Annotated in this window: 41 protein-coding genes, 1 tRNA gene and 2 pseudogenes (2 of these 44 only partly in view); 23 read left to right on the top strand and 21 right to left on the bottom strand. The window is 71.5% G+C overall.

The window, feature by feature from the left end; translation table 11 throughout:
• From ACYVKZ_RS17120 to ACYVKZ_RS17070, 11 genes and pseudogenes are all read left to right on the top strand, one after another.
• Positions 1-580, top strand: the 3' portion of a protein-coding gene (locus ACYVKZ_RS17120; protein ID WP_460993454.1) for an NAD-dependent epimerase/dehydratase family protein. 416 nt of this gene lie to the left of the window's left edge; only the last 580 of its 996 coding nucleotides appear in the window; the start codon falls outside the window, past its left edge; its stop codon occupies positions 578-580.
• Positions 577-1,725 (top strand): DegT/DnrJ/EryC1/StrS family aminotransferase, encoded by a 1,149-nt coding sequence (locus ACYVKZ_RS17115; RefSeq protein ID WP_460993453.1) that lies wholly within the window; start codon positions 577-579, stop codon positions 1,723-1,725. The genes ACYVKZ_RS17120 and ACYVKZ_RS17115 overlap by 4 nt, the downstream gene beginning before the upstream one ends.
• Positions 1,722-2,414, top strand: a complete 693-nt coding sequence (locus ACYVKZ_RS17110) for an acetyltransferase (protein ID WP_460993452.1) — start codon at positions 1,722-1,724, stop codon at positions 2,412-2,414. Before ACYVKZ_RS17115 ends, ACYVKZ_RS17110 begins: the two co-directional genes overlap by 4 nt.
• Entirely contained in the window at positions 2,411-3,550 is a 1,140-nt protein-coding gene (locus ACYVKZ_RS17105) for a DegT/DnrJ/EryC1/StrS family aminotransferase (RefSeq protein WP_460993451.1), read from the top strand. The genes ACYVKZ_RS17110 and ACYVKZ_RS17105 overlap by 4 nt, the downstream gene beginning before the upstream one ends.
• 5 nt (positions 3,551-3,555) lie before the next feature.
• Complete coding sequence (locus ACYVKZ_RS17100) at positions 3,556-4,614, top strand: glycosyltransferase (RefSeq protein ID WP_460993450.1); 1,059 nt, start codon at positions 3,556-3,558, stop codon at positions 4,612-4,614.
• Positions 4,611-6,095 (top strand): oligosaccharide flippase family protein, encoded by a 1,485-nt coding sequence (locus ACYVKZ_RS17095; protein WP_460993449.1) that lies wholly within the window; start codon positions 4,611-4,613, stop codon positions 6,093-6,095. The genes ACYVKZ_RS17100 and ACYVKZ_RS17095 overlap by 4 nt, the downstream gene beginning before the upstream one ends.
• Positions 6,092-6,685, top strand: a pseudogene (locus ACYVKZ_RS17090) (glycosyltransferase family 1 protein); the annotation flags it as partial. The gene ACYVKZ_RS17095 and the pseudogene ACYVKZ_RS17090, both read left to right, overlap by 4 nt.
• Before the next feature lie 21 nt (positions 6,686-6,706).
• Complete coding sequence (locus tag ACYVKZ_RS17085) at positions 6,707-7,297, top strand: glycosyltransferase family protein (RefSeq protein WP_460993541.1); 591 nt, start codon at positions 6,707-6,709, stop codon at positions 7,295-7,297.
• A 230-nt stretch (positions 7,298-7,527) separates the two neighbouring features.
• Complete coding sequence (locus ACYVKZ_RS17080) at positions 7,528-8,679, top strand: O-antigen ligase family protein (RefSeq protein ID WP_460993448.1); 1,152 nt, start codon at positions 7,528-7,530, stop codon at positions 8,677-8,679.
• On the top strand, positions 8,667-9,458 hold the full coding sequence (locus ACYVKZ_RS17075) for a YveK family protein (protein ID WP_460993447.1): 792 nt from the start codon (positions 8,667-8,669) through the stop codon (positions 9,456-9,458). The genes ACYVKZ_RS17080 and ACYVKZ_RS17075 overlap by 13 nt, the downstream gene beginning before the upstream one ends.
• A 214-nt stretch (positions 9,459-9,672) precedes the next feature.
• Positions 9,673-10,788 carry a hypothetical protein gene (locus ACYVKZ_RS17070; protein WP_460993446.1) on the top strand — a complete coding sequence of 372 codons (1,116 nt, stop codon included), beginning with the start codon at positions 9,673-9,675 and terminating at the stop codon, positions 10,786-10,788.
• A 67-nt stretch (positions 10,789-10,855) separates the two neighbouring features.
• Here the strand turns inward: ACYVKZ_RS17070 and ACYVKZ_RS17065 are convergent.
• From ACYVKZ_RS17065 to ACYVKZ_RS17025, 9 genes and pseudogenes are all read right to left on the bottom strand, one after another.
• Positions 10,856-11,873: pseudogene (locus ACYVKZ_RS17065) on the bottom strand (IS481 family transposase).
• 432 nt (positions 11,874-12,305) lie between these two features.
• Positions 12,306-16,859, bottom strand: a complete 4,554-nt coding sequence (locus tag ACYVKZ_RS17060) for a DUF4082 domain-containing protein (RefSeq protein ID WP_460993445.1) — start codon at positions 16,857-16,859, stop codon at positions 12,306-12,308.
• Positions 16,860-17,063: 204 nt separating this feature from the next.
• Positions 17,064-17,417, bottom strand: coding sequence for a VanZ family protein (locus ACYVKZ_RS17055; RefSeq protein ID WP_460993444.1), 354 nt, complete (start codon positions 17,415-17,417; stop codon positions 17,064-17,066).
• 68 nt (positions 17,418-17,485) lie between these two features.
• On the bottom strand, positions 17,486-20,146 hold the full coding sequence (locus ACYVKZ_RS17050; protein WP_460993443.1) for a WecB/TagA/CpsF family glycosyltransferase: 2,661 nt from the start codon (positions 20,144-20,146) through the stop codon (positions 17,486-17,488).
• Positions 20,143-20,745: an acyltransferase gene (locus ACYVKZ_RS17045; protein WP_460993442.1), complete on the bottom strand. Its 603-nt coding sequence runs from the start codon at positions 20,743-20,745 to the stop codon at positions 20,143-20,145. The genes ACYVKZ_RS17050 and ACYVKZ_RS17045 overlap by 4 nt, the downstream gene beginning before the upstream one ends.
• 220 nt (positions 20,746-20,965) lie before the next feature.
• The gene (gene nhaA / locus ACYVKZ_RS17040) at positions 20,966-22,291 is read right to left on the bottom strand and encodes a Na+/H+ antiporter NhaA (protein ID WP_460993441.1); all 1,326 of its coding nucleotides are present in this window, start codon (positions 22,289-22,291) and stop codon (positions 20,966-20,968) included.
• 215 nt (positions 22,292-22,506) lie between these two features.
• Complete coding sequence (locus ACYVKZ_RS17035) at positions 22,507-22,728, bottom strand: SCO4848 family membrane protein (RefSeq protein WP_307006117.1); 222 nt, start codon at positions 22,726-22,728, stop codon at positions 22,507-22,509.
• A complete protein-coding gene (locus ACYVKZ_RS17030; RefSeq protein ID WP_460993440.1) occupies positions 22,728-23,231 on the bottom strand; it encodes a DUF2505 domain-containing protein in 504 nt (167 codons plus the stop codon). The genes ACYVKZ_RS17035 and ACYVKZ_RS17030 overlap by 1 nt, the downstream gene beginning before the upstream one ends.
• 85 nt (positions 23,232-23,316) lie before the next feature.
• Positions 23,317-23,802, bottom strand: a complete 486-nt coding sequence (locus ACYVKZ_RS17025; protein WP_460993439.1) for a VanZ family protein — start codon at positions 23,800-23,802, stop codon at positions 23,317-23,319.
• A 145-nt stretch (positions 23,803-23,947) separates the two neighbouring features.
• Between ACYVKZ_RS17025 and mfd the strand changes: the two genes are divergently transcribed.
• The gene (mfd, locus tag ACYVKZ_RS17020) at positions 23,948-27,658 is read left to right on the top strand and encodes a transcription-repair coupling factor (RefSeq protein WP_460993438.1); all 3,711 of its coding nucleotides are present in this window, start codon (positions 23,948-23,950) and stop codon (positions 27,656-27,658) included.
• A gap of 147 nt (positions 27,659-27,805) precedes the next feature.
• Here mfd and ACYVKZ_RS17015 read toward each other — a convergent pair whose 3' ends face one another.
• The 6 genes from ACYVKZ_RS17015 to nirB form a co-directional block, all read right to left on the bottom strand.
• Positions 27,806-28,747, bottom strand: coding sequence for an endonuclease domain-containing protein (locus ACYVKZ_RS17015; protein ID WP_460993437.1), 942 nt, complete (start codon positions 28,745-28,747; stop codon positions 27,806-27,808).
• A gap of 210 nt (positions 28,748-28,957) precedes the next feature.
• Positions 28,958-29,191, bottom strand: a complete 234-nt coding sequence (locus tag ACYVKZ_RS17010; RefSeq protein WP_307006110.1) for a hypothetical protein — start codon at positions 29,189-29,191, stop codon at positions 28,958-28,960.
• 20 nt (positions 29,192-29,211) lie between these two features.
• Entirely contained in the window at positions 29,212-29,910 is a 699-nt protein-coding gene (gene deoC, locus ACYVKZ_RS17005; protein ID WP_373457981.1) for a deoxyribose-phosphate aldolase, read from the bottom strand.
• A 73-nt stretch (positions 29,911-29,983) separates the two neighbouring features.
• Entirely contained in the window at positions 29,984-31,153 is a 1,170-nt protein-coding gene (locus ACYVKZ_RS17000; protein WP_460993436.1) for a uroporphyrinogen-III synthase, read from the bottom strand.
• Entirely contained in the window at positions 31,150-32,238 is a 1,089-nt protein-coding gene (gene cobA / locus ACYVKZ_RS16995) for a uroporphyrinogen-III C-methyltransferase (RefSeq protein WP_460993435.1), read from the bottom strand. The genes ACYVKZ_RS17000 and cobA overlap by 4 nt, the downstream gene beginning before the upstream one ends.
• Position 32,239: 1 nt before the next feature.
• Positions 32,240-34,834 carry a nitrite reductase large subunit NirB gene (gene nirB / locus ACYVKZ_RS16990; protein ID WP_460993532.1) on the bottom strand — a complete coding sequence of 865 codons (2,595 nt, stop codon included), beginning with the start codon at positions 34,832-34,834 and terminating at the stop codon, positions 32,240-32,242.
• Between the two features lie 304 nt (positions 34,835-35,138).
• Between nirB and nirD the strand changes: the two genes are divergently transcribed.
• Positions 35,139-35,528: a nitrite reductase small subunit NirD gene (gene nirD, locus ACYVKZ_RS16985; RefSeq protein WP_460993434.1), complete on the top strand. Its 390-nt coding sequence runs from the start codon at positions 35,139-35,141 to the stop codon at positions 35,526-35,528.
• Positions 35,529-35,577: 49 nt separating this feature from the next.
• Here the strand turns inward: nirD and ACYVKZ_RS16980 are convergent, their stop codons facing one another.
• A complete protein-coding gene (locus ACYVKZ_RS16980) occupies positions 35,578-37,437 on the bottom strand; it encodes a phospho-sugar mutase (protein ID WP_460993433.1) in 1,860 nt (619 codons plus the stop codon).
• Positions 37,438-37,448: 11 nt separating this feature from the next.
• Complete coding sequence (locus tag ACYVKZ_RS16975; RefSeq protein WP_307006093.1) at positions 37,449-38,264, bottom strand: purine-nucleoside phosphorylase; 816 nt, start codon at positions 38,262-38,264, stop codon at positions 37,449-37,451.
• An 88-nt stretch (positions 38,265-38,352) separates the two neighbouring features.
• Here ACYVKZ_RS16975 and ACYVKZ_RS16970 point away from each other — a divergent pair, with 88 nt between their 5' ends.
• The 4 genes from ACYVKZ_RS16970 to nrfD all read left to right on the top strand — a co-directional run bounded on the left by ACYVKZ_RS16970 (position 38,353) and on the right by nrfD (position 45,276).
• Complete coding sequence (locus ACYVKZ_RS16970; RefSeq protein ID WP_460993432.1) at positions 38,353-39,777, top strand: NAD(P)H-quinone dehydrogenase; 1,425 nt, start codon at positions 38,353-38,355, stop codon at positions 39,775-39,777.
• A gap of 94 nt (positions 39,778-39,871) precedes the next feature.
• Entirely contained in the window at positions 39,872-43,180 is a 3,309-nt protein-coding gene (fdh, locus tag ACYVKZ_RS16965) for a formate dehydrogenase (RefSeq protein ID WP_460993431.1), read from the top strand.
• Entirely contained in the window at positions 43,181-44,191 is a 1,011-nt protein-coding gene (locus ACYVKZ_RS16960; protein ID WP_460993430.1) for a 4Fe-4S dicluster domain-containing protein, read from the top strand.
• Positions 44,188-45,276: an NrfD/PsrC family molybdoenzyme membrane anchor subunit gene (gene nrfD / locus ACYVKZ_RS16955; protein ID WP_460993429.1), complete on the top strand. Its 1,089-nt coding sequence runs from the start codon at positions 44,188-44,190 to the stop codon at positions 45,274-45,276. Before ACYVKZ_RS16960 ends, nrfD begins: the two co-directional genes overlap by 4 nt.
• A gap of 14 nt (positions 45,277-45,290) precedes the next feature.
• Here nrfD and selD read toward each other — a convergent pair whose 3' ends face one another.
• Positions 45,291-46,295, bottom strand: a complete 1,005-nt coding sequence (selD, locus tag ACYVKZ_RS16950) for a selenide, water dikinase SelD (RefSeq protein WP_460993531.1) — start codon at positions 46,293-46,295, stop codon at positions 45,291-45,293.
• Between the two features lie 61 nt (positions 46,296-46,356).
• Between selD and ACYVKZ_RS16945 the strand changes: the two genes are divergently transcribed.
• The 5 genes from ACYVKZ_RS16945 (at position 46,357) to ACYVKZ_RS16925 (ending at position 51,670) form a co-directional block, all read left to right on the top strand.
• Positions 46,357-46,451: transfer RNA gene (locus ACYVKZ_RS16945), tRNA-Sec, on the top strand.
• Positions 46,452-46,505: 54 nt separating this feature from the next.
• Positions 46,506-47,837 carry an L-seryl-tRNA(Sec) selenium transferase gene (gene selA, locus ACYVKZ_RS16940; protein WP_460993428.1) on the top strand — a complete coding sequence of 444 codons (1,332 nt, stop codon included), beginning with the start codon at positions 46,506-46,508 and terminating at the stop codon, positions 47,835-47,837.
• A 3-nt stretch (positions 47,838-47,840) separates the two neighbouring features.
• Positions 47,841-49,637 (top strand): selenocysteine-specific translation elongation factor, encoded by a 1,797-nt coding sequence (gene selB / locus ACYVKZ_RS16935; RefSeq protein WP_460993427.1) that lies wholly within the window; start codon positions 47,841-47,843, stop codon positions 49,635-49,637.
• Between the two features lie 95 nt (positions 49,638-49,732).
• On the top strand, positions 49,733-50,227 hold the full coding sequence (locus ACYVKZ_RS16930; RefSeq protein WP_460993426.1) for a hemerythrin domain-containing protein: 495 nt from the start codon (positions 49,733-49,735) through the stop codon (positions 50,225-50,227).
• A 165-nt stretch (positions 50,228-50,392) separates the two neighbouring features.
• On the top strand, positions 50,393-51,670 hold the full coding sequence (locus ACYVKZ_RS16925) for a benzoate/H(+) symporter BenE family transporter (RefSeq protein ID WP_460993425.1): 1,278 nt from the start codon (positions 50,393-50,395) through the stop codon (positions 51,668-51,670).
• On the opposite strand, the gene ACYVKZ_RS16920 is transcribed toward ACYVKZ_RS16925, so the two are convergent.
• The 3 genes from ACYVKZ_RS16920 to ACYVKZ_RS16910 are packed head-to-tail and all read right to left on the bottom strand — an operon-like array spanning position 51,636 to position 56,976.
• Positions 51,636-53,204 carry an FAD-dependent oxidoreductase gene (locus ACYVKZ_RS16920; RefSeq protein ID WP_460993424.1) on the bottom strand — a complete coding sequence of 523 codons (1,569 nt, stop codon included), beginning with the start codon at positions 53,202-53,204 and terminating at the stop codon, positions 51,636-51,638. The genes ACYVKZ_RS16925 and ACYVKZ_RS16920 overlap by 35 nt on opposite strands.
• The gene (locus ACYVKZ_RS16915) at positions 53,201-55,513 is read right to left on the bottom strand and encodes a molybdopterin oxidoreductase family protein (RefSeq protein ID WP_460993423.1); all 2,313 of its coding nucleotides are present in this window, start codon (positions 55,511-55,513) and stop codon (positions 53,201-53,203) included. Before ACYVKZ_RS16915 ends, ACYVKZ_RS16920 begins: the two co-directional genes overlap by 4 nt.
• Positions 55,510-56,976, bottom strand: a complete 1,467-nt coding sequence (locus ACYVKZ_RS16910) for an MFS transporter (RefSeq protein WP_460993422.1) — start codon at positions 56,974-56,976, stop codon at positions 55,510-55,512. Before ACYVKZ_RS16910 ends, ACYVKZ_RS16915 begins: the two co-directional genes overlap by 4 nt.
• A gap of 290 nt (positions 56,977-57,266) precedes the next feature.
• Between ACYVKZ_RS16910 and ACYVKZ_RS16905 the strand changes: the two genes are divergently transcribed.
• Positions 57,267-57,671, top strand: partial view of an MFS transporter gene (locus ACYVKZ_RS16905; RefSeq protein ID WP_460993421.1) — the beginning only. 1,002 nt of this gene lie beyond the right edge of the window; only the first 405 of its 1,407 coding nucleotides appear in the window; it begins with the start codon at positions 57,267-57,269; its stop codon lies beyond the right edge, outside the window.

Genomic DNA, 57,671 nt, shown 5'->3' with positions numbered 1-57,671 from the left:
CGAGCGCCACCACCACCACAACAACGACACGTTCTACGGCGCGGCCAAGAGCTTCAACGAGGGCATGGCCAGGAGCTTCCGGGCCATGTACGGCCTCGACTACGTGGCCCTGCGCTACTTCAACGTGTACGGCCCGCGGATGGACGTCCACGGGCTCTACACCGAGGTGCTCGTGCGGTGGATGGAACGGATCGCCGACGGCAGGCCGCCGCTCGTGTTCGGCAACGGACAGCAGACCATGGACTTCGTCTACACGGAGGACGTCGCGAGGGCCAACATCAGCGCCGCCGAGTCCTCGGTCTGCCAGGGCGTGTACAACGTGGCCAGCGGCACCGAGACAAGCCTGCTCGCCCTCGCGGTCGCATTGCTCGCCGCCATGGACTCGGACCTGGCGGTCGAGTTCGGGCCCGCCCGCAGGGTCAACGGCGTCGCCCGCCGCCTCGCCGACGTGGCCGCGGCCGAGCGGGACCTCGGGTTCCGCGCGCAGATGCCGCTCGAGGAGGGCCTGCGCCGGCTCGTCGCCTGGTGGCGCCCCCTGCGCGAGGAGATCGCCGCCGCCCGAGTCCTGGCGGCGTCATGAGCGGGCGCATCAACGTCATGCAGCCGTGGGTGGGGCCCGAGGAGGCCGCGGCGGTCGCCGAGGTGATCGCCTCCGGGTGGCTCGCCCAGGGTCCCCGGGTGGCCGAGTTCGAGGCCGCGTTCGCCGCCGCGCAGGGGGCCGCGCACGGCGTCGCCACCTCGAGCTGCACAACGGCGCTGCACCTCGCCCTCGTCGTCGCGGGCCTAGGGCCCGGGGACGAGGTGGTCGTGCCGTCGTTCTCCTTCATCGCCACCGCCAACGCCGCCCGGTACGTGGGCGCCGAGCCGGTGTTCGCCGACGTCGACCCCGTGACCGGGAACGTGACCGCCCAGACCGTCGAGGCGGTGCTGGGCCCCCGGACGGCCGCCGTCGTCGTGGTCGACCAGGGCGGGATGCCCGCCCACGTCGCCCCCATCGCGCGGCTGTGCGCGGCCCGCGGCCTCACGCTCATCGAGGATGCCGCGTGCGCCGCCGGCTCCCTCTACCGCGGCCTGCCGGTGGGAGTGTTCGCCGACGCCGCCGCCTGGTCCTTCCACCCTCGCAAGCTGCTCACCACCGGTGAGGGCGGCATGCTCACCACCGGCCGGGCGGAGTGGGCCGAGCGCGCGCGGCACCTGCGCCAGCACGCCGCGAGCCTGTCCGCGGCGGACCGGCACGGCTCCGTCCGGGCGCCCTCCGAGTCCTACACCGAGGTGGGCTACAACTTCCGGATGACCGACCTGCAGGCTGCGGTGGGGCTCGTCCAGCTGGGCAGGCTCGGCGCCATGGTGGCCCGGCGCCGCGAGCTCGCGGCACTGTACCGCGCGGCGCTCGCCGACGTCCCGGGGCTGCGGCTCGTCGCTGACCCCGAGGACGGGGAGTCGAACTTCCAGTCGCTGTGGGCCGAGGTCGGCGAGGAGTTCCCGCTCACGCGGGACGAGCTCCTGGACGCCCTCGCCGAGCAGGGGATCTCCGCCCGGCCGGGGATCATGGCCGCGCACCTCGAGCCGGCCTACGCCGGGGCACCCCTGCGCGCCCCGCTGCCCGCGACCGAGCGACTCACTGCGCGCACCCTGATCCTGCCGCTCTACCACGAGCTCGGCGCCGAGGGCGTCGAGCGGGTGGCCGACGCCGTGCGGGCGGCCGCGGCGGTGGCGCGGACATGACGGAGCTCCTCCTCGCAGCAGCCGGCGGGCTCGCCCGCGAGGTCATGGCGGCCGTCCGCGACGGCAGCACCTACGACATCCTCGGGCTCGTCGACGACGACCCGGCCCGCACCGGCACCGTGCTGGACGGAGCGCACATCCTGGGCCGCCTCGAGGACGTGCGGGACTACCCCTCGGTGCGGCTCGTGGTCTGCGCCGGCAAAGGGTCCGTGCGCGCCGACATCGTGCGGCGGCTCGGCGGCCTCGGCGTGTCCCAGAACCGCTACGCGACGATCATCCATCCGAGCGTGACCGTGCCGGAGGGGTGCTCCGTGGGGGAGGGGAGCATCCTGCTCGCGAATGTGGTGATGACGACCGCCGTGCAGATCGGCAGCCACGTGGTGGCCATGCCGCAGGTGACCTTCACCCACGACGACGTCGTCGAGGACTTCGCGACCTTCGCCGCGGGCGCGACCCTCGGCGGATCCGTGAAGGTCGGGCGCGCCGCCTACGTGGGCATGAACTGCAGCATCCGGCAGGACGTCCGGATCGGGGCGCACGCCGTCGTCGGGATGGGCGCGGCCGTCGTGGCCGATGTCCCGGACGGGCAGACCTGGGTGGGGGTGCCCGCGCGGCAGATCCCGCCCCCGCCGCGCCAGGGTCCGGCGTCGGACGAGACCGCCGCTCAGGCGGGGGAGGGGGAGCGATGACAGCCGAAGCGAGGGCGGGCGCGCCCGCTGTGCCCTTCGTGGACCTCGCCGCGCAGCAGCAGGAGATCGCGGCCGACGTGGTGCCCGACGTGCTCGAGGTCCTCGCGACGGGCTCCTTCATCGGCGGCCCCCAGGTGGCGGCGTTCGAGGAGGAGTACGCGCGGTTTGCCGGGACCAGGGCGTGCGTGGGCGTCGCGAATGGCACGGACGCTCTCGAGCTCGCCCTGCGCGCCGTCGGCGTAGGCCCCGGCGGGGAAGTGATCCTGCCGGCGAACACGTTCGTGGCCACAGCCGAGGCCGTGGTGCGGGCGGGCGCACGGCCGGTGCTGGTCGACGTCGATCCGGAGAGCCTCCTGATCGACGCAGATTCGGTGGACCGGGCGGTGGGTCCTAGAACGCAGGCCATCGTCCCGGTCCACCTGTTCGGACAGGTCGCGCCCGTGGAGGAGCTGCTCCCGATCGCGGTGGCGTGCGGCGCCGCCGTGGTCGAGGACGCGGCGCAGTCCCAGGGCGCGCGACGCTTCGGGCGCCGCGCCGGGTCCCTCGGCGACATCGCCGCCACGAGCTTCTACCCGGGCAAGAACCTCGGCGCCGCCGGGGACGCCGGCGCCGTGACGACCCATGACGGCCTCCTCGCGGACCGTGTCCGACTCCTCGCGGGGCACGGGAGCCGGGTGAAGTACGTGCACGAGGCGGTGGGCTGCAACTCGCGGCTCGACGCCGTCCAGGCCGTGGTACTGCGGGCGAAGCTGCGCCGCCTCGATGGCTGGAACGCACGACGCCGGGCGGCGGCACTGCGGTACTCCTCGCTCCTCGAGGGGGTCCCCGGGGTGCGGGCGCCGCGGAGCCTGCCCGGCAACGAGGATGTGTGGCACCTCTACGTGGTGCGCGTCCCCGAGGGGCGGCGCGCGCGGCTCCAGGCGGCGCTGGCCGAGGCCGGGATCTCCACCGGCATCCACTACCCGACTCCGGTGCACCTGACCGAGGCGTTCTCCTATCTGGGGTATGCGCCCGGCGACTTCCCCGTTGCGGAGGCAGCCGCGGAGCAGATCCTGTCCCTGCCGATGTTCCCGCACATCACGGACGGGCAGGTCGAGCGGGTGGCCGCGGCCGTGCGCGGGGCGGTGGCGGGATGAGGCGGATGAAGGCGCAGCCACTCAAGGGCCGGCCCCTCGTCTCGGTCGTCGTTCCCTGCTACAACTACGGACGCTATCTGCCCGATGCGGTGGGAAGCGTGCTCGATCAGCCCGACGTCGACGTCGAGGTCATCATCGTCGATGACGCTTCGACCGACGACAGCGCGGATGTCGCCGAGGAACTCGCCGGTGACCCGCGGGTGACGCTCATCAAACACGAGGCAAACCTGGGCCACATTGCCACGTACAACGACGGGCTGTCGCGAGTGACCGGTGATCTCGTGGTCCTGCTTTCTGCCGACGACCTCCTCGTCCCGGGCTCGCTCGCGCGGGCTGCGGCCCTGTTCGAAGCCTATCCAGAGGTCGGGCTGGTCTACGGCGGTGTCGCGGAGTTCGCCGACGTTCCACAGCAGGGCGCCCAGGACAGTTGTTCGAAAAGTTCCTGGACTGTCTGGCGCGGGCATGAATGGCTTAGGATCGCCTGTTTGCGCGGGCGGAACTTCATTCTGTCGCCAGAGGTTGTTGTCCGGTCGTCAGCGCTTCGCATGGTGGGCCTGTACAACGCGAAGTTGCCTCATTCAGGGGATCTTGAGTACTGGCTGCGCGTTTCCGAGTGGTGGCACATTGGGCGCATCAATGGGGCGCAACAGGCCCTCTACCGGATTCATCCACAGAGCATGCATCGAACTACGTTCGGTGCTGCGGCGCTGGACCTTGAGCACCGTCTGGAGGCGTTTCGAGCAGTCAACGGCATGATGTCGCTGGACCCCCGCCGACGTCATCTTCTGGTTTTCTCGGCTGAACGGTCGGTTCGCAAGCAGGCTCTTTCAGCGGCGCGGCGGATTCTGGATAGTGGCGGGGGGGTGGAAGAGGCCTTGGAGCTGATCCGCGTGTGGAACGATGCACACAAGGCGGGCCCCCGTCTGAGGCGGCAGGTCCTTCGGAAACTCCGCCGGGCCCGGCAGGGCCGGCCACCCGCGAGGATGCAAAGAGTCGTTGAGTTCCTGAGGGCTCAAGCAGAACGCTTGCATTGGGCAGTGTGGCGCAGGGTGGGGATCTCATGAGCGCCGATCTGGAGCAGGCGAGACTCGCCTCACTTGGCCGTCGCTTTAGGGTCGCCTTCGCCTGGGGCGCGGGCGGAGTCATCTTGGGACGTGCGCTCCAGTTCCTGACCACCCTTCTGCTGGCGCACTTTTTGGCGCCCTCAGACTTCGGTGCCCTGGCAGTAGCCCTCGTTGTGCAGTCGGTTGCCATCAACGTCACAGATCTGGGCGCCACCGCTGCCATCGGCAGAGGTGGGGACAATTCAACCGCGCTTGCGCCGACAGTAATGACTGTGTCTGCACTCACAGGAGCGGTGTTGACGGCTACGACCTTGGCCGCGGCGCCCGCGCTCGCGGCCGCGCTCGGCAACGACGAGGCGACGCCGGTCGTGCAAGTCATGTCTTTGACCATTTTCCTGGCCGGTCTCTCAGGCGTTCCTGCAGCGTTCGTCTGGCGGGACTATCGTCAGGGGCCCAAAGCAGCCGTCGAATGTGCGGGAGCGGTTGTCTCTTTGGTATCGGCGTTGATCTTGGCATCCCTCGGATGGGGAGCAATGTCGCTCGCATGGTCACGCCTCGGGGGCCAGCTCGCCACGACTCTCGGTTACTGGCTGATTTCGCCAGTGAGGGTTCGCCCGCGGTTCAATTCCGACGACGCTCGCTCTGTGCTAGGACTCGGGTTGCCGCTCGCGGCCGCGAATCTCGTGGTCTTTCTTGCCCTCAACATCGATTATGCCGTAGTGGGCCACATCCTCGGCCCGGATCTCCTGGGGTACTACCTTCTGGCATTCACTCTTTCGGGGCTCCCGAGTAGCCTCGTCACCACCGCAGTCCGGTCGGTCGCAGTGCCGTCCCTCGGGCGACTTCACGTGGCACGTCGGCTGAGCAAGGCAGCTCCGGCGCTCCTTGTCCTTGTGTGCTGTCTCGCTATGCCGGCCGCTGCGTTCGTGACGTCCATGGCAGGTTCTCTCGTCGTGGTCCTCTACGGCGGGAAATGGGAGGCCGCGATCGCGCCACTGATTGGGCTTGGAGTCTTCTCCGGCGGCCGGATCGTGACGGAGTTCCTCGCTGACCTCAGTGTCGGGGCCGGTCGAACGGTCGGCCTCTTCTGGATTCAGGTCGTGTGGTTCGCTGTTCTCCTGCCGTCGATTTGGCTGGGAGCCTCCCGATGGGGCCTCATGGGAGTCGGCGTCGCTCAGGCAGCAGTCGTTTGGATCGCAGTTCTTCCGCTCTACATCTCTGTTTCTGCTCGCGCAGCACGATTGGGCGCGATCGCGTTGGGCCGTTCGGTGGTTCTTCCACTCGTCGTCTCTACAGGAGCGGGATTCCTTGCATTCGGCGCCGCCGCGCTCGTGGGCCGTGGCCTCCTCGCCCTTGTGCTCGGAGCGGCGGTCGGTGGAGCGGTGTGTGCGGCGTTGTTGCTGAGTCCCGCCCGGGCGGCGTGGAGGACTTTCCACGGCGAGCTTGACGCGGTCGCGGCGATCGAAGGGGTACAAGGATGACGTCATTGGGGGCCCAGGAGGTGCTGGGACGTGTACTTCGCGATGGAGCGGCGGATGCTGCACGTCGAGCCGTCCGGAGGATTACGCGCTCCGTCGATGCGTCTCTGGACGTGGGGTCGCTCGATTTCCCCCTCGCTCGGAGGGATATCGCGGCACCTAGCTTCACTCCTTCGGACCACAACCGAGAGCATGACGGGCTTCCCCGGGCCGTCGGCTGGCTTTGCACACCTCCGAGCCGGGGTTCGGGCGGCCACACCACCTTCTTCCGCATGGTGGCGGCTCTGGAAGAACGGGGAGCGTCCTGCACCATCCTTCTCTACGACCAGTCTCGTGGTGACATCCGTCGCCACGAGAAGACAATCCGCTCGTCATGGCCCTGGCTTCGAGCGGATGTGCGACCAGTTCCGGACTCACTTGCTGAGTTCGACGCGGTGGTAGCCAGCTCTTGGCAGACTGCGCATGTCATCGCTGTCAGAGGAATGAGGAGCCCCAACCTCCGGAAATTCTATTTCATTCAGGACTATGAGCCGTACTTCTATCCTCGTGGGTCTCTGTACGCCCTCGCAGAGGATTCCTATCGACTGGGGCTAAGGCATATTTCACTCGGCCCGATGGTGCAGCAGACTCTGATGCGCGAACTAGGCGTGGCCTCCCAGTCCATTCCTTACGGGTGTGACCTCACTGCATACAAGCTCGACAACGAGGGAGCGCGAAACGGTGTGGTCTTCTTCGCGCGTCCAGGCGTCGATCGACGAGGATATGACGTCGGCCGTCTGGCGCTTGAGGAGTTCCACCGTCGTCGGCCGGAACAGCCAATCCACCTCTTCGGTGACCGGGTGCGCGGTTGGGAATGCCCTGTCGTTCAGCACGGAGTCCTCAGAGCGTCTGAGTTGAACCGCCTTTACAACCAGACGCTGGGCGGGCTTGCCCTCTCGTTCACCAACATCACGCTGGTCGCTACCGAGATGCTCGCGGCCGGATGCATTCCTGTCGTCAACGACAACAGCTTTGCACGCGCGGTCTTGGTGAATCCCGAGGCGATTTGGTCTCGGTCGACGCCCGCTCTGCTCGCGACTGCGCTCGTGCAGCTCGTCGATGACGAACGATATCGGGAGCGTGCCGCACGTGCCGCAGGCAACAAGCCGTGCTCCTGGGATCACAGCAAGAGAGCTCTCGCCGAGATCCTCGGGGGCGGACGTTGAGCGACAGGAAGCAACCCCTCGCCCCTCGCGGTCTGAGATCGTCCGGCCCACCCCGGCTTCTCGGGGCGACCTTGTTGGCCTTGCTCGTCTTCCCTCCAACACTGGTGTTCGCCCCTATGGGAGCGAGCGGCAGTGTGGCTGAGATCCTCGCTCTCTGCCTGGCCGGCACATGGCTCGCCTCCTCGGTCCTGGGTCTCCATCGACCACACCCATTCGGACACCCAGGGCGCGTGGCGCTGCTGGTTCTCCTGCTTGTCTCTTGTCTGAGCTACGTCCTGCTGTTCTGTGGTCTGAGTGGCCCAAGCACGCCGGCAGGCCGCGCAGCAGCAGATCGATGGATGCTGCTGATGGTCTCATCAGCGGGGATTGCCTTCGTTACCACGGAGAGAATCAGATCGGTTGCGGACGCGCTACATCCTGTGCGGTGGCTGTTGGGCGGAGCAACGTTCTGTTCGGTCGTGGCCCTGATCCAGTTCACAACCCGCACCAACCCCACGGACTGGTTCCCGCTCTTGGTGCCCGGCTTCACCGTCAACGGCACGGCGACCTCATTCCAGATCCGGGACGCGCTCACCCGGGTCGCCGGGACGACGCTGCACCCGATCGAATTGGGCGTCGTGTCCGCGATGCTGTTGCCGCTCGCTGTCTGGCGGGCGCTGCACGATCCACACGGGAGTCGTACAGCGCACTGGATGCAGGCCGGGCTCCTGCTCGCAGCGAATGCAGTCACCGTCTCGCGGTCGGCGGTGCTTGCGTTAGCGCTCGCACTGATGCTCCTGGCTGCAGGCCTTCCGACCGTCGCTCGCAAATGGATGGCCCTCGCTGTGCCCGCGGCCACCGCTGCCGTCTTTGTCGGAGTTCCGGGGTTTGTGTCCACTCTGACCAGATCGGTGACGGACAGCGGCAGCGACGTCTCTGTCACGTGGCGTATCGACGACTATCCCCGCGCGATCGGGCTCGTGCTCCAGAAGCCATGGTGGGGAGCCGGACCGGGAAACTTCATTCCTGCCAATGCGCGCGACATCTTCGACAACCAGTACCTGATGTCAGCGGTGACGATGGGTGTTTTCGGACTGGCTGCCTTCACTCTCTATGTGGTCGTGCCCCCGTATGCTGCGGTGCTGGCGATGAGGGGATCGACGGCAAACAGCTCCCATCGACTCCTTGCTGCCTCGGCCGCTTCCGGAGGGATCATCGCTATGGTCGGTTCAGCCACTTTCGACTCGATGGAGTTTCCGGTGTTTGCTCTTCTCTATCCCTTTTTCATTGGACTGTCTGGTGTCGTATGGCGTCTCAGAACGCGCAACCCAGGCTTGGAGATCGGGAGCGCGATGAGTCCGCCAGAACTCGGAAAAGAACGGGAGTCGTCATGGATCCGATAAGTCTGTTGAAAACACTTTGGCGATACTGGAGGGTTGCCCTCCCCGTCGTCCTGTTGACAGTTGCGGCTGCCTTCTACGTCTTCACCGCCCAGCGCACCTACACGGCAGAGGCTACGTATGCGTTGATGGCGCCGAAGGTGCCCACCGAACACGACATCGAAGTCAATCCCGCCCTTGGGAAGGCCAACTCCGACAACCCCTACCTGCGGAGCCCCGACGGCCTCCTGAGCCAGGTATTGATCACAAAGCTCAGTGTCAGGCAGGTAGCCTCCTCCCTGGAGGAGATGGGCTTATCCGGTGACTACACGGTCACGCCCGGGGCGTCGGGGGCAGGGATCGGGTTCATCCTCCAGATACAGGCCACCGGGACCTCTCCTTCCCAGTCGATGGCCACGGTAGACGAACTCGGACGGCGCATGTCATCAGAGCTGTACAGCGTGCAGAAGGTGAATGGCGCGGACGATTCCTACCTGATGCGGGCCCAAGTGGTTCAGCCGGCCGATTCAGCTCAGGAGGCCTATTCGACTCGTCTTCGGAGCGTCATCGTTCTCGGGGTCGCAGGGGTGGTGGTTCTCTTCGGCGCTGTTTCTGTTGCGCGGTCTTTCGAACGGCGACCAAGGGGACGGCGCGTTCATCGATCGCCGCGGAAGCCTTCCCTGCCCCCGGTAGAGACGGTCGATCTCGAACTGCCGGCAGTAGCCCCTCCTCTGGTGGCCGCCGCCGATGGCGGCGCGGACGGCCTCCGTGCTGCCCCGGCTCGCGTTGGACACGGTGGCTAGCTCCTCCGCGGGGCGGCATTCATCCAGGACGCGGCCCTTCCGGAGGCTCGTCTTGCTGCCGGCCATCTGCGCGGGGCTGGTACTTCCGTTGGGATTCGCTGGTCCCAATGCGGGGTCTGAAACTGGACCCAGCTCCCTCAAACCCCTTCAGGCGGCGGTCCGGCAAATTGATGGTGGTCCAGACTTCTACTCGCGGTTCAAACGCTCGCTTCCGGTGCGTGCAGACTTCTTTCCCATAGCTCTGTGGTCAGCATCACTGGTCGATAGTGCGGATCTCTCAAAAGACCGAGCGGCGGGGATCAATACGTACGTCGAGCTTCCTGATGGGTCAAACCCTGCTCTAGCAGAATCGGTCGGATCGGCGCTGGTCCCGAGCACGGACATCCCGGCGGCCGCTGGGTTCCTGTTGGGCGACGAGATCGACATGTGGGGCGGCGCGGGAGGCTCAGCATGGAGCGGTCACTATCCAGGTCAAGGGGACATCTGCATTCCCGCATCAGCCAAATGCGGATTCACCATTCTGCGCGACATCAAGGCTCGCGCTCCCCACGACGCGCCATTGTTCGCAAATTACGGCAAGGGTGTCTTGTTCTGGGATTCTAATCCCGAGGCAAGAGAGTTTGTTGCGCAGGCGGACGTGGTGTCCGCAGATGCCTATTGGTTCACGGATCCCGGAATATGCGCCGCCGACCAGGGTGGAGCGCTCGTCGGTTATGCCCGTGCGCTGGTGGACCCGTCGGAATGCCGGCGCCCCGGCAACTACGGCTGGGCCGTCGACCGCGTTAGGGATCTCGTCGTGCCGGCGCACAGCAAGCCCGTTTGGGCGGTAGTGGAGCTTGGTCATCCATTTCCGGAGGGCTCGGTGGTACGCCCGGATGACGTCCGTGCGGCGGTCTGGTCAAGCATCATCCACGGGGCCCGAGGAATCATCTATTTCGACCACAGTTTCGGCGGGAGCTGCCCCACGCTAAGCGTCGTCCGCCAGGGGTGCGATCCGGCATTATCGAAGGTCCTGAGCGACACGGATAACCAGATCACCGAGCTCGCACCGGTGCTCAATGCTCCATTCGTCGACTCTGCGGTTGAGGTGCATGGAAGCGCTGACGCGATCGTCAAGGTGCTCGATGGAAACCTCTACCTGTTCGCCCAGTCCACCAGTCAGGTGCGTCAGACGGTCGTGTTCTCGCTGCCTTGTTCCGCGGGCAGAGGCGTAGAGGTCGTCGACGAAGCACGGACTATCAACACCAGCGGCTCCTACTTCAGCGATACTTTCGCCGGAGACGGTGCCGTCCATATCTACAGTCTGGGCCCGAATCGATGCGGACTGTGACCGCGCAACCCTGACTGTTGGATTCTCAAGGGCCGCGCTGGCGATTCTTCGAGTAGCCAGCCGCGCGCTAACTGTACTGACTCGCTAGGTTGGGTACTCGGTCTGCCGGTGAGGCGCCTTTGAGTGCGGTGTGGCCGCGGTGGTGATTGTAGGCGTGGAGGAAGGCGGGGAACGCCGCGATGCGTTCCTGCTCGCTGGTGTAGGGGCTGGCGTAGACCCATTCTTCCTGCAGGATGCGGTTGAACCGTTCGACCTTGCCGTTGGTCAGGGGTCGGTAGGGACGGGTGCGTTTGTGGGCGATGCCGTACTCGTCCAGGGCTGTGGCGAAGTCGCGTGAGCGGTAGCCGGAAACCGTTGTCGGTGAGCACCCGGCGACGGTGACGCCGATCGCGGCGAAGTGCTCGACCGCGCGCCTGATGAACGCGGTCGCGGTCTGCTTGGTCTCATCGGGCAGGATCTCGCTGTAGGTGTAGCGGGAGTGGTCGTCCATGGCGTGGTGGAGGTAGGCGTAGCTCAGGTTCGGACGCCCGTGGACCTTCCGGGGCCGGCCCGGCTCGCGGTGGGCGCTGCTGCTGCGCCCGCCTGCGGCCCTGCCGCGGACCCGGTGGCCGCCGCCGTCGGGGATCCGGCCCAGCTTCTTGATGTCGACATGGGCCAGGTCCCCGGGAGCTTCGCGCTCGTAGCGCACGACGTCCCGTCGGGCCGCCCGGACCGGGGCTCCGGTGGCCGGGTCCGTCCAGCGCAGCGGCAGGCATCCGTGCCGGGCTAGGATCCGCTGCACGGTCGCGGGGTTCATGCTCAGGTGGTAGGCGATCCGGGCCGGCCCCCAGCGCCGGGCCACCCGCAGGCCACCGCCCGCCGTTCACGGCGTGCGCTCGTGCGGTGCGGCCAGGTGCGCGGCCGGCTGGACCTGTCGGCCATCCCGGCCCGGCCCCCGGCGCGGTACCGGTCGGCCCAGCGCTTGGCCGTGGTGACCGAGACGCTGAAGCGCTGCGCTGCCCGACGCAGCGGCCAGCCGTCCTCCACGACGCAGCGGGGCAGCCGCAGACGGCCCGTCGGGCCAGCAAAGCATTAGCGTGGGACATGAAGACCTCCGGGTTGAGGAGCGGTTCCTAGACAGCTCCACACCTCACCCGGATGTCTTCCTCATGTCACGCCGACATGCCACTTGGCTCTTGGCTACCGCGGCCCTGCCGAAGACCCGCGGCCCTCGGCTGCGCTGATGAGCGGTAGCACATGCCGTGGCACCCGTCCCGTGGGATCCGAACGGGCCCGCGGACCGGTCCAGGCTGGACCGGGGCGCGGAAGGTTTGCGCTCTGTGGAAGGGCCACCGCGGCCGGCAGTGCTCCGATGCAGAGCTGTGGTCGACGACGCTCAGCATATGCCGTCTCGTCCCCGCGCAGGCCCGGACCTGCAGACGTCTCTCTTCGGGATCCTTGGGCGTACTGCGGCCATGACGCAGCTGCGCCGTCCGCGAATCCACGCGGACGGCGCAGTGGCCAGCACTCGAAACGGGTTACGGAGTGGTGAAGGTGAGATCGACCCAATAGTTTGTGGCGTTGTAGCTGGCAGCTGGGAATCCGGATGTGCCGTACTTGTACACGCCGTTCAAGTGGCTCCCCGTGCTCGCGAGCCCGTGGAGCGGTGGGGCGTCAGACGATGAGGCGAAGTAATTCCCGCTGGCAGAGTAGAAGCCGTTGGGGGCGTAGTAGGAAACCACATAGGTGGTGTTCGCGGCTATCGCGACCGGAGTCGCGAGCGCTGCCGTTTGCCAACCACTCGCGGTCTCACCGGTGAACGTGACGGTGGCCAGGAGAGTCCCTCCCGCCGTCCAGAGGTGTCCGGTATGGGTTCCAGTGTTTTGTGAGCCCTTGTAGAACCTGATTCCGGTAACGGAGCCGGAGACATCGGCTGTGAACTGCATGCCAACTTCCACAGCATTGGCGTCGTTCACATTCGGCGTCGCGGGCACGGACGACGTCCCGAAGAGGTTACAGGGGCAGGTGAAACCGGACGATCCGGTCGTGAAGCTCCAGCTGTAGGGAGTGGGCTGGATCTGGCCGCCCGCGCTCCTGACGCCGGTGACCGTCGCGGTGTACGTAGCATTCCCGGCGAGCGGCGAGGAAGGAGTGAAGGTGTAGGTCCCTGTCGCTGACAGGTTGCCCACAGAGCCGCTCACCTGCGAGCCGTCGCTCCGCGTGAGGGTGAAGGTAGCGGTCGATGTATCCACGGCCTGGTCAAATGTGGCGGACACCGAAGTGCCCGTATCCACGCCCGTTGCGCCCTGCGCCGGAGCGGTGCTCAGTATTGCGGGCGCCGACGCGGGTCCAGCGCTGTAGACGGCATCCACCCAGTAGTTCGTTGAGTTATATGTCGAAGCAGGGAACGCAGACGACGATCCATAGGTATAGACTCCGTTTCCGCCGTCGCTTCCCGAGGCCAGCCCGGTGATGGGAGCGGAACCCTGCGCGGTTGCGAAACCGTTGCTTGTATAGGCGTAGTTGCCGGTGGGCGCATAGTACGAGATTACATAGGTCGTATTCGCGCTCACCGCTACTGGCGAAGCGAAGTAGGCCTGCTGCCAGCCCGACGCCGATTCATTCACGAAAGTGACGGTGGCCAGCTTGGCCCCGCTCGACGTCCAGAGGTTTCCGATATGCGTGCCGTTGTTCTGGTTCCCCTTATAGAACCGCACACCGGTTATCTGACCGCTCGTCGAGGCCTGGAACTTCATCCCCACCTCGACGCCGCTGATGTCGCCCGAGTTGGCGACTGCCGGAGTTGCGCCTCCCGCGAAGACGCTGCACGGGCAGGAGTAGTTGGGGATCGTCGTGAAGCTCCAGCTATACGGAGACATGATCTGGCCCGTGGCATTTGTCGCACCGGACACCGTCGCGGTGTATTGCACGCTCGTGCCCAGAGCAGCAGCTGGCGTGAAGGTGGCTGTTGTCGTGGAGCTCGAGTAGGAGACTGATCCGGCTACAGCCGCTCCGGTCCCGTCTTTGATCACGAACTGGACTGACGATGGCGTCACATCCTGGCTGAAGGTGGCTGTGACTACAGAGTTTGTAGCGACGCCTGTCGCCCCAGGCAGCGGATTGGTCGACGACACGTTCGGCGCTGGCGGCGCGCTCGCGGTGGAGAAACTCCACACATAGGGTGCTGCCAGAGCCTGCCCCGTTGCATTTGACGCGCCGCTCACCGTTGCCGTGTAGGTGGCGTTGTAGGCGAGCGGTGTCGCGGGTGCAAAGGTTGCGATGGTGTTTGATGCGTCAAAGGAGACAGCTCCCGCCACCGCGGCTCCCGACGGGTCCTTGAGTGTGAACGTCAGCGATGACGGAGTGATCGCTTGGTTGAAGGTCGCGCTTGTGTTGGCACCGACGGCCACACCGGTTGCCCCGGAAGAAGGCGATGTCGAGCTGACCGCGACAGGAGGGGGAGCCGCTGCTGTAGTGAATGTCCAAGAGTACGGGGCTGCTTGGGACAGCCCTGCAGAGTTGGTAGCGCCGCTGACTGTCGCTGTGTATGTGGTGGCGTATGCGAGCGCGCTTGCGGGCGTGAACGTGGCAACGGTACCCGCGCTGTTGAAGGTGGTCGCTCCGGCAATCTGGGCGTTGGCGGAATCCTTGAGCGAGAATGCGACGGATGAAGTCACGATCGCCTGGTTGAATGCGGCGCTGGGTGCCGCGGTGACGGCCACTCCAGATGCGCCGGAGACGGGAGTGGTGGTCGTCACCGCTGGTGCCGGATTCGCCGAAGGGGTGAAGACCGCATCAACCCAGTAGTACTCGGAGTCGTACACGTTTGTCGGGAACGACGATGAACTGCCGTACATGTAGTACCCGTTGCGGCTATTGGGGACGCTTCGCGTGAAGTGGAGAGGTGGCGCGTCCACAGAGTCACTTCCCGCAGGAGGCGGAGAGGGATTCGGGTAGAAGTAGCCGGTGTCCTCTGCGTAGTGCCCCTTTGGCGCGTAGTAAGAGACGATGTATCGGGTTCCGGCAGTAATTGAGAGCGGCTTCGAGAACGTCACTGTCTGCCAGCCAGATCCGCTCTCGTTCGTGAATGTTGCGCTGGCGAGATTCGTCCCCGTCGTTGACCAGATATTGCCAATGTGGGTGCCGGTGTTGGTGGTGGCCTTGTAGAAGCGGACACCGGTGACTGTGCCGTCGACGTCTGAGTAGAACTGGGCTCCTACCTCGAGCCCGTTGGGGTCACCGGCATCGGCAACCTTGGGCTTCAGGTTCATGCCGACCAGTGAGCACGGACAGCTGATTGGCAGAGAGACGCCCGCGCCAGGACTTTCCAGATTTCCGGTGTCGTCGACAGCCCGGCTCTTGAGGGTGGCCGACGGATTTCCATGGGCCGTCCACGTATAGGTCCAGTTGTTGGTACCGACTGCTGGGTGCCAGGTGGTGCCCCCGTCGACCGAGACCTCGACTCCGGCCACCGTGCCGCCCCCGGAATCGGCGGCGGTTCCCTTCACGGTGACGACACTTCCGTCGGCAAAGGACGTACCAGTACTTGGGGACGTGATCGTCGACGTCGGCGGCGTTGAATCCGTTGATGCGGTTGCGGCCACGAGCGTCGAATTCAAAGTCGTTGGCTGTACCCCCATATCGGCGAACAGATTGACCGTCGCCTGTTGCATCGTCTTGTCCGTGGTCTTGCCGGTGGTGGAGCTATCGAGTCCCCACGACCATTGCACGGTACCCGCACCGAAGACCAATGCGCCGCTTGGTGCCCGATACTCGACCAAGTGATGGGTCGCTGTTTGGCCCGTCTGAGTTTGGCTCCCATAATCAGTGAATACTTCGGCGCTAGTGCTGGTCGTAGACGAGAGGTCGAACAGGCCGGCCGGCCGGAAACCATTGTCAGCGTCCAAGTCCCACTCATAGCCCAAGGTGCCGAGCCCGGAGCCAAGAGTTACGGACTGGGTCCCAGTGAGATTAGCGACGGGTGTGTTCCTCCACAAACGGAGCTTGGAGTATTGAGCTGGCACTACGATGTCTGTGGTGCCAGAATTCACGTTGAAGAACTGCCCGCTGAGCGAGTTCTGTGGATTTCCCCCACCTCCTGCCGTTCCGTAGCGCGGATCGGCGTAAGTTCCAGTCCAGGTGACAGGGTCTGTCGGGGCGTCAAAGTGTGTGTCCTTATAGCTGACGAGGGTGCGACCTGCGGTCGACGGACCCGCTTGGCTGGCCTCCCACCGAGTGCGCCAGAAGATCTCATTGCCGGTGAACATGGCAATGTTGACTCCTTTGTCCCTTGCTGCTTCCACGTTGGCCCGCTGGTCGTAGGACCAGTATTCGTCATGGCCTGAGGTGACGAAGGCCTTGTGATTGAGTAGGAGTGACCCGCGAGAGGCGGTGTCGATTCCGGACATGTACGTCATGTCATATCCATTGGCTTCTAGGAACCGAATCATAGGCAATTCTGCATACGTCAGCCAGCTACGCCCTTGATCGTCGAGCGCCGTATGGAAAGGACGATTGTACGAGACTTTGAAGGCGCCTTTATAAGCCGCCGGGCTGCCCGGGGGGCACGCAACCGTGCATTGGTAGAGGCTGTTCCCACCGTAGGTGTTGTATGCCTGCCATGTCTCATCGGATGTCTGGAAGGCGATGGACGCCTTCGAGGAGTCATTTCTCACGACAAAAGTGATCCAGCTTCCGCCTCCGGTGTCATTCCGAACTAGATGGGCAATGTAGACGCCTGAGACAGCTGAGGTCGGCACAGCCCACGAAGCGGAGGGGGCCCAGTTCCCACAGTCGACGAGGCCGGTGTCGGAGAACGTCTGGCATGCGGGCTGCGATTGAGGGAGAGTGGCGCTCGGCAGCAGATTGGCTGCGACCTTCCGTGCCCCGTTGCCCTGGTAGTAACCGAGGCGCAGTATGTCGAAGTGGTACGACGATGCCGGTGTGCTGACCTTGAACGTCACCGTCTCTCCGACATTGACGCTCATCTGCGTGGCATAGCCCTGGATCGTGGAGTCACCCGCGCCGGAGATCATCCAGTCGCTCTGCGGTGTGCCCGTCTGGGTGTTCTCGCAGGCGACGGCGCTCGCCACAGGTGCCGTGCAGGGGTTGGTGGCCGCCTCGGCCGGCGGGGCCCCCGATACGAGCGGGATGGCTGCCAGGGTGCCCGCGACGAGGAGTCCGGAGACCAACGTTGCTGTGCTCCGGCGGAGCGGGACGCGGTGGAGACGGTGGAGCAATCTGAAGCCTGCTGACGGTGCCACGTGGACTCCTCGGTGGGACATGGTGCGCTGCTGCTAGAGGGACGAGCGTTCTGAGACCGACGCGCCGCGGCGATCGGCGGGTTGAGGCAAGTGGACTCGGATCCACCGCGCGCCAGTGAAGAGCAGGTAGCCCGCGAACGCCCCCACCGCGTTGGTGAGGACGTCCCGCGGCGTTCCGAGACGGGTTGAGATGAACACTGCTTGGACCACTTCGATCGAGGTCGAGGCCAGGCAGCAGAGGACGACGGCGAGCCACCGGCGCCCGTTGCGCAGGAGCGCGGCGATCAAGAATCCGAGCGGGACGAACACCAGCACGTTCGCTGCGGCCTCGACCTCGCCCGCCCTCACCCCGAAGGGGAGCGGCGCTCCGCGCAGGCTGGGTCCCACAGGGCTGAACACCAACGCGGCAAGCAGGACGCAGTACACCCCAAGCGTCCAGAGGACCACTCGCCGCCTCATCGCCGGCTGCTCTCGTCGCGCTCCCAGGAAGGGGAGCCCGAGCCGGGGCCGATCCTGCGGCCCACGAGAGCGAACGTCGCGTAGACGGCGGCGTCGGCCGCGGAGAGCGGCCCCCGCACGGAGGCGAGGAGGCCGCGGACGGTGCGTCCCGGCGTGCCGCCGCCGGCGAGGGCGGGGGCACGGTAGACGCGGTGCAGGGTGGAGATGAGCGAGCCCGCCGTCTGTGGGGGGCGTACAGTGACGGGCTCGCAGTCGAGGATGACCTTCTGGTCACCAGAGAACAGGGCGTCGACGTAGTAGTCGTCCGCCGCGTCCTCGGGGAAGCGTCCGAGGCGGCGGTGGCCGGCCTCGGTCAGCGCGTAGCAGCCGGCGCCCCACAGCGCCGCCCGGTTCGACGGGACGCGGACGCGGGCGCGGTAGTAGGCCGCGACGAACGGGTCGCACCCCGTGGGGTCGTAGCGGAAGCCGGGCCGCCCGGCGAAGTACCGGCCGCGGCCCAGCTCCGCCAGCAGGGCGGCCAGCGCCGCGGGCGGGAGCTCGATGTCGGCGTCCAGGTAGACCCGGGGCCACCGGGTAGCCACGGCGTCGGCGGCGTTGAGGGCCCGGCCCTTGCTGGGCTCCGGCAGCTCGATCACGCGCACCCCCTCGAACGCCCCCGCGACCTCGGCGGTCCCATCGGTGCATGCGTTGCACGCCACGATGACCTCGACGCGGCCGCTCTCGAGGGCCGGCCGCAGCCCCTCGAGGGTCCGGCCGATCACCGCCTCCTCGTTGTGCGCGGGGATGACGACGCTCCCGATCGGGTGCTCGCCGGCTCCGCCGGACCCGAAGGGCTGGCCGGGCACGACGGTGGGCCCGGCCAGCGGCACGAGCGCGCCCCAGCCCCCCGGGCGGAGGAGCGCTGAGAGCGTGCGGCGGTGGCCGCCGTCGTACGAGCGCAGTGCCTCCCTCGCCGCGACGGCGGCGGAGGCGAGCGCCGCGGGAGCTCCGGGGTGGTGCTTGCGCATGTACCGGATCCGGTTCACCGCCATGAGGGCCGCGAGCGGGCCGGAGGTCCCCGAGCCCGCTCCCGAGTGCCGCACCCTGGCGGCCGGCTCGAACCAGACCTCGAACCCGCGCTCGCGGAGGGCGTGGCAGTAGTCCGTCTCCTCCGAGTACATGAAGTAGCGCTCGTCCCAGGGCCCGGTCTGCGCCGCGGCGTCGGCCGAGACGAGCATCGCGGCGCCGGTGGCCCAGTCGACGGTGTGGGCGTGGGCGTAGCTCTCCGGGTCGTAGTCGGTCTCGGCACACCACTGCGGGCGCCCGGCGAAGTGTGCGCCGAAGAGGGCGTCGCCCCAGATCCGCGCCGCGCTGGGCTCGCGCCGCAGCGAGGTGTGCGGCGTGCCGTCGTCGTCCACGAGGAGGGGCACGACGGCGCCCGCCCCGCTCGCGCGCAGCCTCGCCAGGAGCGCGGCGACGGCCCCGGGGGAGACCTCGGTGTCCGGGTTGAGGACGAAGTACGCCTCGGCGTCCCCGGCGGCGGCCACGGCGGCGTTGACGCCGCCCGCGTACCCGAGGTTCCCGCCCGTGGGGAAGGCGAGGACGTCGGGGTGCCGGGCCAGGGCGTCCAGCGTGGCCCGGTCGGGGGAGTTGTCCGCCACCACGACCCGCAGCCGCACCTCCCTGGCCTCGCGCCGCAGCGAGGCGACGAGCGCGTCCACGGTGTCGGCGTTGTTGTACGTCACGACGACGACGGCGACCTCGGCCGCCTCGCCCCCGCGCACGAAGGCGCCCTCGGCGCCGGGGAACGCGCCGGGGCCGGCCTGCGGACGGCCCCGGCCGGCCGGGTGGGCGGCGCGCGCCGAGGCCCGCGCCGCCTCCCGCCGAGCCGCGGCGGACAGCGCGATGCCGCCCGCGGCGCTGTGGCGGCGCAGGCGCAGGTAGGCCTCGGGCCCCTGCACCAGGTACCGCTCGGAGAGGCGGGCCGGCTCGAGGGCGAGCCTCCACGCCCACTCCAAGCGGTGCTCGGCCACCCAGGAGGGGGCCCGCTGGACGCGCTCGGCCAGGAAGTCCACCACTGCGCCGAACGCGAGCAGCACCCGCGCTCCGGCGTGGGCGCCGTGCTCGGCGATCCACAGCTCCTGCCGCGGCTTGCCCAGGCCCACCACGAGGACGTCGGTGCGCGCGGCCGCGACCGCGAGGGCGGTGGACCGCGCCGAGTCCGGGTCCGCGAGCTCGGCCCGGCTGGGACTCCAGAATCCGGCCACCTCGAGGCCGGGCCGCCGCTCGGCCAGCCGGGCCGCGAGCAGCCCCTGCGCCTCAGGGCTGCCGCCGAGGAACCCGACCCGCAGGCGGTCCGCCTCGGCGCGGTCGAGGAGCGGTCCGATGAGGTCGCTGCCCGCGAGCCGCGGCCAGGCCCTGCCGGTCATCCTCTCGGCCTCGGCCGCGAGCGGCGCCCCGTCGAGCAGCGTGAGCCACTCGACGCCGTCGGCGGCCTCGAGCGCGTGCTGCCAGCGGCCGCCCGCGCCGAAGTGGAACACGTGGTCCAGATTCGCGGAGACCACGCCGAGCGGTGCCGTGCGTGCGCGGCACCCGCCGAGGACCGCCTCAACGGCCTCGGCGGAGTCGAGGAGCGTCACGGCGGTGCCGCCGAGCAGCACCCGGCCTCCCGCGCTCACGCCTCGGCCCTCCGCAGCCGCCCGGCGTCCTCGGTGTACCTGGCCCCGGTCATGGGGCACACCCACGTGGTTCCGTCCTCGGCCGGGTCTTCCTTGAGGCGGTGCCCCGCCTCGCCGACCCAGCCGATCTGGCGGGCGGGCACACCGGCCACGAGCGCGTAGTCCGGCACGTCCCGGACCACCACGGCGCCGGCCGCCACGGTGGCCCAGGCCCCGATCCGCACCGGGGCGACGCACACCGCCCGCGCGCCGATCGCGGCGCCCCGGCCGACGGATACGCCCACGGCGTCCCAGTCGGCGGCCGACTTGGCGGTGCCGTCCGGGTTGACCGCCCGCGGGTTCAGGTCATTGGTAAGGACCGCGGCGGGCCCCACAAAGGCGCCGTCCTCGAGCACCGCCGGCTCGTAGACGAGCGCGTAGTTCTGCAGCTTGCAGCGGTCGCCGACCACCGCGCCCGGGCCCACGTAGACGCCGCGGCCCACGGTGCACTCGCTGCCGATGCGCGCCCCGGCACGGACGTGCGCGTATTGCCAGAGGGTGGTCTCGGCGCCGATGTGCGCGCCATCCTCGACCATCGCCGTGGCGTCGATCCGATCCATGCAGGCCTCCGTCCCCACGCGTGACGCGTTCCGTGTGTGCAGTTGGCACCACGGTCGTCAGGCGGGGATCAGGCGGACAAGCGAGGAAAACCGAATCGAGGATCGGGCGGCCCGTAATCAGGTGGTGCCGCCCGGCGCGCGTCCGGGCCGCGCGTATGCCCCGGGCCGGGGGCAAGTAGTACCGAGTACAGGGCGCGCGCCGTCTGCGTACCGCGGCGGGTCAGCCGGCGCTGCCCCGCTCGAAGGCGTCCGGGACGCCGTCGCCGTCCGCGTCGACAGCCTCCTCGCGCGCGACGCGGCGGTAGTGGCGGTTGCGGGCGCGGAGCACGACGGCGGCGAGCAGCGCCGCTGTCACGGAACCTGCGAGGATCGCGGCCTTGGCGTGCTCGCCGTGGGCGGAGGCCGGGCCGAAGGAGAGCTCGGCGATGAGCAGCGAGACGGTGAAGCCGACCCCGGTCAGCAGCGCCAGGCCCGCGAGGTCGATCCACTCCAGGTCGGCATCGAGGTCGGCATGCCGGCTCTTGGCCACGAGCCAGGTGGCGGTGAACACGCCGGCGGCCTTCCCGGCCACGAGGGCCGCGGCGATGCCGAGCGCCACCGGGTCCCGCAGCGCCGAGGCGAGGCCGTCCCATCCGCCGATGGCGACGCCCGCGGAGAAGAACGCGAAGACGGGCACCGCGATCCCGGCCGACAGCGGCCGCAGCCGGTGCTCGAAGGTCTCCGCGAGGCCCGGGCCGGCCTCGGGGCCCCCGTTCTTCTGGCTGCGCAGCACCGGCACGGTGAAGGCGAGCAGCACCCCGGCCACGGTCGCGTGGATGCCCGAGGCATGCACGAGGACCCAGGTCGCGAGCGCGAGCGGGACGAGCAGGTACCAGGCGCGGATACGGAGCTGGACGAGGACCCCGAACGCCGCGAGCGGCACGAGGGCGAGCAGCAGGTACGCGGGGGCCAGATCGGAGGAGTAGAAGAAGGCGATGATCGCGATCGCGAGGAGGTCGTCCACCACGGCTAGGGTCAGCAGGAACGTGCGCAGGGCCGCCGGCAGGTGGGTGCTGATCACTGCCAGGACGGCGAGGGCGAACGCGATGTCGGTCGCCGTCGGGATCGCCCACCCCCTCAGCCCGTCGGAGCCGCCGGCGAGGTTGACGCCCACGTAGACCAGCGCCGGCACCGCGACCCCGCCGAACGCGGCGACCACGGGCACGAGCGCCGCGGCGGGCCGGCGCAGGTCCCCGGCCACGAACTCACGCTTGAGCTCGAGCCCGGCGACGAAGAAGAACAGGGCGAGCAGTCCGTCGGCCGCCCACGAGCCCACGCTGAGCTCGAGGTGCCACGGCGCGTACCCGAACCGCGCGTCGCGCAGCGCGGCGTACGCCGGCCCGGCGGGCGAGTTGGCCCACACGAGCGCCGCCACGGTCGCGAGCAGCAGGAGGGCGCCGCCCACCGTCTCCTTGCGCAGGATCTCGGCGATGCGGCGGTACTCGGGGTAGCTCCCGCGGCCCAGGGTCGGGGCCAGCGGACGACGGCGTGGGGCGGGCTGAGGCATGGATTCATCCCATCGGTCGGGGGTCTCCTCGCGGGGAGGACGGACGTCACGCCGACCAGACTTCCCGGCACACCTTCGGCCATTCTACCGGCGCCGGGCTGCCGGAAGCAGAACGGCGCCCCGGCCCCCCGCCAGCGGCGGGTGACCGGGGCGCCGTCGTGCGCTCCTGCAGTGAGGCCCCGGGCGTCCCCCGCCCCGGGACCCTCACGGGGGATTCAGGAGAACAGCGTCCTGATCCCGATCACGGCAACGGCCACGCCGAGCGTCACCGAGATGGACACGAGCAGCAGGTGGACGTTCATGAACCGGGTGGCACGGCCCTGCTCGTCCTTGGCCCGCGGATCCTTCATGATCCGGCGGAGGAACTGCGGCCACACCACGAGGTTCCACACGCCGGCCACGATGAGCACCCAGGAGAGCGCGACGGGCAGCTGCATCAGTTGATCTCGCCGGCGAGCCAGGCCTCGGCCTGCGTGGCCTGGAGGTTGAGGGCCTTGCCGACCATCGGCTCGGCCGCGGAGGCGATCTTGCCGCCGAGGAGCGGGACCGAGGAGCTCACGGTGCCGTTGAGCTCGATGCGGGTCGCGCCGCCGTCGGCCGCGAGGCGCTGCACGGCAGCGACGTCCACGGGGGCGCCGGCCACCTTGACCTTGATGTCGGCCTGGCGGGAGCCGTCGGCCTCGGGCGCGCCCCAGTTCTCGGTCTGGGTGACGTTGATGTACTCGCCGACCACCTTGCGGGCGATCTCGGGGAGGCGCTGCGTGGGCAGCTTGCGCACGACGGTGGCGGTGAAGGCGCCGGCCACGTCGCCGTCGACCGAGAACGACTCGAGGCGGCCGCCGACGAGCTCGCTCACATGGCGCTGGAACGCCTCGTCCGCGAACACCGCCGCGACGCGGTCGACGGGGAAGTTGAGGGTCTGGCTGGCTGACAGTGCCACAGGGGTCCTTCCGTAGGAGGCTGGGGTTGGGCGGAACGAATGCGGTCCCGGCACAGGCGCGCGGGGGCGCGCGCCGAAGACCATCCTAGGATGCCGTGGGGCCGCGATCCGACGCGGGCTGCGGCACGGGGGCGAGCCCCCGGCGCAGCACGAGCGCCGCGGCCACGGCGCCCACGAGCGTGCCGAGGCTGTTGGCGAGGATGTCCATCAGGGACGCTGTCCGCTCGGGCAGGAACAGGGCCTGCGCGGTCTCGGCCGCCGCCGAGGCAGCGACCCCGGCCAGCAGCGCGGCCCACGGCCGGGCGCCCAGGAGTACGGCGAAGAGGCCGAACGGGACGAAGAACACGACGTTGGAGGTCCACTCGAGCTGGGCGTACCCGAGCCAGCGGGGGAGCCCGTGCGCGTGCAGCCACAGGAAGACGGCCCGGATGGTGCCCGCCTCCGGCCGGTCCACGGGCGAGGGCCACAGGACCACGAGGGCCACCCCGGCGAGGTACAGCACCGCGACCGCTGCCAGGGCGCGCCGCACCCCGGGCCGGAGGGCGGGGGTGCGGGGGATGCGCTGGACCATCCCTCCCATGCTAGGGGCGAACACGGGCCGCCCGCGCCGGACGCATTGGCTAAGCTGGGACAGCCCCGGCCTCGCAGAGTGTCGGGGCTGTTGTGCTGTCGTGGCGCGCGGCCCGCTGACGGAGCGCGCGAGTGAGGAGCCAGAAGTGTCTGTTGACGTGCTGCGCCCGGCGAGCCGCGAGGGCGCCCCGATCCTCGAGGGGCTGCGCCGCGCCGTCGGTGAGGACGCGAGCGTCGCCCGGCTCCGCGAGTATGCCTCCAAGCCCGCGGCCCGCCGCAGCCAGGACCTGCAGGTCGTCGCGCCCACCGGGCTCCGGCCGGTGGTCGTCGCCGAGGTGGTCGAGGCACTGCCGGAACCGGGCGCCGTCGTGCTCGCCGTCACCGCCACCGAGCGGGAGGCGGAGGACCTCGTCTCGGCACTGGGTGCCTACGTCCCGGCCGAGTCCCTCGCGCTGTTCCCGAGCTGGGAGACCCTCCCGCACGAGCGGCTCTCGCCGCGCTCCGACACCGTGGGGCGGCGCCTCGCGGTGCTGCGCCGGCTCGCGCACCCCGCGGCCCCCCCGGCCGACGGCGGCGGGCCGGCGGGCGGGGAGCTGAAGGTCGTGGTCGCGCCGGTGCGGGCGGTGCTGCAGCCGCTCGTCGCCGGCCTCGGCGACCTCGAGCCGGTCTCCCTCACGGTGGGGCAGGACGCGCCCTTCGACGAGGTGGTGCGGGCCCTCGCCGACGCCGCGTACGCGCGCGTCGACATGGTCAGCCACCGCGGCGAGTTCGCCGTCCGCGGCGGCATCATCGACGTCTTCCCGCCCACCGAGGACCACCCCGTGCGCGTCGAGTTCTTCGGCGACGAGGTCGAGCAGATGCGCTGGTTCGCCGTCGCCGACCAGCGCTCCCTGACCGGGCCGAACGTCCACCACCCCACCGCGCTGTTCGCCCCGCCGTGCCGCGAGCTGCTCATCACGCCGGGCGTCATGGGCCGCGCCGCGAAGCTCAAGGGGCGCCTGCCCGCGGCGGCGGACATGCTCGAGAAGATCGCCGGCGGGATCGCGGTCGAGGGCATGGAGTCCCTCGCGCCGCTGCTCGTGGACCGGATGGTCCCGTTCATCGGCGAGCTCCCGGCCGGGTCGGCCGCGCTCGTCATGGAGCCGGAGAAGGTCCGCGCCCGCGCCCACGACCTCGCCGCGACCAACGAGGAGTTCCTCGCCGCCGCGTGGGCCACCGCGTCCGACGGCGGCGCCGCACCGCTCGACGTCGCCCTCGCCGAGGCGGGGGAGGACTCGGGCGAGCACGCCGGCCGGCTCGAGGACGCGAGCTTCGCCACGCTCGGCGAGGTGCGCTCGGAGGCACAGGAGCGCGGGGTCACGTGGTGGTCGCTCACCTCGCTCGGCGTGGACGAGGAGACCGTCCTGGACATCGACGTGGTCACGATCGCCGCCCGCGAGCCCCGCGGCTACCAGGGCGACGTGGCAGAGATGATGGAGTTCATCGGGGGCCGCGTGCGGGACGAGTGGCGGATCGTCGTCGCCACGGACGGCCCCGGGCCCGCCCAGCGCCTCGCGGAGCTGTTCCACGACGCGAACATCCCGTGCAGCCGCATCGACGGGCTCGACCGGGCCCCGGAGCCCGGCATCATCGAGATCACGAAGGCCCCGGCCGGCAAGGGGTTCGTGCTCGACGGGCTCAAGCTCGGGCTGCTCACCGAGGCCGACCTCCTCGGACGGGCGAGCGCCGCGGGGACCCGCGACATGCGCAAGATGCCCTCTCGGCGGCGCAACGTCGTCGACCCCCTCTCGCTCACCGCGGGCGACTTCGTGGTCCACGAGCAGCACGGGATCGGGAAGTTCGTCGAGCTCGTGCAGCGCAAGATCACCGGCGCCGGGCAGGGCGCGGCCGGTGCCGCGCCGACGCGCGAGTACATGGTCCTCGAGTACGCGCCGGCCAAGCGCGGCGCGCCGGGCGACCGGCTCTTCGTCCCCACCGACCAGCTCGACCAGGTGACCCGGTACGTGGGCGGGGACACGCCGTCGCTGTCCAAGATGGGCGGCGCCGACTGGGCCTCGACCAAGTCCAGGGCGAAGAAGGCCGTCAAGGAGATCGCCGGGGAGCTCATCCGGCTCTACTCAGCGCGGATGGCCTCGAAGGGCCACGCCTTCGGGCCGGACACGCCGTGGCAGCGCGAGCTCGAGGAGGCCTTCCCCTACGTCGAGACCCCGGACCAGCTCACCACGATCAACGAGGTCAAGGCGGACATGGAGCGGGAGGTCCCGATGGACCGGCTCGTCTCCGGCGACGTGGGCTACGGCAAGACCGAGATCGCGGTCCGGGCGGCGTTCAAGGCCGTCCAGGACGGCAAGCAGGTGGCGGTGCTCGTGCCGACCACCCTGCTCGCGCAGCAGCACTACGAGACGTTCTCGGAGCGGTTCTCCGGCTTCCCCGTCCGGGTGCGCGCGCTCTCGCGCTTCCAGGCCGGTGCTGAGTCCAAGGAGACGCTCGAGGGGCTCAAGAGCGGCTCCGTCGACGTGGTGATCGGCACCCACCGGCTCCTGTCCAAGGAGGTCCAGTTCAAGGACCTCGGCCTGGTGATCATCGACGAGGAGCAGCGGTTCGGCGTCGAGCACAAGGAGGAGCTGAAGAAGATGCGCACCAACGTGGACGTCCTCGCGATGTCCGCGACGCCGATCCCGCGCACGCTCGAAATGTCCCTCACCGGCATCCGCGAGACCTCCACCTTGGCCACGCCGCCCGAGGAGCGCCACCCCGTCCTGACCTACGTGGGGCCGTACACCGACAAGCAGGTCTCGGCCGCGATCCGCCGCGAGCTCATGCGCGAGGGCCAGGTGTTCTTCGTGCACAACCGGGTCTCCTCGATCGACAAGACCGCCGCCGCGATCCGCGAGCTCGTTCCCGAGGCGCGCGTCGAGGTCGCCCACGGGCAGATGTCCGAGTCCCGGCTCGAGAAGATCATCGTGGACTTCTGGGAGAAGCGCTTCGACGTGCTCGTGTGCACCACGATCATCGAGACCGGCCTGGACATCTCCAACGCGAACACGCTCATCATCGACCGCGCGGACTCCTACGGCCTCTCCCAGCTGCACCAGCTGCGCGGCCGCGTGGGCCGCGGCCGCGAGCGCGCCTACGCGTACTTCCTGTACCCGGCCGAGAAGCCCCTCGGGGAGGTCGCGCTCGAGCGGCTCAAGGCCGTCGCGGCGCACAACGAGTTGGGCGCCGGCATGCAGCTGGCCATGAAGGACCTCGAGATCCGCGGCGCCGGCAACCTCCTCGGCGGCGAGCAGTCAGGGCACATCCAGGGCGTCGGGTTCGACCTCTACATCCGGCTCGTCGGCGAGGCCGTGGCGGACTTCCGCGGCGAGGGCGAGGAGAAGGCGACGGAGATGAAGATCGAGCTCCCGGTCAACGCGCACCTGCCCCACGACTACGTGCCGGGGGAGCGCCTGCGGCTCGAGGCCTACCGCAAGCTCGCCGCCGCGACCGACGACGCCGGCATCAACGAGGTCATGGAGGAGCTCGCCGACCGGTACGGCGAGCCGCCGGCCCCGGTGCAGAACCTCGCCGCTGTGGCGCGGTTCCGGGTCCGGGCGCGCGCGGCGGGCCTGACCGACGTCGCGCTCCAGGGCACCATGGTGCGCTTCGCGCCCGCCGACCTGCCTGAGTCCAAGCAGCTGCGCCTGGCCCGCATGTACAAGGGGGCGCAGTACAAGCCGGCGCTGAACGCGGTGCTCGTCCCCAAGCCGAAGAGTGCGCCGATCGGCGGCAGCGACCTCGTCGACGCCGAGATCCTTGCGTGGGCGGACCAGGTGGTGGAGGCCATCTTCGCCCCCGCCCCGGCCGCCACCACCTGACCTGCCCACCCCCCCCGCTCCCGCTCGCCCCGACCCCGCCACCCCCGTTTCGGGTACGCATCTCGTCGCCCTTTCGCGGTTCCGGGTACGTATCTTGTCGGGGAATTGCGGTTCCGGGTACGAGGGCTGAGCCGCCACAAGCCGCCGTCAGCGCCAGCCCTGAGCCGTCAGGGCGGCGACGACGCGGCTGACGATGTGCGCCTCGCCCCTGACAAGGTCCTCTCGGGTGAGGATCACCTGCGCCCAGCCGGCAGCAACGGTCCTCCGGTTGCGGCTGCGGTCCCACAGCTGCTGTTCGGGCTCGAGGTGGTGCTCGCCGTCGTACTCGATGGCCACCCGGTAGCGAGCGTTGCCCAGATCGACCCAGAGGACCTTGCCCCACGGGTCGACGACGACGCAGTTGGGCTTGAAGGGCGGCAGCCCCGCCCGCTCGAGCATGAGCCGGATCCGTGTCTCCTGGGGCGAATCAGCGCCGACGGCCAGGAGCTCGAGGGCGATCCGGGCCCTCCCCAGGCCCGGGACCCGGCGCTTGCCGCCGACGTAGGCGCGCAACTGGGCGAGCGTCACCACGGCGGTGCGGGGATGGAAGCCGCGCCCGTGCTCGGAAACCAGGTGCTCTCCCGCGACGATGACGTCGTCCATGGTCAGCTGCCGGACCCCGCAGAGGTCCAGCCATGTGCGCTCCGGGGTGGTGACTCTCGTGTCGCCGAGCATCATGACGTCCTCGGCGCCGAGCCGGAGCCGGTGCCCGCGCACTTCGAAGCGGCGCGGTTGGCCGAGACGCTCCTCGGACCCTCCCGAACGGGCCAGGTCGATCTGGGACGTGTCCTGCGCCCACGCCGGGAGGGGCATGCCGTGGAGCAGGGAGGCCGTCAGATGGCTGACCGAGGTGGACTCGTGCAGCCTCGTATAGGGGGCCGCCCGGCTCAGCAGATCCTCGCGGGCGTCGAGCGGCCTGCGGATGCCGCGGCTCGGGATGATGATCCGCTCGCTGCGCACCTCGCGTGTCCCGAGCCCTGCCTCAAGCCCATCGAGCAGGGTGAAGGAGGCCGTGGGGAGCCGGTCGGCGGAGCCTGTGCTGTTCGTCACTGTCCCATTGAGCCACGGACGACGGCGATGCCTCCGGAGTTATCCACAGGCCTTTCGTTTCGGGTACAGACAGCGGCCCGCCTGCGGTGCTCCTCAGAGCGGCAGGCGGGCCGTGCGTGTACCCGGAACGGCGGAGGGGCGGCGAGATGCGTACCCGGAACGCCGAAAGGGCGACGAGATGCGTACCCGAAACCGGGGTACGGGGGAGGGTCAGCGGCGGTGCTGGTCGCCCGTGTTGTTCTTGGCCATGAACGTCATCGGGATCCCGAACGCCGCGGCGAACAGGAAGATGAGGGCCGCCATCGGCCACACGTTCGTGAAGTCGAGGAACTGCACGAGGTACAGGCCCAGGAGGAAGAGGACCATGAAGATCACGAAGAGGATGATGCTGCCGCCGAGCGGGTTCGGCTCGAGCGGGCGGTTGTACTGGTCGTCGTCAGACATGTCTCTCCTGTGCGCTGCGTCTAGTAGCCGCCGGCGCCGCTGGTGCCGCCGGTGACGATGGCCACCCCGGAGCTGGCTCCGATCCGGGTGGCGCCTGCTGCAATCATAGCCCGGGCGTCGTCGGCGGTCCGCACCCCGCCGGAGGCCTTGACGCCGAGTTCGGGGCCCACCGTGGCGCGCATGAGGGCGATGTCCTCGACCGTGGCGCCGCCGCCGTTGAAGCCGGTGGAGGTCTTGACGAAATCGGCCCCGGCCTCGACGGCGGCCTCGCACGCGAGGACCTTCTGCTCATCCGTCAGCAGCGAGGTCTCGATGATGACCTTGAGGATGGAGGAACTGCCGTGGACCGCCTCGGCGACGGCCTGGATGTCGTCGACAAGGGTGCCGCGGTCGTTGGCCCGCGCGGCGGCGATGTTGATGACCATGTCGACCTCGTCCGCCCCGTCCAGCGTGGCGCCGCGGGCCTCGAAGACCTTGACGTCGGTCGGGGTGGCGCCGAGCGGGAAGCCGGCCACGGCGCAGGTGAGCACGCCCGATCCGCGCAGCGCCCGGGTCGCCGTCTTCACCCAGAGCGGGTTCACGCACACCGACTTGAACCGGTACTGCACGGCCTCGCTGCACAGGGCGAGGATGTCGGCCTCGCTGGCCTCCGGCTTGAGCAGGGTGTGGTCGATGTAGCCGGCAAGGTCCGCGGGAGTCAGTGCGGGCTCGGAAGACACGTCGGCGTCCTTTCGCTTGGGTGCTCCCATACTGGCACATCGGCGGGGACGGACGGCCGGTGGCGCACCGCCGTCAGCCGGCGGCCACCCGCAGCCGGTACCCGCGCTTCACCACCGTCTGCACGAGCTGCGGGTCCGGCAGCGCCCCGCGCAGCCGGTTGACCGCCATGTCCAGGGCATGGTTGGAGGCGGACGGGGAGACGAGCCGGGCGAGGGTCTCGCGGGGGACCACGGCGCCGCCGGCGTCCAGCAGTGTCCTGAAGAGCAGCATCGCCGCCGGGGCGAGGAACAGTTCGGACCCGGCCACGGTGACGGCCCGGCCGCGCAGCGCCACGGTCCCCGCCGGGGTCTCCACGCTGTGCACCGCGCGCCGCTCGAGGTTGTCGGTCACGAGCTTGACCAGCGCCCCCATGCGGTACCGCTCCGGGATCCACGGGCTGAGTCCTGCGGCCTCGAGGGGCGCGGCGGTCACGGGGCCGACGGCGGCGGTCGCCACCCGGCGGCGCAGCGCGCCGACGAGCTCGCGGTGGACGCCGAGCTCATGGGCCGTGCTGAACAGGGCGTCCACGGCCGGGGCGCTCGTGAAGGTCACGACGTCGAGGGCGCCCTCGCATACGGCGGCGATGAGAGCCTCGACCCGGTCGTCGCCCTCGGGCCGCACCCAGCGGTAGGGGGTGACGGTGACGAGTTCGGCACCGGCCCCGCGGAGCCGGTCGAGCTGGCCCCGGTCGGTGTAGCCGTGCAGCTGCACGGCCACGCGGCGCCCGTCGAGCCGTCCGCCGGCGTCGCGGAGCACGAGGTCCACGAGCGTGGAGGTGGTCTCGTCGTGGGCGATGCCGACGTCGGCCAGGCCGGCCGCGCGGACCGCGCCGCGGGCCTTGGGGCCGCGGACGTAGAGCGAGGCGCCGGCGAGGGACTCCTGCAGCGCGTCGCCGAGCCCCGCTGCGTCGGCCACCTCGAGCCAGCGCCGCATGCCGTAGGCCGTGGTGATGACGGCCAGGTCCGGCCGCGCGGCGATGGTGCGCCGGGTGTCCTCGAGGAGGCCCTGGTCCTGCTCGACCGGCGCGATCGTGAGGACGGGGGCATGCAGGACCTCTGCGCCCCGCCGCTCGAGGGCCTCGATCAGGTCCTGCGAGCGCCGGTGCGACGTGACGCCCACGCGGAAGCCCCGCAGGAGGCCGCCGAGCGTGCTCCCGTCCGCCGCCGGCTGCGCGCAGTCCGGCCGGACCGCGGCGGCGCTCACGCGGCGCTCCCGGCCTGCTGCTCCGCGAGGTCGCCGACCAGCCCGCGCAGCTCGTCCGCGTACGCCGAGCCTGCCTCGGCGCCGCTCCCGGCCACCCGCACCACATCGCCGATGACGATCACGGCGGGGTTGCCGCACCCGGACGTGGCGGCCTCGGCGCTGCCGAGGTCGGCGACTGTGGTGCGCTGGCCCGCCTGGTGGCCGCGCTCGACCACGGCGAGCGGCGTCGCCGGCCCCAGCCCCGCCCGGCGCAGCCCGGCGGCGAGGTGGGGGAGCGTGGCGATCCCCATGAGGACGACGACGGTCCCCCCGGCCGCCGCGAGGCCGGCGAGGTGGAGGTGCTCGGCGTCGCTCAGCGGGGCGTGCCCCGAGATGACGGTGAAGGAGTGGCTCATGTTGCGGTGCGTCACGGGGATACCCGCGGCGGCGGGGACGGCGATGGAGCTCGAGATCCCGGACACGACGCGCACGGGGATGCCCGCGGCCGCGCAGGCGGCGGCCTCCTCGGCGCCGCGGCCGAACACGAAGGGGTCCCCGCCCTTGAGCCGCACCACGTTGGCGGGGCGCCCGGTGAGGCCGTACGTCGCGTAGTCCACGAGCAGCCGGTTGATCTCCTCCTGCGGCACCTTGTGGTGCCCTGGCAGCTTGCCGACGTCGATGAGCCGGGCCGTGGTGAGCGTGGGGAGCTCGCGCCACGGCGAGAGCCGGTCGAAGAGGACGATGTCCGCATCGCGGAGCGCCTCGACGGCCTCGACCGTGAGCAGGCCGCGCGATCCGGGCCCACCGCCCACGAGGGCCACGTGGCCGCGGCGGCCCGCCGGGGGCTCGGCGACGAGCGGGACCCCGAGCCTGCGGTAGTGGTCCAGCACGGGCGACCACGCGGCGTCGTGCGCGTCCGGGCGCCCCACGACGGCCACGAGCGCGGGCCTCGCGGGCGCGGCGGCGGCCGCCATGTAGGCCTCGGCCGATTCGAAGAACGTCAGGCGGGCTCCCGCGGCGCGGTAGCGCGCGAGGGCCTGGCGGGACTCGTCGGCTTCGCCGAGGACCACGACGGGAAGGCCCTCGAGGGAGAGGGTGAGCTGCATGTCAGGCCTCCTGGGCGGTGGGCGCGGCGGGGGTGCGGACGGGGATGGTCGCGCCGAGGGAGACCCGCTCGGCGGCGGTGGCGGGCCGGACCTGGTCCCGCTCGGGGACGTGCACGATCGAGTCGTCCGCGGCGTCGGGGGCGTTGACGAAGGAGCGGAAGCGGCGAAGGCGCTCCGGGTCCGCCAGCGTCGCGGCCCACTCGTCCTCGTAGTGCTCCACGTGGGTGGCCATCGCCGCTTCGAGCTCGGCGGCGATCCCGAGCGAGTCCTCGATGACGACCTGCCGCACATGCTCGAGGCCGCCGTCGAGCTCCTCCTGCCAGCGCGCGGTGCGCTGGAGGCGGTCGGCGGTGCGGATGTAGTACATGAAGTAGCGGTCGATGTACTGGATGAGCGTCTGATCGTCCAGGTCCTTGGCCAGGAGCTGGGCGTGGGCCGGGGTAGCGCCGCCGTTGCCGCCCACGTAGAGGTTCCAGCCGTCGGCGGTCGCGATGACGCCCACGTCCTTGCCGCGGGCCTCGGCGCACTCGCGCGCGCAGCCGGAAACCCCGAGCTTGAGCTTGTGCGGGCTGCGCAGGCCGCGGTAGCGCAGCTCGAGCTGGATCGCCATGCCCACGGAGTCCTGCTGGCCGTACCGGCACCAGGTCGACCCGACGCAGCTCTTCACGGTCCGCAGGCTCTTGCCGTAGGCCTGTCCGGACTCCATGCCCGCGGCGATGAGCTCTGCCCAGATGTCCGGGAGCTGCTCGAGCCGGGCGCCGAACATGTCGATCCGCTGGCCGCCGGTGATCTTCGTGTACAGGCCGTACTTCTGGGCGACGGCGGCGATGACGCCGAGCTTCTCGGGGGTGATCTCGCCGCCCGGGATGCGCGGGACCACCGAGTAGGTGCCGTCCTTCTGCAGGTTGGCCAGGGCGCGGTCGTTGGTGTCCTGGAGGGTGCCGCGGCCGGCGTCGAGCACGTAGGCGGAGTGCTGGGAGGCGAGGATCGAGGCGATGGTCGGCTTGCAGATGTCGCAGCCGGCGCCGGTGCCGTGCCGGGCCATGATGTCCTCGAACGAGGTCAGCTGGGCGACGCGGATCACGTCGAAGAGCTCTTGGCGCGAGAGCGGGATGTGCTCGCACAGCGCCTTGCTGACCGTGACGCCGGACTTGGTGAGCTCGGCCTCGAGGAGCTTCTTGACCATCGGCACGCACGAGCCGCACTGCGTCCCGGCGCGGGTGCACGCCTTGAGCCCGGCCACGTCCTGCACCGGCTCCCGCCCCTCGCACGTGCCGCACCCGTTGACCGCGTCCCGCAGCGCCCCGGCGGCGACGTTGTTGCACGAGCAGAGGATCGCGTCGTCGGGAAGCTCGACGAGGGCGGCCTCGGTGCCCTCGCCGGCGCCGGAGGCGGACAGGAACGCGCCGGGCTCGGCGGGGAGCTCGCGGCCCAGGAGCGGGCGCAGGCTCAGGTAGGGGGAGGCGTCGCCGACGAAGATGCCGCCGAGGAGCGTGCGCGCGTCGTCGGTCGTGACGATCTTCTGGTACACGCCGCGGGCCGGGTCGGCGTAGACGATCTCGAGCGCGCCCGGCTCCGATGCGAACGCGTCGCCGAAGCTCGCGACGTCCACGCCGGAGAGCTTGAGCTTGGTTGCCGTGTCGAAGCCGGGGAACGTTGCGCCGCCGCCGTGGAGGCGGTCCGTGACGATCTCCGCCATCGTGTTGGCGGGCGCCACGAGCCCCAGGCACATGCCGCCGAAGCTTGCGACCTCGCCGATCGCCCACACGTTCGGCGCGCCGGTGGCACACGTCTCGTCGATCACGACGCCGCCCCTGGGCCCCAGCTCGAACGTCGCCGCCCCGCCGGCCCCGCCCACGCCGTCCACGGCCGCCCGGATGAGCTCGTCGCGGGGCCGGACGCCGATCGCGACGACCACGAGGTCGGCGGGGACCACGCGCCCGTCCGCCATGAGCACGCCGGTGACGGTGCCGGCGTCGTCCGCGTGCACCTCGGACGGGAAGACCCCGCCGTGCAGCGTGAAGCCCTTCGCGGCGATGAGCCGGCTGAGCGCCTGGCCGGCGCCCTCGTCGAGCTGCCGGTTCATGGGCCACGGCGAGCCGTCGATGATCAGGGACTCGGCGCCGAGCGACTGAGCCCCGGCTGCCGCCTCGATGCCGAGCAGGCCGCCGCCGATCACCGCGACCCGCGGGGGCCGGCCGAGCGTCCCGTGGAGGCGGCCGATCTCGGCGCGGAGGTACCAGACGTCCTCGAGCGTGCGGTAGACGTGCGTGTGCTCGGCGCCGGGGATCGGGAGGCGGGCGGCGTTCGAGCCCGTGGCCAGGACGAGCTCGTCGTAGGGCAGCTCCTCCACGCCATCCGGGCCCTCGACGCGCACGGTGCGGGCCGCGGTGTCGAGGCCCACGGCCCGCGTGCCCGTGCGGAGCGCCATCCCCGGTGTGTCCCACAGCGACGGCGCCCCCAGGGTGAGGTCGAGGCTGCCCGGATCGCCGGTGAGCGCCTTGGAGAGCGCCACGCGGTCGTAGGGAAGGTGGTCCTCCTCGCTGACCAGCGTGACGTGGAAGCCGCCGGATGCGTCGAGGCCACGGGCGGCCATCGCCTCGGCGAAGCGGTGGGCGGCGGGGCCGCCGCCGATCACGACGACGCGGCGCGGGCCGGGGCCTGGAGGGGGAGTCTCGAGCGGGCTGGTGCTCACGGTCGGTGCCTTCCGTAGGGGATGCCGGCGTTCCGGCGTGGTTTCCCTCAACCCTAGGAAGGGGCGGTTTCGGGTCAGTTGCCCGGATGTAACGGACCGTTGACTTCGCTGTCACGGGCATGTTTCGCGGGAGGTGAGGCCGGTTTTACGCAGCCGTCATGCGGGCTCAACCCGGGCGAAACGGCCCGCTCCGTAGCGTGGAGCCATGACGATCACAGCTGAAGCACCCCGCACGGACGCCCTCCCGGACCACGCTGGCCCCGCGCTCTCCGAGGGCGTCTGGCACAGCGTCTGCGCCCTCGGCGACCTCGAACCGAACTGGGGCGAGGCGGCGCTCGTCGCCGGCCGCCAGGTTGCGGTGTTCCGCCTCCCCACCGACGAGGTCTACGCCATCGAGCAGCGCGACCCGGCGAGCGGGGCGTACGTCATGGCCCGCGGGATCGTCGGCTCCCGGGGAGACCGCCCCACGATCGCGTCCCCGCTGCACAAGCAGGTCTACGACCTCGCGACCGGCGAGCGGCTGGACGCGCCGGGCGCGCCGGTCGCGGCCTTCCGGGCCCGCGTGGTGGACGGCATGGTCCAGATCGCGGCCTGATGCCCGCGCCGCGCCCGAAAGGACGCGTGCAGGCGCTACACCGCGGGCGCTACAGCCCGAGGGCCTCGCGCACGTCGTCGAGAGCGGCGTCGAGCGCCTGCCTCGCGGCCTGGCGCGCCTCGGCGAGCTCGGCGGAGCTGTCCACCGGGCGGATCACCTCGACGTAGCACTTGAGCTTCGGCTCGGTGCCGCTCGGCCGGATGATCACCCGGGTGGCGTCCCGCGTGGCCCACAGCAGCCCCTCGGTGGGCGGCAGCTGCTCCGATCCCTCGGAGAGGTCCACCGCGGTCTCGACGGGGGAGTCCGCGAAGGAGGCCGGCGGGTCCTGCCGCAGCCGGGTCATCATCGCCTCGAGGAGGCCCAGGTCCGCCACCCGGACGCTGAGCTGGTCCGTGAGGTGGACCCCGTGGAGCACGTGCAGCGCGTCGAGCCGGTCGAAGAGCGTCTGGCCCTGGGCTTTCGCCTCGGCGGCCATCTCCGCGACCAGGAGCGCGGCGGAGATCCCGTCCTTGTCCTTCACGAGCGTGGGCGCCACGCAGTAGCCGAGGGCCTCCTCGTAGCCGTACACGAGCCCGGGGACCCGGGAGATCCACTTGAAGCCGGTGAGGGTCTCGCGGTGCGCGATCCCGGCCGAGGCGGCGATGCGGGAGAGCAGGCGCGAGGACACGATCGAGTTCGCGAACACGGGTCCGCCCGGCTCGGCCTCGGCCGCGGGCGGGGCGGCGGGGGAGGCAGCCGGCGAGGCGTCCGCGGCGGCCGCGGGGGCGGCGTCGTCCGTGAGGCCCTGCCCGCGCCCGAGCCGGCGGACCATGTGCGAGCCGAGCAGCGCCCCGACCTCGTCCCCGCGGAGCATGCGCCACTCGCCCGAGGCGGGATCGGAGGCGGCGACGGCGCAGCGGTCGGCATCGGGGTCGTTGGCGATCACGAGGTCCGCGCCCGCCGCCTGGGCGGCCTCGAGCGCAAGGTCGAGCGCGCCGGCCTCCTCCGGATTGGGGAAGGCGACGGTGGGGAAGGCCGGGTCCGGTTCGGCCTGCTCGCGCACGAGGGAGACGTCCTCGAATCCGGCCGCCCGCAGCACCCCGGCGGCCGTCTCGCCGCCCACGCCGTGCAGCGGCGTCAGGACGATCGTCAGCTCCCGCGCCGGGAAGAGCCCGGGATCGGCAAGGCGCACGACGGCGTCCCGGTAGTCCGCGGCGATGCCCGCCGGCAGCGTGGTCCACCCGGACTGGGCGAGCGGGATGGCGCCGACCGGGCCCGCGGCGTCGATGAGTGCGGCGATCTCGGCGTCGACCGGGGCGACGATCTGTGCCCCGCGCCCGGCCTCGTCCACCGCGCGGCCGCCGAGGTAGACCTTGTAGCCGTTGTCCTGGGGCGGGTTGTGGCTCGCGGTCACCATGACTCCCGCGTCGGCGCCGAGCGCCTGCAGCGCGTAGGCGAGCACCGGCGTCGGCAGCGCGGACGGCATGAGGTAGGCCTCGATGCCCGCGGCGGTGAAGACCGCCGCCGTCTCCTCGGCGAACACGTCGGAGTTGGTGCGGGCGTCGTAGCCCACGACGGCGCGCGGCCCGGTCCCGTCCGCCGCGCCCGCAGCGGGGCCGGCGACCTTCCCGTGGAGGAACGCGGCCACGCCCGCAGCGGCGCGGCGCACCGTGACGCGGTTCATCCGGTTCGGCCCGGGGCCGAGCGCCGCACGCAGGCCGGCCGTGCCGAACTGCAGGCTCCCGGCGAACGCGTCCGCGAGCTCCTGCCGTGCGGCATCGCGGGCGGGGGAGCCCTCGGGGTCGGCGGCGTGGGCTAGGACCTCGCGCAGCTCGGCCGCCGTGGCCGGGTCCGGGTCCGCCGAGGCCCAGGCCTCGGCGCGGGAGACCAGCTCGGCGAGCTCGGGGGTGCCGGCAGGTGTGGTGCTCATGGGAAGGTCCTTCAGATCGCGGCGAGGACGTCGGCGAGGAGGCGCGAGATGCGCGGGCCGGCGGCCCGGCCGGCCTCGAGGACCTCCTCGTGGCTGAGGGGCTCCGGGCTGATGCCGGCGGCGAGGTTGGTCACGAGGGAGATGCCGAACACTTCGAGGCCCGCGTGCCGGGCGGCGATGGCCTCGAGCGCGGTGGACATGCCGATCAGGTCCGCACCGATCCGCTTCGCGTACTGCACCTCGGCCGGCGTCTCGTAGTGCGGGCCGGGGAACTGGGCGTACACGCCCTCGGCCAGACTCGGATCCACGGACCGGGCCACCGCCCGCAGCCGCGACGAGTAGAGGTCGGTCAGGTCCACGAACGTCGCCCCCTCGAGCGGGGACGTGGCCGTGAGGTTGATGTGGTCGCTGATGAGCACGGGGGTCCCGGGGGCCCACTCGGGGTTGAGGCCGCCGCAGCCGTTCGTGAGGGTGAGGACCCGGCAGCCTGCCGCGGCCGCGGTGCGGACGCCGTGCACCACGGCGCGCACGCCCTTGCCCTCGTAGTAGTGCGTCCGCGCGCCGAGCACGAGGGCCCGCTTGCCGTCCGCGGTGAGCACCGAGCGGATGGTGCCCACGTGCCCCTCGACGGCGGGGGCCGAGAATCCGGGGACCTCGGAGGCAGGGAGGGTCGCCGTCGTCTCCCCGATGAGGTCCGCCGCGCCCCCCCAGCCGGAGCCGAGGACGAGCGCGAGGTCGTGCTGCTGGACGCCCGTGGCGCGCGCAATATGGTCTGCCGCGGCCCGGGCGAGCTCGAAGGGCCCGGTGGCGGTTGCCGTTGTGGTCACAGGTAGAACCTACCAACCGCGCCCGCACCGGGGCATGCGCGGCACGGCAATGGCCCCCACGCCCCCGCGCAGGGCACAATGGATGTCCGTGACGATGAACCCTGACTTCGCGGCCCCCCACATTGCTATCCTCGGCGGCGGACCCGGCGGCTACGAGGCGGCGTCGGTCGCGGCGTCGCTCGGTGCCCGGGTCACGATCGTGGAGCGCGCCGGGCTCGGCGGCTCCGCGGTGCTCACCGACGTGGTGCCCTCCAAGACGCTCATCGCGACGTCCGACCTCATGACCCGCGTCGAGGAGGCCTCGGCGGCGCTCGGGCTGCGCCTGGCCTCCGGCACGGGGGACTCGCTCAAGCGCTCGGACCTCCGGGCGGACCTGCGCATCGTCAACGACCGGCTCCTCGGCCTCGCCCGCCAGCAGTCCGACGACATCCGTGCCGGCCTCGAGGCACAGGGCGTCAGGGTCGTGCTCGGGTCGGGGCGCCTCGTGGACGGCAGCGTGATCGAGGTGGTCACGGTAGACGGCACCGAGAGGATCGAGGCCGACGCCGTGATCCTCGCCGTGGGCGCGCACCCGCGCGAGCTCCCCACCGCGCGGCCGGACGGCGAGCGGATCCTCAACTGGGCCCAGATCTACAGCCTCGAGGAGCTCCCGGAGGAGCTGATCGTGGTCGGCTCGGGTGTGACGGGTGCCGAGTTCGCCTCGGCCTACAACGGCCTCGGCTGCAAGGTCACGCTCATCTCCTCCCGCGACCGGGTCCTCCCCGGGTCCGACACGGACGCCGCCGAGCTGCTCGAGACGGTCTTCACGCGGCGCGGGGTGCGGGTGCTCTCGCGGTCGCGGGCCGAGGCCGTCGAGCGTACGGAGGACGGCGTCGTCGTCACCCTCGGCGACGGCTCGAAGGTGACGGGCTCGCACTGCCTCCTCTGCGTCGGCTCCATCCCGAACACCGATGGGATCGGCCTCGAGCAGGCCGGCGTCGCCGTCAGCGGGAGCGGGCACATCAAGGTCGACGGCGTCTCCCGCACCTCCGCGACCGGCGTCTACGCGGCCGGCGACTGCACGGGGGTCCTCGCCCTGGCCTCCGTCGCGGCCATGCAGGGCCGGATCGCGGTCGCCCACATCCTCGGCGACCAGGTGACGCCGCTGAACCTCAACCACGTCGCCTCGAACATCTTCACCTCGCCCGAGATCGCTTCGGTGGGGGCCTCGGAGGCGGACGTCGCGAGCGGCCGGATCGCGGGCGACATCGTCACCCTGCGCCTGAAGAGCAACGCCCGCGCCAAGATGCGCAACACGACCGACGGGTTCGTCAAGATCATCTCCCGCAAGGGGTCGGGGACCGTGATCGGCGCCGTCGTGATGGGCTCGAACGCCTCGGAGCTCATCTTCGGCCTCGCGATGGCGGTCGAGCAGAAGCTCCACGTGGACGACGTCGCGAATACCTACGCCGTCTACCCGTCGCTGTCAGGCTCGTTGTCGGAGGCCGCGCGCCGCCTGCACGTCCACATGTAGCCGCCGGGCCCGGGGGCGGCGCGGGGCGCGACGCCGCACCCGGGGGAGTGGAGGTCCTGCCGCTGGCGCCCTCCTGTGGGCTATGCTCGCAACCATGGCACCGCGGAGCTTCCTTGAATGGCCCGTCGTCCGGCAGATGCGCACCGGCGATCTGCTCGGCCGCGGGCCGTCGGTCACGTCGCCCCGGACCAAGGCGATCGCCCCCCGGACCGCCACCGCGGACCGCGTGGTGCAGAGCGTCTGCCCCTACTGCGCCGTCGGGTGCGGGCAGCGGGTCTACGTCAAGGACGAGAAGGTCGTCCAGATCGAGGGCGACCCGGATTCGCCCATCTCGCGCGGCCGCCTGTGCCCCAAGGGCTCGGCCAGCGAGCAGCTGGTCAACTCCCCGGGCCGGCAGACCAGTGTCCTCTACCGCGCGCCCCGCTCCAGCGAGTGGGAGCACCTGGACCTGGACACCGCCGTCGACATGATCGCGGACCGGTTCATCGAGAGCCGCCGCAGGACCTGGCAGCAGCAGGACGGCGAAGGCCGGCTGCTGCGCCGCACCATGGGCATCGCCTCGCTGGGCGGGGCCACGCTGGACAACGAAGAGAACTACCTGATCAAGAAGCTGTTCACGGCTGCCGGGGCGGTGCAGACCGAGAACCAGGCCCGCATTTGACACTCCGCCACGGTTCCCAGTTTGGGAGCCTCGTTTGGACGCGGTGGCGCGACGCAGTCACTGCAGGACATGGCCAACGCCGACTGCATCATCATCCAGGGATCCAACATGGCCGAGTGCCACCCTGTGGGATACCAGTGGGTGGCTGAGGCGAAGGCGCGCGGAGCGAAGGTCATCCACATTGACCCCCGCTTCACCCGCACGTCTGCGGTCGCGGACCGGCACCTGCCGATCCGGGCCGGCTCCGACGTGGTGCTGCTCGGCGCGCTCATCAACTACGTCATCACCCATGACCTCTGGTTCAAGGAGTACGTGAGCGCCTACACCAACGCGGCCACGCTGGTCCATGAGGACTACCGCGACGCCGAGGACCTCGGCGGCCTGTTCTCCGGCTTCGATCCCGAGACCGGGGCGTACGACAAGTCGTCCTGGGGATATGCCGAGGAAGAGGGCGGCACGATCGCCGAGCCCGGCGCCCGTCCGGAGCACGGCTCGGACGCCTCGGCGCGCGGCGCCGGCCACACGTTCGGCAGCGGCGGGCCCTCGCTCGAGCACGCCCGCGTCCAGCGCGACGACACGCTTCAGGACCCGCGGACCGTCTTCCAGATCGTCAAGCGGCACTATGCCCGCTACACGCCGGAGGTGGTCCAGGACATGTGCGGCCTGGACGTGGCGGACTTCGAGTATCTGGCCCGCACCATCACCGAGAACTCGGGACGCGAGCGGACCACGTGCTTCGCCTACGCCGTCGGCTGGACCCAGCACTCGCTGGGTGCCCAGTTCATCCGCGCCGCCGCGGTCCTGCAGCTCCTGCTCGGGAACGTCGGCCGCCCCGGCGGCGGCATCATGGCCCTGCGCGGCCACGCGAGCATCCAGGGCTCCACGGACATCCCGACGCTCTTCAACCTCCTGCCCGGGTACCTGCCGGTTCCCAGCGCCGGCCGTCACGACACCCTCAGCGAGTACCTGGGGGCCATCGCGTCGAAGCAGCAGAAGGGGTACTGGGCCGAGGCAGACGCCTACACCATCAGCCTGCTCAAAGCCTGGTGGGGAGACGCCGCGACCGCGGAGAACAACTGGGCCTACGACTACCTTCCGCGGCTGACCGGCGCGCACGGCACCTACGAGACGGTCATGAGCATGCTCGAGGACGAGGTGGAGGGCTACTTCATCCTCGGGCAGAACCCCGCCGTCGGCTCGGCCCACGGACGCCTGCAGCGGCTGGGCATGTCGCACCTGAAGTGGCTCGTCGTGCGGGACCTGAACCTCATCGAGTCGGCTACATGGTGGAAGGACGGCCCGGAGATCGAGTCCGGCGAGCTGCGCACCGAGGACATCGAGACGGAGGTGTTCTTCTTGCCCGCGGCGACCCACGTGGAGAAGGCAGGCTCGTTCACCCAGACCCAGCGACTGCTCCAGTGGCGGCACCAGGCGGTCACGCCGCCCGGGGAATGCCAGAGCGAACTGCAGTTCTTCTACGAGCTGGGCCAGCGGATCCGCGCCAGGCTGGCCGGCTCCGACGACGAGCGCGACCGCCCGCTGCTCGACCTCACGTGGGACTATCCCACGGACGAGCACGGCGATCCGGACCCGGAGGCCGTGCTGGCCGAGATCAACGGCCGTCAGCTGGCCGGGCCCGAGGCGGGCCGCCCCCTCGCGTCCTACACCGAGCTGCGCGCCGACGGATCCACCGCCGCGGGCTGCTGGATCTACACCGGCGTGTACGCCGGGGGCACCAACCATGCCGCCAACCGCAAGCCCGGCCGCGAGCAGGGACCCGCGGCCCCGGAATGGGGCTGGGCGTGGCCGGCCAACCGCCGGATCCTCTACAACCGCGCCTCCGCGGACCCGGCCGGCAAGCCGTGGAGCGAGCGGAAGAAGTACATCTGGTGGGACCAGGAGCAGGGACGGTGGGTCGGCGACGACGTGCCGGACTTCCCGGTGGACCGGGCGCCGGGCAGCCAGCCCGATCCGGCGCTCGGCGGCCCGGCCGCCCTCAGCGGTGACGACCCCTTCATCATGCAGTCCGACGGCAAGGGGTGGCTGTTCGCACCCACCGGCCTCGTGGATGGGCCCCTGCCGACTCACTACGAGGCCCAGGAGTCGCCGGTCGCCAACGCGCTGTACCCGCAGCAGCAGAGCCCCACGCGGCTGAGGTTCCCGCGTCCGGACAACCTCAGCGCGCCCAGCGCCGGGACCAGCGGTGCCGAGGTCTACCCGTACGTGTTCACCACGTACCGGCTCACCGAGCACCACACGGCCGGCGGGATGAGCCGCTGGCTGCCGTACCTCTCGGAGCTGCAGCCGGAGATGTTCTGCGAGGTGTCCCCGGAGCTGGCCGCGGAGCGAGGACTCGAGCCGTACGGGTGGGCGACGATCATCTCGGCCCGCTCTGCCATCGAGGCCAAGGTGATCGTTACTGAACGGATGAGCCCGCTGACGGTGGGCGGCCACACGGTGCACCAGATCGGGCTGCCCTACCACTGGGGCGTCGGCAGCAACGCCGTGGTCAGCGGCGATGCGGCCAACGACCTGCTCGGTGTGACGCTGGACCCGAACGTCCAGATCCAGGAATCCAAGGTCGCCTCCTGCGACATCCGTCCGGGCCGCCGGCCCCGCGGCGCGGACCTCCTCGCCCTGGTCGCCGAGTACCAGGCGAGGGCCGGGGCCACGGTCGAGACCGGGAACCAGACCGTCACCGACCCGGCGGCCGAAGGCATCGACCCGACAAGGGAGGACTAGATGGGCCAGCTGGCCGGACCGACCGACCCCACCGCCGATGCCCACTGGGAGCACAGCCATCCGCGCAAGGGCTTCTTCACCGACACTTCGATCTGCATCGGATGCAAGGCCTGCGAGGTCGCCTGCAAGGAGTGGAACCACAATCCCCAGGACGGCAACCTCGAGCTGCTCGGGTCCTCCTACGACAACACGGGAGCGCTGGGTGCCAGCACCTGGCGGCACGTCGCCTTCATCGAGCAGGGCCAGGAGCGCATCGCCGAGGCACGGGAGTCCGGGCGCGCGCTCGTCAACCTGGGCATGCCCCGCATCGGCCCCCCTGCGGCCGCGGCGGATGCCGCAGCAGACCTGGCGACGGCGGACAGGACGCCGCCGGATACCGCCGACTTCCGATGGCTGATGTCCTCTGACGTCTGCAAGCACTGCACGCACGCCGGGTGCCTCGACGTCTGTCCGACCGGTGCGCTCTTCCGCACCGAGTTCGGCACCGTGGTGGTGCAGGACGACGTCTGCAACGGCTGCGGGACCTGTGTGGCCGGGTGCCCCTTCGGGGTGATCGAGCGCCGCCGCGACGGGACCGTCGCGGTCGCCGCCCAGCGCGAGGAGCAGCACGCCGGGCACCCCGCCGTGCCCAACGTCGGCGTCGCCCAGAAGTGCACGCTGTGCTACGACCGCCTCGTGGCCGACGAGACGCCCGCCTGCGCCAAGGCCTGCCCGACCACGTCCATCAAGTTCGGCGACCACGACGACATGGTGGAGACCGCGAGGGAGCGCGTCGCCGACCTGCATGCGCAGGGGCTGACCGAAGCAAGGCTCTACGGCGCGAACGAGCTCGACGGCGTCGGCGGGACCGGATCGGTCTTCCTGCTGCTCGACGAGCCCGAGGTCTACGGGCTCCCGCCCGACCCGAGGGTGCCCACGGCCGATCTGCCGCAGATGTACCGGAGGGCCGGGATGGCCGTAGTCGGCATGGTGGCCGCCGCCGCAGTGGCATTCCTGGGAGGACGTGCGTGACGCACTCGGATTTTGACAGCTTCAGGCCCCCCGAGCCGGCCCGGCGCCGGCGACCGGGCGGCAAGCGCGGCTCCGGCCGACGGAGCGGCGGCGACGGATCGCGGGAGATGCCCATGGTCCCGGAGCCCGAGTTCACCTCGTACTACGGCCGTCCGGTGGTCAAGCCGGCGCCGTGGGGCGACGACGTGGCCGCCTATCTGTTCCTCGGCGGCGTCGCCGGCGGCTCCGCGCTGCTGGGCCTCGGCGGCCAGCTGACCGGCCGGCCGACGCTGCGCAGGAATGCCCGGCTGGGCGCTCTGGCGGCCGTCAGCGTCGGTGCGGTCGCCCTCGTGAAGGACCTGGGCCGGCCGGAACGCTTCCTGCATATGCTGCGGACGTTCAAGGTCACCTCGCCGATGAGCGTCGGCTCATGGATCCTCAGTGCGTTCAGCGCCGGCACCGCGGTCGCGGCGGCCGCGGAGATCGACCGCATGAGCGGACATCGGCTGCCACTGGGCCCGCTGCGGCCCGTGCTGCAGGGCGTCGAGGGGCTGGCCGGCTTCGAGGCGGCTCTCTTCGGCGGACCCCTGGCGGCGTACACGGCGGTCCTGCTCGGCGACACTGCCACCCCCACGTGGAATGCCGCGCACGAGGAGCTGCCCTTCGTCTTCGTCAGTTCGGCGACCCTCGCCTCCGCCGGCCTCGCCATGATCACGACTCCGGTCAACGAGGCGTCTCCCGCCCGGACGCTCGCCGTGCTCGGCGTGATCGGTGACGTGGTGGCGACCCGGGTGATGGAGCACCGGATGGACCCGGTCGCAGCCGAGCCCCTGCACGAGGGGAAAGCCGGGGCGATGCTGGCGTGGAGCGAGCGGCTGGCGGTCGCCGGCGGCCTGGGGACGCTGCTGGCCGGGCGCAGCCGCGCGGTGGCGGCGGCCTCGGGCCTGGCGCTGCTGGCGGCCTCCGCCCTCACCCGGTTCGGCGTGTTCGAGGCAGGCCTGTCCTCGGCCAAGGATCCGCGCTACACGATCGAGCCCCAGAAGAACCGGCTCGCTGCCCGCCGCGCGGCCGGCATCACGGACGATTCGATCACCACCGCCGGCTGACCTGCCCGCGGGGGCTAGCGGACCTCGATGCCCCCGTCCGCGGTGGTATGGCCGATCACCGGGTGCCCAGGCACCTCGCCCACCACGAGCAGGCCCCCGGAGGTCTGCGCGTCGGCGAGGAGGAGCAGGTCGTCCTCGGAGACCCCGGACGCGGGCCTGAGGTGCGGCCTGACCCAGTCGAGGTTGCGCCGCGTCCCGCCGGAGACGAAGCCGTCCCGCAGCGCCTGCCGCGCCCCGTCGATGAGCGGCACCGCGGCCAGGTCGATCACCGCGCCCACTCCGGAGGCGCGGCACATCTTGTACAGGTGCCCCAGCAGGCCGAACCCCGTCACGTCCGTGGCCGCCCGCACGCCGGCCGCCACCGCGGCCTGGGCCGCGTCGCGGTTCAGGGCGGTCATCGTCGCCACCGCCTCGGCGAACACCTCGCCGGTCTGCTTGTGCCGGTTGTTCAGCAGGCCGACGCCGATCGGCTTGGTCAGCGTGATCGGCAGCCCCGGCTCGGCCGCGTCGTTGCGCAGCAGGCGGTCGGGAGGCGCGACGCCGGTGACCGCCATGCCGTACTTCGGCTCCGGATCATCGATCGAATGGCCCCCGATCACCGGGCAGCCGGCCTCGGCGGCAATGCTCAGGCCCCCGCGGAGCACCTCGGCCATCAGCTCCGGCGGCAGCACGCCGCGGGGCCAGCCCACGAGGTTGACCGCCATGATCGGCCGGCCTCCCATCGCGTAGATGTCCGAGAGCGCGTTGGCCGCCGCAATCCGGCCCCAGTCGAAGGCATCGTCGACGACGGGCGTGAAGAAGTCGGCCGTGGAGAGCACCGCCAGGTCCTCGCGCACCAGGACCGCTGCGGCGTCGTCGCCGCTGTCGAGGCCGACCAGCACGTCCGCGCCGGGCTGCCCGATGAGGCTGCGAACCACGTCCTCGAGTTCTCCGGGCGGGATCTTGCAGGCGCAGCCGCCGCCATGGGCATAGCCCGTCAGCCGGGTCGTGCCGGCGACGCCGTCGTCAGGCTGCGGCAGGGAAGTCGGGGCTTCAATCACCCGCCCAGCCTACCGCCGCGTGCCTGCTACATTGGTGGGCGGTGGCGTCCGGGTCCTGGTGGGCCCCCCGGTCTTCAAAACCGGTGAGGCCGAGCATCTCGGCCTGGCGGGTTCGATTCCCGTCCGCCACCGCCAACGATCCGCCACCGCCAACCAGTGGCAGGCGATGCCGCGCGACGAGGAGGGGCTGTGGACCAGGTCGATCCCCGGCGCCTGATACCGCGCACGAACGACCTGCTGGCGCTTCCGGCCGTCCGCGAGGCGCGGACGCGGCTGAGCGAGGCGGTGGTCCGCGACCTCGTGCGGGACGCCCAGGACCAGGCGCGGCGCGGCGAACTGGCCCCCGCCGACGTGGAGGCCGCTGTGCTCGCCGCGGTCTCCGGGCGCACTGCGACCAGCCTGCGACCGGTGCTGAACGCCACCGGGGTCATCGTCCACACCAACCTCGGCCGCGCGCCCCTCTCCGCCGCTGCGGTCGAGGCGCTCGTGGCCGCCAGCGGCTACGTCGACGTGGAGCTGAACCTTGCAGACGGCCGCCGCTCCCGGCGCGGCGCCGGGGCCCGCGCCGCGCTGCTCGCCGCATGCCCTGCCGCCGAGGACGCGCTCGTGGTCAACAACGGAGCCGCCGCCCTCGTCCTGGCCACCACGGCCCTCGCCGCCGGCCGCGAAGTGATCGTGAGCCGGGGCGAACTCGTGGAGATCGGTGCAGGCTTCCGGCTGCCCGACCTGATCGAGTCCACGGGCGCCTCGCTCCACGAGGTGGGCACGACCAACCGGACCCACCTGCGCGACTATGCGGACGCCCTCGGCCCCGACACGGGCTGCGTCCTCAAGATCCACCCGAGCAATTTCTGGGTCGACGGATTCACCTCCGCTGTCGGCCTGGACGAGCTGAGCTCCTTGACGTCGGCCCAAGGGGTTCCCCTCGTCGCAGACCTGGGGAGCGGGCTGCTGGCGCCCGACCCGCACCTGCCGCGTGAGCCCGATGTTGCCACGGCGCTCGCCCACGGAGCCGACGTCGTCATCGCCAGCGGCGACAAGCTGCTCGGCGGCCCCCAGGCGGGCCTGCTGCTGGGCCGCAAGGAGATCATCGAGCGGCTGTCCCGCCATCCGCTCGCCCGCGCCGTCAGGGCCGACAAGCTCGCCCTCGCTGCGTTGGAGGCGACCGTTGCGGGCGAGGCGCCGCCGGTGGTCCAGTCCCTGCACGCCGACCCCGGGGAGCTCCGGCGCCGCACGGACCGGCTCGCCGCGGCCCTCGGCGTGCCCGTGGTGCCGCACGATGGCCGGGTGGGCGGGGGCGGCGCCCCCGGATTCGCCCTGCCGGGCTGGGCGCTCCGGCTCCCCGAGGGACTCGCAGGCCACCTGCGCACCGGCGAGCCCGCCGTGCTGCCGCGCGTCCACGACGGCGCCTGCCTGCTCGACCTGCGGTGCGTCCCCCCGGGGGACGACGACCGGATCCTGGGGGCGGTGCGGCAGGCGCTGTCAGCCCTCGCCTCAGCGGGCGCAGGCCGGGCGGGCTGAAGCGTGCACGTCGTCGCCACCGCCGGGCACGTGGATTCCGGCAAGAGCACCCTGGTGCGCGCCCTCACCGGCATGGAGCCGGACCGCTGGGAGGAAGAGCGGCGCCGCGGCCTGACCATTGACCTGGGCTATGCCTGGACCACCCTGCCGTCCGGGCAGGAGGTCGCCTTCGTGGACGTCCCCGGCCACGAGCGCTTCCTCGGCAACATGCTCGCGGGCCTCGGACCTGCGCCCGTGGTCTGCTTCGTCGTGGCCGCGGACGAGGGCTGGCAGGCGCAGTCGGACGACCACCGGGACGCGGTGGCCGCGCTCGGAATCGAGCACGGCGTCGTGGTCCTCAGCCGGGCCGACCGTGCGTCCGGGCAGCAGGTCCAGGACGTGCTCGCACGGGCCCGGAGCGAGCTGGCGGGCACCGGCCTGCGGGAGGCTCCTGCAGTGGCCGTGTCCGCGGTCGAGGGCACGGGCCTGGACGAGCTGAAGGCCGCGCTCGACGGCGTGCTGGCCGGCGTCCCCTCGCCCGTCACCACCGGGCGCGTGCGCCTGTGGGTGGACCGATCCTTCACCATCACCGGGTCAGGAACGGTCGTCACCGGAACGCTCGGAGCGGGAACGCTGGCCCAGGGCGACCGGCTCCAGCTGCTCGGCCACGCGGGTCCGCGGGACGTCACCGTCCGTGGCCTGCAGAGCCGCGACATGGTGTACACCTCGGTCGGCCCCGTCAGCCGGGTGGCCCTGAACCTGCGCGACGTCTCGGCAGCGGACGTCCGCCGCGGGGACGCACTCGTCACCCCCGAAGCGTGGCCGACCACGGGCGTCCTGGGCATCCGCCGCACCACCGGTGTGGCCTGCACCGACATGCCGGAGCAGCTCATGGTGCACGTCGGCACCGCCTCGATGCCGGCACGGCTGCGTCCGTTCGGGCCCGATCATGCACGGCTCGTGCTCAGCAGGCCCGCGCCGCTCGTCCTGGGGGACCGGCTGGTGCTGCGCGACCCGGGCAGCCGCTCGGTGCTGGGCGGCGCCCTCGTCCTCGACGCCGACCCGCCGCCCCTGCAGCGGCGCGGCGACGGCGCCCAGTGGGCGCAGCGGCTTGCGGCCATGGATCCCGCCGGGGACGTGCTCGCGGAAGTGGCGGCCCGCGGAGCGGTGGAGGTGCAGCACCTCCACCGCCTCGGCCTGCTGTCCGAGCGCGGCGCCCAGGCGCCCTCCGGGGTGCGGGTCCTCGGCGACTGGTGGGTGCACGCTCCCGTCATCGACGCCTGGCAGCAGCGGCTGCGCGCCGCCGTCGAGGCCCTGCACGAACGGGACCCCCTCGCCCCGGGCCTCTCCATGGGGGCTGCACGCGACCTGCTCGCGCTGCCCGATGAGAGGCTCCTTGCACCCCTGGTCCGCGGCGCGGGCCTGGAACAGGACGGCGGGCACCTCCGGCTTCCGGGGAGCGGCGACGACCTCGGGCCCATCGGGCCTGCCGTCGCCGAGCTGGAGCGCAGGCTCACGGCGCACGCGTTCCGTGCCCCGGAAGCGGACGAGCTGGCCGCGCTCGGCTTGGGCGCCCGCGAGCTGGCGGCCGCCGAGCGTGCCGGACGCGTGCTGCGGCTCCGCGACGGCGTGGTCCTCCTGCCCACCGCGCCGGCCCTCGCGATGCGCACCCTGGCCCGCCTGGAGCAGCCCTTCACCACGAGCCAGGCGCGTGAGGCCCTCGGCACGACCCGCCGGATCGCGGTCCCGCTGCTCGAACACCTCGATTCGCGCGGATGGACCCGGCGCCTGGATGCCGGCCACCGCAGTGTGGTGCGCTGACCCACAGGTCAGACGCGGGAACCCTCTGGGGCCGCCGCCCATCCCGAGCCCTTCGGCCCTTGAGCGGCCGGCGGCCGCGGCGGGAGGATGACCGCATGGCACACGACGGGAACCACGGCCACCCCACCTTCGCGGACGAGCGCGAGGCCCTCGCCGCGGTCGAGGAGCACCACGGCCACATGCTCCGGCGCGCGACCGCGCTCGCCGACGCGCTCGTCGCCGCCGTCGCAGCCGGCGACGCCGGGACGGCCCACGACGAGAAGGCGAACCTGATCGGATGGTGCGAGGACGAGCTCATCCCGCACGCCGTGGCTGAGGAGGGCCCCCTGTACGGGCCCGCGCGGGAGACCGAGGAAGCGCGCCTCCTCGTGGAGGGCATGCTCATGGACCATCAGGCGATCTTCGGCCTCGTGGAGGAGCTCCGCGGAAGCGACGGGCCCAGGGCCGCCGCCGTCGGCACGGCGATCGCCCGGGCGTTCGCCCTGCACCTGAAGAAGGAGAACGAGCTGCTCTTCCCCTACATCGCCGCACGCCCGGACCTCTCCCTTGCAGAGGCGGTCGCCGGCCTCGAGACCCTCGTAGGCGAGTAGCCGTCGAGTAGCCGGGCGCCCCGCTTCAGGGCGCCGGTTCCTGCGGAACCGCGCCCGTGAGCGGCCCGAGGGAAGCCATTGATACGCAGAGCCCTGCGATCCAGAGGCCGGCGTTGCGGTACCGTGGCCGCCGTCACAGGGCAGGCGCGAGTGCAAGGAGCGACGATGGCCACCACAGCCGAGGAATCGACCAGGAGGCGGCCCGACGCCGCAGGCTCCGCCCGGCCACAGGGGATGCTCGCCGCGGTGTCCTTCTCCGCCGTCATCGCGGGCTTCATCGCGGTGGCGGTCTCCTATGCCGGGCCGATGGTCGTGGTGCTCCAGGCCGCCCACGCGGCGCACCTGGGCGACGAGCTGACCGCCTCGTGGGTGAGCTCCATCGCCATCGCCAGCGGGATCACGTGCATCGTCCTGAGCGTGGCCACTCGCCAGCCGGTCGTGGTCGCCTGGTCGGTGCCCGGCGCGGCGCTCCTCCTGGCGGCGCTGGGCCACTACCCCTACTCCGACGCGCTCGGGGCCTACGTGGTCGCGGCCCTCGCCGCGCTCGTGCTCGGGGTGACCGGATGGTTCGGCAAGATCATGGAGGCGGTGCCCCAGCCGGTGGTCGCCGCGCTGCTGGCCGGCGTTCTCCTGCCGTTCGTGCTCAAGGCGAGCGGCGCCGTCGTGGAGTCCCCCGTCGTGGGGGGAGGGCTCGTCCTCGCGTTCCTGCTCGGCCGCAGGCTCGTGCCCCGCTATGCAGTCCTCCTCGCGCTGGCCGCGGGTGCCGCGCTCGCCGCGGCCACGGGAGCGGTGCGGATGCCGGACCTCTCCTGGGACTTCTCCGGCCCGGTATGGACGACGCCGACCTTCGGCCTCCCGGCGATCGTCGGCATCTCCGTGCCGCTGCTCGTGGTGACGATGGCCGGCCAGAACGCCCCCGGCCTCGCGATGATGCGCCAGCTCGGGTACGACGCCGGGGACAGGGCCATGATCGGCGGGGCATCGCTCGCCTGGGTGCTCTCGGCCCCGTTCGGTTCCCACGGGATCAACCTCGCGGCCATCACCGCGGGCATCTGCGCCGGCCGCGAGGCCCACCAGGACGCCGCCCGCCGCTACATCGCAGGCATCTCATGCGGCGCCTTCTACATCCTCTTCGGCGTCTTCAGCACCACAGCGGTGGCCCTCGTGGCAGCCGTCCCCGCCACGCTCCTGACGGCCCTGGCCGGCGTCGCGCTCCTCGCGGCCACCCAGGGCGCGATCGTCGACGCGGTCGCCCCGCGACGAGGCGGCGCCCGGACGGCACCGCACGCGATCGAGGCTGCCGTGATCACCCTGGCCGTCACCGCATCGGGGGTGAGCGCGTTCGGCATCGTCGCACCCTTCTGGGGCCTCCTCGCGGGCACCGCGGCCTACGCGGCACTGGGGATGTTCAGGCCGCAGCGGCAGCGAAGTGCTCCTCGATGAGCTCGCGCACCCCGTCCCTGCAGCCGCCGCAGCCCGTCCCGGCCCGCGTCCGGCGCGAGACCTCCTCGACCGTCGAGCACCCGGTGCCGACAGCCTCCTGCACCCGGCCGCGGCTCACCCCGGCACACCGGCACAGCGTGGCCTCGGGATCCGACGCGGCGGACGCGGACGGCCCGCCGGCGAGGGCCGCCTCCGGACCGTCGAGCCGGAGGATCACCGAGCGGTCGGCCGGAAGCTCGGCCCCGGACTCGAACAGCAGCGTGAGCTCCGCCGCGGCCCGGGGCATGCCCAGGGCCACGAAGCCGACCAGGACGCCCGCGCGCGTGGCCATCTTCACGTAGGCCCCATGCTCGGGGTCCGACCACAGCGAGACCTGCAGCGGGGGCGGCCCCGACACGCCCGGGGCGTTCTCGGGCGAGAAGGCGTCCCACGGGTCCACGCCCACCTCCCCGGCCACCGCGAGGTTCACGCCGCGCGCCTTGAGCAGGATGACCGGCGCCCGCTCGGGGCCGAGGGGCGCGGGCGATGCCTCGCCGAGGAACTCGCTCCGAAAGCGGGCGGCGAGCCAGTCGGCCTGCTGCCACCCCGGGGCGATGAGCCCGCTCGGGGCCCTCTCGCCGGGCTGCGCGCAGTCTCCGACCGCGAAGACGTGCTCGGTGTGCAGGGCCCGCAGCCCCTCGTCGACGAGCACCCCGGGCCCCACGGCCAGGCCGGCACCCTCCGCGAGCTCCGTCCGGGGCCTGGCCCCGCACGCGAGGACCAGGAGGTCGGCGTCGACCGCCGAGCCGTCCTCGAGGAGCAGGGCACGGAAGGCCCCGTCCGGGCCGGTCTCGAGTCCTGTCGAACGGGCGTTCCCCGCGACACGGACGCCCCGGCGGCGCAGCGCTGCCGCGAGCGTGGCTCCGCCCGCCGTGTCGATCGCGCGTCCGAGCGGGTGGCTCCGGTGGTGGACGACCGTGACAGTAGCGCCCTCCTCGCTCGCGGCGAGCGCAGCCTCCAGGCCCAGGACCCCTCCGCCCAGGACCACGATCCTGCGGCGTTCCCTGACGGCGGAGGCCAGCCGCGCGGCGTCGTGCGCGTCGCGGAGAGCGGTCACGCCCGGGGGCAGGACCGGGTGCAGCGGATCCGGGTTGAGCCCGGTGAGGTTGGGCACGACGGCGCGGGCGCCGGTGGCAAGGACCAGCCTGTCGTAGGCGAGGCCAGTGCCGTCGGCGAGCCGGACCCTGCGCCGCGACCTGTCCACGCGGACCGCGCGGGTGCCGGTGAGCACGCGCACGCCGTCCGCCGCGAGCTCTGCCGGGTCGGCGAGGGCCATCGCCGCCAGGGTGGTCCGGCCCGCTCCGAGGTCTGCGACGAGCACCCGGTTGTAGGCCGGCAGCTCCTCCTCGCCGACCACGGTGAGCTCGAGCGCGCCGGCCGCGGCGGCGGGCCGGAGCTCGTCGACGAAGCGGGCGGCAACGGGCCCGAAGCCGACGACGACGATGCGCGGGCGGGCGGGCACCGAGCCTGCCGGGTGCGGGGTCGGGGCAGTCATCGCGGAGCCTCCTTCGAGGGGACGGGGACGAGCGCGGGCAGTGCGCCGCGCACGGAGGGCGCCGGGCCGGGCTGGTCCTGGGGGAGGGGCACCACGAGCACGCGCGTGGTCTTGAACTCGGGCATGCCGGAGATCGGATCGGTGCGCTGCTCGGTGATCCGGTTGGCAGCCTCGGGGCCCGGGAAGTGGAACGGCAGGAACACGGTGTCCGGCCGCACCTCGGCGGTCACCCGCGCGCGGCAGCGCACCTCGGGGACGGCGCCCCGGGCGCCGGGCCCGGCAGTGCCGGCGCGGCGGACGGCGACCCACGCGCCGTCGGCGATCCCCAGCCGGGCTGCCGAAGCGGGGTGGATCTCCAGGCGCGCCTCGGGCTGCGCTGCCGCGAGCGAGGCGACGCGCCGGGTCTGGGCCCCGGACTGGTAGTGCTCGAGCAGCCTGCCGGTGGCGAGCTGGAACAGGGCCGGATCGGGCTGATCGGCAGGCCCGGCGGCGACTCCCGCGGGGGTGCTGGGCCGCACGGGCACGATCCTCGCCCGGCCGTCGGGGTGCGCGAAGCGGTCGAGGAAGAGCCGAGGCGTGCCCTGGCCTTGGCCCGCACCCGAGGCTTCCGCCGGGCACGGCCAGTGCAGCGCCTCCCCGGCGTCGAGCCGCTCGTAGGTGATGCCCGAGTAGTCCGCAGGGCCCCCGGCCGAGGCGGCGCGGAGCTCCTCGAACACCTCGCGCGGGTCCTCGGGGAAGGACGACGGCGCGCCGAGCAGCGCGGCGAGCCGGTGCATGATCCACAGCTCGCTGCGGGCCCCGCCGGGCGGCTCGGCCGCCCGGCGGCGCCGGAGCACCCGGCCCTCGAGGTTGGTCATGGTGCCCTCCTCCTCGGCCCACTGCAGCACCGGCAGGACGACGTCCGCCTCGCGCGCCGTCTCCGAGAGGAAGAAGTCGCACACCACGAGGAAGTCCAGCGTCCGCAGCCGGGCCAGCACGGCGGTGGCGTCCGGGGCGGAGACGGCGGGATTGGCCCCGTGCACGAACAGGCAGCGCACTCCGGCCGCCGCGTCCTTCGCGGCTGGGCCGTCCCCGGCGGGTGGGCCGAGGGAGGCGAGGAGCTCGACGGCGGGCAGCCCCGGCCCCGGGATGCTCGCCTCGGTCACGCCCCACACGCGGGCCACGTGCTGCCGGGCGGCGGGGTCGGTGATCTTGCGGTAGCCCGGGAGCTGGTCGGCCTTCTGGCCGTGCTCCCGGCCGCCCTGCCCGTTCCCCTGTCCCGTGAGCGTGCCGTAGCCGCCCCGCCGGGAGCCGGGCAGGCCCAGCAGGAGCGCGAGATTGATCGCGGCCGTCGCCGTGTCGGTGCCGTCGGCGTGCTGCTCGACGCCCCGGCCCGTGAGGATGTAGCACGAGCCGGTCCGGGCCGACTGGGCGAGCCGCCGGGCGGTCTCGCGGACCAGGGTGGCCGGGACCCCCGTGGCTGCCTGCACCCGCTCGGGCCACCACGGGGCGACGGAGCGGGCGAGCGCGTCCGGTCCCTCGCCGGGGGTGTCCCGGGCCGCGCGGCCTGCGAGGTAGTCGTGGGCCGCGAGCCCCTCGGCGAGGACCACGTGGGCGAGTCCCAGGAGGAGCACCAGATCGGTGTGCGGGGCCGGCTGGAGGTGGAGTCCGGCGCCGTCGTCCGTGAGCGCCGCGGTGGCGGTGCGGCGCGGGTCGACGACGATCAGCCCCCCGGCGGCCCTGGCCCCTTCGAGGTGCGCCACGAACGGGGGCATCGTCTCGGCCACGTTCGATCCGAGCAGGAGCACCGTGTCCGCCGCCGCGAGGTCCGCGACCGGGAACGGCAGCCCCCGGTCGAGCCCGAAGGCCCGGGTGCCCGCGGCCGCGGCCGAGGACATGCAGAACCGTCCGTTGTAGTCGATCCGCGAGGTTCCCAGCGCGATCCGGGCGAACTTCCCCAGCAGGTAGGCCTTCTCGTTGGTCAGGCCGCCCCCACCGAAGACGCCCACCGCGTCCTTCCCGTGCCGGGCCTGCGCGCGCCGCACCTCCGCCGCCACCCGCTCGAGGGCGGCCTCCCAGCTGACGGGGCGGAGCTCGCCGTCGTCCGCCCGCATCAGCGGCGCGGCGAGCCGCCCCGGGTGGGCGAGCAGCTCCGCGGAGGTCCAGCCCTTGCGGCACAGCCCCCCGCGGTTCGTGGGGAAGTCGCGGCCGGAGACCTCCGGCACGGCGGACGTGGCGGCGGGCCCGGGGGAGGTCAGCGCCATGGCGCACTGCAGCGCGCAGTAGGGGCAGTGGGTCGGGACGGCCGGTGCCGCGGCGGCCTGGCTCATGCGCCGGCCTGGGCCACGAGGGACCCGCGGCGCAGGTAGCAGGCCCAGCACACGGCGAGCATGAGCGCGTAGGCCGCGACGAATCCGAGGAAGGCCGGGACGTAGGAGCCGGTGGCGGCGCTCGAGGCTCCCAGCAGCTGGGGGATCACGAACCCGCCGTACGCGCCGACCGCGGAGATGAGGCCGAGGGCGGCGGAGGCGAGGCGGGCCGTGTGCGACGCCGGCGCCCCGCTTCGGGCGGCACGGCTCGCCCGCGCGAAGATCACCGGGATCATGCGGTAGGTGGACCCGTTGCCCACGCCGCTCGCGCCGAACAGCACGAGGAACAGGCCGAGGAAGAGCCAGAAGCCCTTGAGCGGGAGCGTCGCGACGAGGGCGATCGTCGCCGCGGCCATGACCGCGAACGAGACGACGGTGATGCGCGCCCCGCCGAAGCGGTCCGCGAGCCTGCCGCCGTAGGGGCGGGCCAGGGAGCCGACGAGGGGGCCCAGGAAGGCGAGGGAGAGCGCCGCCGGCACGCCCCCGGCGCTCACCGTGAAGACCGAGTACGCGGGGAAGATGTCTTGGATGAGCTTCGGGAACACGCCGCCGAAGCCGATGAACGAGCCGAACGTGCCGATGTAGAGGAGGGACACGACCCACAGGTGCGGTTCCCTCAGCGCGGCGAGCGAGCCAGCGAGGTCGCCCTTGGCGTGGGCGAGGTTGTCCATCCGCCGGAGCGCCCCGAACGCGGCGACGAGGATGAGCGGCACCCACATGAGCCCCGCCACGGCGAGCGTGGAGCCGGCCTGGCCCGCGGCGGCGGCGCCGCTGGCCACGAAGGCGGCCAGGCTCACCGCGAGCGGGACGGCGAGCTGGGCGACCGCCGCGCCGAGGTTGCCGCCGGCCGCGTTCAGGCCGAGCGCCCAGCCCTTCTCCCGGGCGGGGAAGAAGAAGGTGATGTTCGCCATCGAGCTCGCGAAGTTGCCGCCGCCGAACCCGGCCACGCCGGCCACGGCGAGCATGAGCCAGAACGGCGTCGAGGGGTTGGCGACGCACGCCGCGAGGCCGAGCGTGGGGACGAGGAGCAGGAGCGCCGAGACGACCGTCCAGTTGCGCCCGCCGAAGCGGGACACGGTGAACGTGTAGGGGATGCGGAGGGTGGCGCCGACCAGGCTCGGCATCGAGATGAGCCAGAACGTCTGGGAGGTGTCGAACCGGAACCCCGCCGCGGGCAGCGAGACCACCACGATGGACCACAGCTGCCAGACGACGAAGCCGAGGAACTCGGCGAGGATGGACCACCGGAGGTTCCTGCGGGCCACGGCCCGGCCCTCGGCCTCCCACTGGGTGCTGTCCTCGGGGTTCCAGTGCTCGATCCAGCGGCCGCGGCGGACATCGAGCCGCAGGCTCTGGGGTCCGGGGTCCTGCGCGGCCCGGGTTCCCGGCGCAGCCTGGCGCGTGGTGGTTGATTCGGTGCTCATGGGTCCTCCTGGGGCGGGGGAGTGGGCTTCTCTGGGCTGACTCCCACGCTAGGAACGGGGCGTTTCGGCCAGCAGCCAGAGCCGTTAACAGGCCGTGACATCTCTCTCTCATCGGCGGCGGGCCCCGCGTGAGCCCGCGAGGTCCCCGCACACATCCGGAACCGCAGACTCAGTTCCGTCTCATCATGTGGACCGATTGTCCGTTGGCTGGACGTAGCGGGCATAGGATGGCGTGTACTCAAATCCCGGACCGGAAGTCAATCCCCGGTCCAGCATGTGAAAGCGATGCCATGTCCACCACATCTGCGGTGACGGAGCCCTCGGCCGCACAGTCGGCCAATACGAAGGGCCGAGTCATCTTCTCGAGCCTCATCGGCACGACCATCGAGTTCTTCGACTTCTACGCGTACGCGACGGCGTCCGTGCTCGTGTTCCCGAAGCTCTTCTTCCCGAACGCGACGGACATCAACGCCATCCTGTCCTCGTTCGCGATCTTCGGCGTCGCGTTCGTCGCGCGCCCGGTCGGCTCGATCGTCTTCGGCCACTTCGGCGACAAGCTCGGACGCAAGGGCACCCTCGTCGCCTCGCTGGTCACGATGGGCCTCGCGACCTTCCTCATCGGCCTGCTTCCGCCGGCGACGACGCCGGGCTGGGTGGTGCTGGCCCCGCTGCTGCTCGTGGTGTTCCGCTTCCTC

Source organism: Sinomonas soli (genome assembly GCF_054782415.1).
This window is presented reverse-complemented; position numbering and strand designations above follow the sequence as displayed.

Excerpts from the sequence above, each read along its gene's own strand:
- ACYVKZ_RS17115 (WP_460993453.1), top strand. The coding sequence starts at position 577 with ATGAGCGGGCGCATCAACGTCATGCAGCCGTGGGTGGGGCCCGAGGAG.
- ACYVKZ_RS17110 (WP_460993452.1), top strand. The coding sequence starts at position 1,722 with ATGACGGAGCTCCTCCTCGCAGCAGCCGGCGGGCTCGCCCGCGAGGTC.
- ACYVKZ_RS17105 (WP_460993451.1), top strand. The coding sequence starts at position 2,411 with ATGACAGCCGAAGCGAGGGCGGGCGCGCCCGCTGTGCCCTTCGTGGAC.
- ACYVKZ_RS17100 (WP_460993450.1), top strand. The coding sequence starts at position 3,556 with ATGAAGGCGCAGCCACTCAAGGGCCGGCCCCTCGTCTCGGTCGTCGTT.
- ACYVKZ_RS17095 (WP_460993449.1), top strand. The coding sequence starts at position 4,611 with ATGAGCGCCGATCTGGAGCAGGCGAGACTCGCCTCACTTGGCCGTCGC.
- ACYVKZ_RS17085 (WP_460993541.1), top strand. The coding sequence starts at position 6,707 with ATGGTGCAGCAGACTCTGATGCGCGAACTAGGCGTGGCCTCCCAGTCC.
- ACYVKZ_RS17075 (WP_460993447.1), top strand. The coding sequence starts at position 8,667 with ATGGATCCGATAAGTCTGTTGAAAACACTTTGGCGATACTGGAGGGTT.
- ACYVKZ_RS17045 (WP_460993442.1), bottom strand. The coding sequence starts at position 20,745 with ATGGATCGGATCGACGCCACGGCGATGGTCGAGGATGGCGCGCACATC.
- nhaA (WP_460993441.1), bottom strand. The coding sequence starts at position 22,291 with ATGCCTCAGCCCGCCCCACGCCGTCGTCCGCTGGCCCCGACCCTGGGC.
- ACYVKZ_RS17035 (WP_307006117.1), bottom strand. The coding sequence starts at position 22,728 with ATGCAGCTGCCCGTCGCGCTCTCCTGGGTGCTCATCGTGGCCGGCGTG.
- ACYVKZ_RS17025 (WP_460993439.1), bottom strand. The coding sequence starts at position 23,802 with ATGGTCCAGCGCATCCCCCGCACCCCCGCCCTCCGGCCCGGGGTGCGG.
- ACYVKZ_RS17010 (WP_307006110.1), bottom strand. The coding sequence starts at position 29,191 with ATGTCTGACGACGACCAGTACAACCGCCCGCTCGAGCCGAACCCGCTC.
- cobA (WP_460993435.1), bottom strand. The coding sequence starts at position 32,238 with ATGCAGCTCACCCTCTCCCTCGAGGGCCTTCCCGTCGTGGTCCTCGGC.
- nirB (WP_460993532.1), bottom strand. The coding sequence starts at position 34,834 with ATGGCCGCCCGTGGCCTCGACGCATCCGGCGGCTTCCACGTCACGCTG.
- nirD (WP_460993434.1), top strand. The coding sequence starts at position 35,139 with ATGACGATCACAGCTGAAGCACCCCGCACGGACGCCCTCCCGGACCAC.
- ACYVKZ_RS16980 (WP_460993433.1), bottom strand. The coding sequence starts at position 37,437 with ATGAGCACCACACCTGCCGGCACCCCCGAGCTCGCCGAGCTGGTCTCC.
- ACYVKZ_RS16960 (WP_460993430.1), top strand. The coding sequence starts at position 43,181 with ATGGGCCAGCTGGCCGGACCGACCGACCCCACCGCCGATGCCCACTGG.
- ACYVKZ_RS16930 (WP_460993426.1), top strand. The coding sequence starts at position 49,733 with ATGGCACACGACGGGAACCACGGCCACCCCACCTTCGCGGACGAGCGC.
- ACYVKZ_RS16925 (WP_460993425.1), top strand. The coding sequence starts at position 50,393 with ATGGCCACCACAGCCGAGGAATCGACCAGGAGGCGGCCCGACGCCGCA.
- ACYVKZ_RS16920 (WP_460993424.1), bottom strand. The coding sequence starts at position 53,204 with ATGACTGCCCCGACCCCGCACCCGGCAGGCTCGGTGCCCGCCCGCCCG.
- ACYVKZ_RS16915 (WP_460993423.1), bottom strand. The coding sequence starts at position 55,513 with ATGAGCCAGGCCGCCGCGGCACCGGCCGTCCCGACCCACTGCCCCTAC.
- ACYVKZ_RS16910 (WP_460993422.1), bottom strand. The coding sequence starts at position 56,976 with ATGAGCACCGAATCAACCACCACGCGCCAGGCTGCGCCGGGAACCCGG.